The 57671-nt window shown below is 38.7% G+C and carries 52 protein-coding genes and 1 pseudogene (1 of these 53 running past the window's edge); 39 read left to right on the forward strand and 14 right to left on the reverse strand.

The window, feature by feature from the left end; genetic code table 11:
* Positions 1–437 precede the first annotated feature (437 nt).
* From IW492_RS10515 to IW492_RS10530, 4 genes are all read right to left on the reverse strand, one after another.
* Positions 438–707: a hypothetical protein gene (locus IW492_RS10515; RefSeq protein WP_202067584.1), complete on the reverse strand. Its 270-nt coding sequence runs from the start codon at positions 705–707 to the stop codon at positions 438–440.
* A gap of 793 nt (positions 708–1500) precedes the next feature.
* Positions 1501–2664, reverse strand: coding sequence for an ABC transporter permease (locus tag IW492_RS10520; protein WP_202067585.1), 1164 nt, complete (start codon positions 2662–2664; stop codon positions 1501–1503).
* Positions 2651–3787, reverse strand: coding sequence for an ABC transporter permease (locus IW492_RS10525; RefSeq protein ID WP_202067586.1), 1137 nt, complete (start codon positions 3785–3787; stop codon positions 2651–2653). Before IW492_RS10525 ends, IW492_RS10520 begins: the two co-directional genes overlap by 14 nt.
* Positions 3788–3797: 10 nt before the next feature.
* A complete protein-coding gene (locus IW492_RS10530) occupies positions 3798–4730 on the reverse strand; it encodes an ABC transporter ATP-binding protein (RefSeq protein ID WP_202067587.1) in 933 nt (310 codons plus the stop codon).
* 115 nt (positions 4731–4845) lie between these two features.
* Between IW492_RS10530 and IW492_RS10535 the strand changes: the two genes are divergently transcribed.
* Together IW492_RS10535 and IW492_RS10540 are read left to right on the forward strand one after the other, a co-directional pair.
* Entirely contained in the window at positions 4846–5943 is a 1098-nt protein-coding gene (locus tag IW492_RS10535) for a sensor histidine kinase (RefSeq protein WP_202067588.1), read from the forward strand.
* Positions 5940–6566, forward strand: a complete 627-nt coding sequence (locus IW492_RS10540; protein WP_202067589.1) for a response regulator transcription factor — start codon at positions 5940–5942, stop codon at positions 6564–6566. Before IW492_RS10535 ends, IW492_RS10540 begins: the two co-directional genes overlap by 4 nt.
* A 621-nt stretch (positions 6567–7187) precedes the next feature.
* Here the strand turns inward: IW492_RS10540 and IW492_RS10545 are convergent.
* Positions 7188–8090 (reverse strand): SDR family oxidoreductase, encoded by a 903-nt coding sequence (locus IW492_RS10545; protein ID WP_202067590.1) that lies wholly within the window; start codon positions 8088–8090, stop codon positions 7188–7190.
* A 4-nt stretch (positions 8091–8094) separates the two neighbouring features.
* Positions 8095–8808 carry a deoxyribose-phosphate aldolase gene (gene deoC / locus IW492_RS10550; RefSeq protein ID WP_202067591.1) on the reverse strand — a complete coding sequence of 238 codons (714 nt, stop codon included), beginning with the start codon at positions 8806–8808 and terminating at the stop codon, positions 8095–8097.
* A gap of 158 nt (positions 8809–8966) precedes the next feature.
* Here deoC and IW492_RS10555 point away from each other — a divergent pair, with 158 nt between their 5' ends.
* From IW492_RS10555 to IW492_RS10630, 16 genes are all read left to right on the forward strand, one after another.
* The gene (locus IW492_RS10555; protein ID WP_202067592.1) at positions 8967–9383 is read left to right on the forward strand and encodes a PTS sugar transporter subunit IIA; all 417 of its coding nucleotides are present in this window, start codon (positions 8967–8969) and stop codon (positions 9381–9383) included.
* Between the two features lie 20 nt (positions 9384–9403).
* Positions 9404–9898, forward strand: a complete 495-nt coding sequence (locus IW492_RS10560) for a PTS system mannose/fructose/N-acetylgalactosamine-transporter subunit IIB (protein ID WP_202067593.1) — start codon at positions 9404–9406, stop codon at positions 9896–9898.
* A gap of 15 nt (positions 9899–9913) precedes the next feature.
* The gene (locus tag IW492_RS10565; protein ID WP_202067594.1) at positions 9914–10753 is read left to right on the forward strand and encodes a PTS mannose/fructose/sorbose/N-acetylgalactosamine transporter subunit IIC; all 840 of its coding nucleotides are present in this window, start codon (positions 9914–9916) and stop codon (positions 10751–10753) included.
* A 13-nt stretch (positions 10754–10766) separates the two neighbouring features.
* Positions 10767–11588: a PTS system mannose/fructose/sorbose family transporter subunit IID gene (locus IW492_RS10570; protein WP_202067595.1), complete on the forward strand. Its 822-nt coding sequence runs from the start codon at positions 10767–10769 to the stop codon at positions 11586–11588.
* 379 nt (positions 11589–11967) lie between these two features.
* Complete coding sequence (locus tag IW492_RS10575; RefSeq protein ID WP_202067596.1) at positions 11968–12885, forward strand: class I mannose-6-phosphate isomerase; 918 nt, start codon at positions 11968–11970, stop codon at positions 12883–12885.
* A 48-nt stretch (positions 12886–12933) separates the two neighbouring features.
* Entirely contained in the window at positions 12934–13644 is a 711-nt protein-coding gene (locus IW492_RS10580) for a GntR family transcriptional regulator (RefSeq protein ID WP_202067597.1), read from the forward strand.
* A 363-nt stretch (positions 13645–14007) separates the two neighbouring features.
* Positions 14008–14310 carry a bacteriocin immunity protein gene (locus tag IW492_RS10585; RefSeq protein ID WP_202067598.1) on the forward strand — a complete coding sequence of 101 codons (303 nt, stop codon included), beginning with the start codon at positions 14008–14010 and terminating at the stop codon, positions 14308–14310.
* A 1984-nt stretch (positions 14311–16294) separates the two neighbouring features.
* The gene (locus IW492_RS10590) at positions 16295–16717 is read left to right on the forward strand and encodes a PTS sugar transporter subunit IIA (protein WP_202067599.1); all 423 of its coding nucleotides are present in this window, start codon (positions 16295–16297) and stop codon (positions 16715–16717) included.
* A gap of 2 nt (positions 16718–16719) precedes the next feature.
* On the forward strand, positions 16720–17193 hold the full coding sequence (locus tag IW492_RS10595) for a PTS system mannose/fructose/N-acetylgalactosamine-transporter subunit IIB (protein ID WP_202067600.1): 474 nt from the start codon (positions 16720–16722) through the stop codon (positions 17191–17193).
* 13 nt (positions 17194–17206) lie between these two features.
* Positions 17207–17974 (forward strand): PTS mannose/fructose/sorbose/N-acetylgalactosamine transporter subunit IIC, encoded by a 768-nt coding sequence (locus tag IW492_RS10600; protein WP_202067601.1) that lies wholly within the window; start codon positions 17207–17209, stop codon positions 17972–17974.
* A 19-nt stretch (positions 17975–17993) separates the two neighbouring features.
* Complete coding sequence (locus tag IW492_RS10605) at positions 17994–18842, forward strand: PTS system mannose/fructose/sorbose family transporter subunit IID (protein WP_202067602.1); 849 nt, start codon at positions 17994–17996, stop codon at positions 18840–18842.
* A 22-nt stretch (positions 18843–18864) separates the two neighbouring features.
* On the forward strand, positions 18865–19899 hold the full coding sequence (locus IW492_RS10610; RefSeq protein ID WP_202067603.1) for a zinc-dependent alcohol dehydrogenase: 1035 nt from the start codon (positions 18865–18867) through the stop codon (positions 19897–19899).
* A 166-nt stretch (positions 19900–20065) separates the two neighbouring features.
* Positions 20066–20776 carry a GntR family transcriptional regulator gene (locus IW492_RS10615; protein ID WP_202067604.1) on the forward strand — a complete coding sequence of 237 codons (711 nt, stop codon included), beginning with the start codon at positions 20066–20068 and terminating at the stop codon, positions 20774–20776.
* Positions 20777–20793: 17 nt separating this feature from the next.
* Complete coding sequence (locus tag IW492_RS10620) at positions 20794–21672, forward strand: class II fructose-bisphosphate aldolase (protein ID WP_202067605.1); 879 nt, start codon at positions 20794–20796, stop codon at positions 21670–21672.
* A 115-nt stretch (positions 21673–21787) separates the two neighbouring features.
* Positions 21788–22474, forward strand: a complete 687-nt coding sequence (locus IW492_RS10625) for a ribulose-phosphate 3-epimerase (RefSeq protein WP_202067606.1) — start codon at positions 21788–21790, stop codon at positions 22472–22474.
* Positions 22475–22920: 446 nt separating this feature from the next.
* Positions 22921–24423 (forward strand): helix-turn-helix domain-containing protein, encoded by a 1503-nt coding sequence (locus IW492_RS10630; RefSeq protein WP_202067607.1) that lies wholly within the window; start codon positions 22921–22923, stop codon positions 24421–24423.
* A 268-nt stretch (positions 24424–24691) separates the two neighbouring features.
* Here IW492_RS10630 and IW492_RS10635 read toward each other — a convergent pair whose 3' ends face one another.
* The 3 genes from IW492_RS10635 to IW492_RS10645 all read right to left on the reverse strand — a co-directional run bounded on the left by IW492_RS10635 (position 24692) and on the right by IW492_RS10645 (position 27118).
* Positions 24692–25114 (reverse strand): hypothetical protein, encoded by a 423-nt coding sequence (locus IW492_RS10635; protein WP_202067608.1) that lies wholly within the window; start codon positions 25112–25114, stop codon positions 24692–24694.
* 93 nt (positions 25115–25207) lie between these two features.
* On the reverse strand, positions 25208–25360 hold the full coding sequence (locus IW492_RS10640) for a hypothetical protein (protein ID WP_202067609.1): 153 nt from the start codon (positions 25358–25360) through the stop codon (positions 25208–25210).
* A gap of 945 nt (positions 25361–26305) precedes the next feature.
* Positions 26306–27118: a hypothetical protein gene (locus tag IW492_RS10645; RefSeq protein WP_202067610.1), complete on the reverse strand. Its 813-nt coding sequence runs from the start codon at positions 27116–27118 to the stop codon at positions 26306–26308.
* Between the two features lie 932 nt (positions 27119–28050).
* On the opposite strand from IW492_RS10645, the gene IW492_RS10650 reads away from it, so the two are divergent.
* The 18 genes and pseudogenes from IW492_RS10650 (at position 28051) to truA (ending at position 49890) form a co-directional block, all read left to right on the forward strand.
* Positions 28051–28569 (forward strand): RNA polymerase sigma factor, encoded by a 519-nt coding sequence (locus tag IW492_RS10650; protein ID WP_202067611.1) that lies wholly within the window; start codon positions 28051–28053, stop codon positions 28567–28569.
* Positions 28562–29650 carry a hypothetical protein gene (locus IW492_RS10655; protein ID WP_202067612.1) on the forward strand — a complete coding sequence of 363 codons (1089 nt, stop codon included), beginning with the start codon at positions 28562–28564 and terminating at the stop codon, positions 29648–29650. The genes IW492_RS10650 and IW492_RS10655 overlap by 8 nt, the downstream gene beginning before the upstream one ends.
* Positions 29651–30158: 508 nt before the next feature.
* Complete coding sequence (locus IW492_RS10660; protein ID WP_202067613.1) at positions 30159–30662, forward strand: hypothetical protein; 504 nt, start codon at positions 30159–30161, stop codon at positions 30660–30662.
* Between the two features lie 5 nt (positions 30663–30667).
* On the forward strand, positions 30668–32029 hold the full coding sequence (celB, locus tag IW492_RS10665) for a PTS cellobiose transporter subunit IIC (RefSeq protein WP_202067614.1): 1362 nt from the start codon (positions 30668–30670) through the stop codon (positions 32027–32029).
* A gap of 236 nt (positions 32030–32265) precedes the next feature.
* Complete coding sequence (locus IW492_RS10670) at positions 32266–33000, forward strand: GntR family transcriptional regulator (protein ID WP_202067615.1); 735 nt, start codon at positions 32266–32268, stop codon at positions 32998–33000.
* A gap of 312 nt (positions 33001–33312) precedes the next feature.
* A complete protein-coding gene (locus IW492_RS10675) occupies positions 33313–36006 on the forward strand; it encodes a cation-translocating P-type ATPase (RefSeq protein ID WP_202067616.1) in 2694 nt (897 codons plus the stop codon).
* Between the two features lie 256 nt (positions 36007–36262).
* Positions 36263–36349: pseudogene (locus IW492_RS18665) on the forward strand (pentapeptide repeat-containing protein); the annotation flags it as partial.
* Between the two features lie 624 nt (positions 36350–36973).
* Positions 36974–37483 carry a ClbS/DfsB family four-helix bundle protein gene (locus tag IW492_RS10685; protein ID WP_202067617.1) on the forward strand — a complete coding sequence of 170 codons (510 nt, stop codon included), beginning with the start codon at positions 36974–36976 and terminating at the stop codon, positions 37481–37483.
* A gap of 496 nt (positions 37484–37979) precedes the next feature.
* Positions 37980–38780: an SDR family oxidoreductase gene (locus IW492_RS10690; RefSeq protein WP_202067618.1), complete on the forward strand. Its 801-nt coding sequence runs from the start codon at positions 37980–37982 to the stop codon at positions 38778–38780.
* Between the two features lie 20 nt (positions 38781–38800).
* Complete coding sequence (locus IW492_RS10695) at positions 38801–40651, forward strand: BglG family transcription antiterminator (RefSeq protein ID WP_202067619.1); 1851 nt, start codon at positions 38801–38803, stop codon at positions 40649–40651.
* A 1-nt stretch (position 40652) separates the two neighbouring features.
* Positions 40653–41162, forward strand: a complete 510-nt coding sequence (locus tag IW492_RS10700) for a transcriptional regulator GutM (protein WP_202067620.1) — start codon at positions 40653–40655, stop codon at positions 41160–41162.
* 770 nt (positions 41163–41932) lie between these two features.
* Positions 41933–42484, forward strand: coding sequence for a PTS glucitol/sorbitol transporter subunit IIC (srlA, locus tag IW492_RS10705; RefSeq protein ID WP_202067621.1), 552 nt, complete (start codon positions 41933–41935; stop codon positions 42482–42484).
* Between the two features lie 11 nt (positions 42485–42495).
* Entirely contained in the window at positions 42496–43491 is a 996-nt protein-coding gene (srlE, locus tag IW492_RS10710) for a PTS glucitol/sorbitol transporter subunit IIB (RefSeq protein WP_202067622.1), read from the forward strand.
* A 27-nt stretch (positions 43492–43518) separates the two neighbouring features.
* Positions 43519–43872, forward strand: a complete 354-nt coding sequence (locus IW492_RS10715; protein ID WP_202067623.1) for a PTS glucitol/sorbitol transporter subunit IIA — start codon at positions 43519–43521, stop codon at positions 43870–43872.
* 153 nt (positions 43873–44025) lie between these two features.
* Positions 44026–44805, forward strand: coding sequence for a carbohydrate deacetylase (locus IW492_RS10720; protein ID WP_202067624.1), 780 nt, complete (start codon positions 44026–44028; stop codon positions 44803–44805).
* 724 nt (positions 44806–45529) lie between these two features.
* Positions 45530–47500 carry an LPXTG cell wall anchor domain-containing protein gene (locus tag IW492_RS10725; RefSeq protein WP_202067625.1) on the forward strand — a complete coding sequence of 657 codons (1971 nt, stop codon included), beginning with the start codon at positions 45530–45532 and terminating at the stop codon, positions 47498–47500.
* 713 nt (positions 47501–48213) lie between these two features.
* Positions 48214–49068: a MurR/RpiR family transcriptional regulator gene (locus tag IW492_RS10730; protein ID WP_202067626.1), complete on the forward strand. Its 855-nt coding sequence runs from the start codon at positions 48214–48216 to the stop codon at positions 49066–49068.
* Positions 49069–49149: 81 nt separating this feature from the next.
* Positions 49150–49890 carry a tRNA pseudouridine(38-40) synthase TruA gene (truA, locus tag IW492_RS10735; RefSeq protein ID WP_202067627.1) on the forward strand — a complete coding sequence of 247 codons (741 nt, stop codon included), beginning with the start codon at positions 49150–49152 and terminating at the stop codon, positions 49888–49890.
* Between the two features lie 118 nt (positions 49891–50008).
* On the opposite strand, the gene IW492_RS10740 is transcribed toward truA, so the two are convergent.
* Genes IW492_RS10740 through IW492_RS10760 form a run of 5 tightly spaced genes read right to left on the reverse strand, consistent with a single transcriptional unit; the run spans position 50009 to position 54229 of the window.
* Positions 50009–50824 (reverse strand): histidine phosphatase family protein, encoded by an 816-nt coding sequence (locus IW492_RS10740; RefSeq protein ID WP_202067628.1) that lies wholly within the window; start codon positions 50822–50824, stop codon positions 50009–50011.
* A gap of 17 nt (positions 50825–50841) precedes the next feature.
* On the reverse strand, positions 50842–52278 hold the full coding sequence (locus IW492_RS10745) for a glycoside hydrolase family 1 protein (RefSeq protein WP_202067629.1): 1437 nt from the start codon (positions 52276–52278) through the stop codon (positions 50842–50844).
* On the reverse strand, positions 52271–52636 hold the full coding sequence (locus tag IW492_RS10750; protein ID WP_236671881.1) for a PTS lactose/cellobiose transporter subunit IIA: 366 nt from the start codon (positions 52634–52636) through the stop codon (positions 52271–52273). Before IW492_RS10750 ends, IW492_RS10745 begins: the two co-directional genes overlap by 8 nt.
* A 26-nt stretch (positions 52637–52662) precedes the next feature.
* The gene (locus tag IW492_RS10755; protein WP_202067630.1) at positions 52663–53895 is read right to left on the reverse strand and encodes a PTS sugar transporter subunit IIC; all 1233 of its coding nucleotides are present in this window, start codon (positions 53893–53895) and stop codon (positions 52663–52665) included.
* A 22-nt stretch (positions 53896–53917) separates the two neighbouring features.
* The gene (locus IW492_RS10760) at positions 53918–54229 is read right to left on the reverse strand and encodes a PTS sugar transporter subunit IIB (protein ID WP_202067631.1); all 312 of its coding nucleotides are present in this window, start codon (positions 54227–54229) and stop codon (positions 53918–53920) included.
* A 125-nt stretch (positions 54230–54354) separates the two neighbouring features.
* Between IW492_RS10760 and IW492_RS18530 the strand changes: the two genes are divergently transcribed.
* The 3 genes from IW492_RS18530 to IW492_RS10775 all read left to right on the forward strand — a co-directional run.
* On the forward strand, positions 54355–56274 hold the full coding sequence (locus tag IW492_RS18530; RefSeq protein ID WP_202067632.1) for a BglG family transcription antiterminator: 1920 nt from the start codon (positions 54355–54357) through the stop codon (positions 56272–56274).
* Positions 56275–56447: 173 nt separating this feature from the next.
* Positions 56448–57083: a putative ABC transporter permease gene (locus IW492_RS10770; RefSeq protein ID WP_202067633.1), complete on the forward strand. Its 636-nt coding sequence runs from the start codon at positions 56448–56450 to the stop codon at positions 57081–57083.
* A 30-nt stretch (positions 57084–57113) separates the two neighbouring features.
* On the forward strand, positions 57114–57671 hold the 5' portion of the coding sequence (locus IW492_RS10775; RefSeq protein ID WP_202067634.1) for a DUF998 domain-containing protein. Its footprint extends 105 nt past the window's final position; the window shows 558 of its 663 coding nt (coding positions 1–558); its start codon is at positions 57114–57116; its stop codon lies beyond the right edge, outside the window.

Below are 57671 nucleotides of genomic sequence, written 5' to 3' on the forward strand. Positions count from 1 at the left end.
CTTAACTTTTGATGTGGTGGTCGGGAAACCAACTTCATCTTATCAGTTTAGGAGGCTTTTTTACTACCACGCTGGAAGCTCTCAAGAACCCCCAGCATAGCTGGGGGTTTTCAGAACATACAATAAGAACGGGACTGAGAAATTATCTCTAATTTCATCAGTCCCGTTTATTATAGAGCTTCTTTTTATAACGCCAATTATAAAAATTAAGCTAGACAATATGAAAGATCATTTATGATACACTCAATTTGTATTTCAAACTAAAGAAAACAAGGAGTACTCATAAATGATCTATATCAATATTGTTATAAACAAACTCATCTTAAATAGGATATTATTTTCATTTCAATCAACCGGTCCGTTATGCAGCTCAAAAATTGGACTGTACACTTCAGGATGATTTATAATATCTATCTGTCTATTTGACAGGGAGTAGTTCATATATCAGTGATGTCTTTTAATTCTGCTTTCTCGGTTAATGGTTTATAAATAGTAACAATTGAAAGTTTTGTCTCAGCATCTGGAATAACAGGAGTTACTTTACAAACTAACTTATAATTTACACCGGCAACGATCTGAGTACCAAGTAGGGCAAAGGGTTCTATCCTTGACCCATCTAACCCACTAACAGCTTCCTTTAAAACCTTTCTTACGTCTTCTGTGATTTCTGGTGTTTCAGGAATAGTCCAACCGCCAACTTTTGTCATAAATAATTCCTCCCATGTGCTTATTTTCAAAGTAAAAATCACTTTGTAAATAAAATTATATAATATATGTCCGTATTACTAAACAAATATGGTGTAAAATGCTGAAAAATGTAATTTGATCACCACATAGCATCTTTAAAAATACGCGGTTAGGCAATAATCGGTTACTTCAAAAAAATCAATTTATGAGAAAGGAATACTGATATGAAAAAGAAGGATTGTTTTGAATGTGACGAAGAACTAAGGTTCAATACAAATATTGGTAATCCAGAATGTGAAGATTGCGGATAGATATATATTCATAAATTGACTATGTTGTTTTGAAAACTTTTTATGATCGAGAGCAAGAGGAGCCTTCGACGGGATTAGAAGCTGTTAGGATGGAGTATTTTCCAAACGGTTTTAGATAAAAGTGATCTATTTCAAAAACCGTTGTTTTTGAGAAGAGAGAATTTTTATTGACATGGAATGACTACCATAAATACAAAGGTAAGGGCGGTCAATTTAGCTTTGATACAGAAAAAGATGAATATGTTAGATGTGGGCTATTTTTATAAGAGTATTCAGATGTATTGGGAGAAAAATTACCTGATGACTGCTATGTTGACGGTTTTAGAAATGATCTAACAGTTTGCAAATGGTGTGCCCAAAAATTGTCAAACAAAGTGTAGCCTATTCAATCTCATAAAAAAGAATCGGAGACTGGGATGAAATGATAGGCTCTCTATAAAATAGAGCTATTTTTCCTTGTCTACTTTATAGGGAGCCTGTCCATCCTGCTGGCTGCTTCTTATCAAGTTATTTTTAATGTTGATTTTATCTTTTTTTCCCTCAATGCTGCCAGATTCAGAATAAAGAACGCTGTCGCAAAGCATAGAAGAATCATGAGGTTAAACAGAAAATCCTTCTGGAAGTCTGCATTTAGCTGGGCAGATTCTGCGATCAGCTCATTGGTTCGTGCAAACCAGTAAGTCGGCGTGAACGAACCAATTTTTAAAACGAATGCCGGCATGATCGAAGCTGGAACGAAAATACCACCCAAGAAGCAGCTGCCCATGATAAAGACATTGTTGATACCGCCGATGGCTTCATTGTTGTGGATAAAGCTTGTAATAAAAGTTGAGAAACTGACCATGACAATAAAGAACACTGCGGTATTTAGTAAAGTATAGCCTGTATATGCGTTGAAGCCGCTCCTTGTAAAAATCAGCATATAGATAATAAATGCCAGTGTGATAGTAACAGAATAACCGAGCATACCTATGGAAATACGACGGGAAAGCTTTTGCTTGGAAATTGGCGAACAGTTATTGCGGCGCTTAATTTCTGGACGGTTAAAGGCCAGATTAATGACTGCATAGCCGGAAAAAATGGAGGTGAACAGTCCATACGCCAATAAATTAAATACTCTTGCTGTTACCAGTCGATTTTGCTTTTTGGCATGATTTGCATTCAGCACAACTTTCCCATTGGAGATGAGGCTTTTGTTTGTTGTTTTAATAAGTTCAGAGGTTTCCATATCTGCTGCTTTTTGAAAATCCAAATAGGTATTCAGATAGTTATTAATATAGGTATCCATTAATGATTTTGAGAAAGAGTCCGGTCTTGTCTGAACTTCCATCATAGGTATTTTGCCCGCTGAAAGCTTAGAAGCAAAGCCCTTTTTGATCGTCAGGATATAATCAGTCTGACGGAAATACAGCGCATCGTCTTTACTTTTTTGATTATTTTCAAGCTTCATAACATCAGCACGCTGTTCAATGTATGAAGCTAAGGCTTTACTAAGCTCAGAGTTGTCTTCGTCGATGATGGCTGCAGCAGCTGTTTCCAGATTGCTGACATCAGCCGAAGAGGAGCTGGAATATAAAAAGGTGACTGCAAACGTAATGATGACACCTAACAGCAGTGAACCTTTATTCTTTTTAAGGATTTGCAGGATAGCATTATAGATGGTCATAGTGAGCCTTCCTTTCGAAGTAGAAATTTGCAAGAATAAAGAAAACAGTAAAGCCGATTAAATATAGAATATTTGTAAAAAACGGTTGGATATCGCTGTAGTAATACAACTGATAAAAGCTTTCGCTCAGCAAGTTGACCAGATTGATGCGCCCTAAAATCGGGAAGTTCATATCAATCGTATATTTGATTTGTTCGGTTCCCATCATGCCGGCTAAAAAACTCATCATCATAGTCAGTGAAATGGCAATCGATGATTTTTTGTTGAAATCTCCTTTAACTGTATGGGCAATAAATGATCCGAAAGCAAGTGCACATAGACATCCTAATGCGCAGGTAAGGATAATCCAGCCCCAGCGCTGCCCGAAATCTACGCCGTAGACAAAGTGGAATACAGCTAATTGAATAAGTATTTCCAGGAAAAACAACGTATACGCAGCGAGCATATTGCTGATAATAATCAATAGTTTATTTGTTGGTGCCATGCTCAAACGAATCCCGTTTGGCGACTGATCAGCTTTTTCGTCATTGACATTTCTCAAACCCCAGAAAAATCCGTACATACAGGCCATTCCAACGAGGGTGAAGAAGTAAAAGCTTTTAGTACTGCCGTTTTTTGAATACTCATTTTCCTCAATAAAGTTTTTCTGTGAAAAATAGTCTTCTGTAAGCTGCTCCGGTGTTACTTGCCCGGAAGCAAGCAGTGTCTCTATCTTTTGTTTTTGCTGCAGATATTGATCCAAAAATTCTTTTAAAATAGTCTGGCTGATGCCGTCTGCTGCAATATGAAGGGTAATTTCATCTCCGTCAAAGCTGTAATAGCCGCTGATTTTTCCGCCTTCCAGCTGCTTTTGAGCTTCTGCGGCAGACAGTTCTTTATTTTTGAATGCAGGCTTTTCTCCCACTTTTAGCTGTTCTAAAATGCTGGTGAACGGTGCAATATTTTCTTCATTTTTAGTAACAACAGCGATATCTGACGGCTCTACAACATCCAGATTATCCAATCCGCTAAACGCAAAGTTAAACAGCAATCCCAGAACAATTGGGAAAGCCAATGTCCAAAACAACAACGAATAATTTTTTGACATAACCTTTATGCGATATTTATATAAATGCCAAAACATAATTTTCCTCCTAATCCCGCAGCTCTTTGCCGGTAATTTCAAGAAACACATCATTTAACGTAATTTCCTGTGTGCGGATACTTCCATATGAGACAGCCTGTTGCTCCAAATAGTTCAGTAATTCGATAAGTGTCGTTTTCGTATTTGAAGTCTGGATGGTCAGATAATTGTCTTCATGAACAGCTTCCAGAACGTTTGCCAGCTGATGGATTTGCTGGATATGGCTCTGAGAAAGCTCGGGAATCTCGAGAACCAGTTTTTCATTGTTGCGAATCATGTCCTTCAACTGTTCTTTGCTTCCTTCTGCAATCACCTGTCCTTGATCAATAATGACGATTTGATTGCACAATAATTCAACTTCTTCCATATAATGTGTGGTGTAAACAATAGTTGCTCCTTGAGCATTCAGTTCTTTGATACTATCCAGAATTTTATTCCGGCTTTGCGGATCAACAGCCACAGTTGGCTCGTCCAGAAAGATTAATTCCGGTTTATGAACGATTCCGCAGGCGATGTTTAGTCGGCGTTTTAGCCCGCCGCTTAATTTGTTCGGAGTAAACTTTATAAATTCTTCCAGTCCGACGAGTTGGATGACCTCGTCCACATGTTGAATGCGTGCGGCCTTATCTGTAATATACAGACCACAGTAATAATCAATGTTGTCTTTCACTGTAAGTTCTTCAAAAACAGCTACTTCCTGAGGAACGATACCAATTCGGCGCTTCAAGTCATAACGGTTGGGCGCCATCGGTTCTCCAAAAAGTTTGATTTCACCACGGTCATAGGAAAGAAGGGAGAGCATGCAGTTGATTGCTGTTGATTTTCCGCTGCCATTCGGTCCGAGTAAACCAAGAATGTCGCCGTTTTTTACGTTCAAATTAAAATGATTTAAAGCAGTTAGGTCCCCATAGCGTTTTACCAGATTATTTATTTCGATGATCATATGAAAAACTCCTTTAAAATTTCTTTATACTATGACTATAATAAATTGAGAAAACATTCACTAGTGAATATTGTCCAAATAAAACATGACAAATGTCATAAAAAAGAGGAAAGATATGAGAAAAGACAAAATTTATGTGTTGGAACAGGGTCTTTTTCTAATGATTGGTATTTTGCTGTCAATGCAGGAACACTTTCAGCCTCAGCTGATTATTTATCCATTGACTGCTGTCATTTTTTGCGGAGCAGGTTATCTTCTGGTACCTGAAAAAAATAGATGGCTGCTGCCGATTTTTTTTGCAGGACTGGGTGTTCGCTGGCCGCTGCTTCTGTTTTATTTGCCGTTGATTCTGCGTATTTTTGGTTCAAAACAGTGGAAACAGCCGAGTGTCCAGTTTTTGGCTGCTGCCTTTATTATGTATTTGTCGGGAAGCCTGTCATTAAGTTATCGTTCGATTGTGCTGGTGGTTTCGCTGGCTGCTCAGCTTGGCTGCTGGAATCAGCAGAGATATAGGCGTCTTGAAAAACAATTTAGGCTTTTAAAAGATGACAGTTGGGAAAATCAGCAGCAGTTAGAAAATAAAAATAAATTGTTACAGGAAAATCAGGAATCACTGATTGAACTGGAAATTTTACAGGAGAGAAATCGAATTGCTCGTGATATACATGACAATGTTGGTCATCTTTTGTCCAGTGCCATTATTCAATTAGGTGCTATCGAAGCTCTTAATCAACAGGAGAATTTGATGAAGCCTGTTCAATTACTAAAAGAGACCGTTCATCAGGGAATGGATAATATTCGCGAAAGTGTGCATGATCTGCATCAGGAGACATTGCCGTTAGATATGGCTGTTGATTTAATGGTGAACGAGTTTCGGTTTTGTCCGGTGGAGATTAAAGGGACATTTTTGGAGCAGCTGTCCGCTCAGGAAAATAAGGTGCTGATTATGGTTATCAAGGAAGCTTTATCCAATGTGATGAAGCATAGTCATGCATCAAAAGTTGTGATTGGGTTTACTGAGATGCCTGCCTTTTATCGCTGTAAAATTAGTAATGACTGTAGTAAAAAAGTTGAATATGATCCGACTGAAGCAGGAATCGGAATTACAGGAATGCATCAGCGTGTGAGGGGAATTGGGGGACAACTGCACGTGAAAGCATCAAAAAATGAATTTTTACTTACCGTTATTTTACCGAAAGGAGGAAGGATATGATTCAGGTAGTTATAATAGATGATGACGTACTGGTAACGGAGTCGCTGAAAACAATTTTGGAGGCTTCGGGAGAGATTGAGGTAATTGGTTTGGGGCATGATTCATCTGCTGCAGTTAGATTGTACAAAGAGTTGAGACCGGATGTGTTATTAACGGATATACGAATGGGTGAAATGACAGGGATTGATGCCTCTAAGAAAATTTTGGCAGAGTTTCCGCAGGCAGCGATTCTTTTATTAACAACATTTTCAGATGATAAATACATACGGGAAGCATTAAAGGTTGGAGTGAAAGGGTACCTGATTAAGCAAAATCTGGCGGCAATTCTTCCTTCTGTGAAAGCTGTTTACAATGGACAATCTGTTTTTGGGACACAAATCATCGATCATCTGTCGAATATATTACAAGAGACAACACAGGAACAGTCCTCTGACTATCAGCTTTCCGAAAGGGAAGAAACGATTTTGCTTCAGGTAGCTGCCGGAAAAAATAATCATGAAATTGCCAAAGAGCTGTTTCTTAGTGAAGGTACTGTGCGTAATTATATCAGTCAACTTCTTGAAAAGCTGAATGTACGTGACCGGACGCAGCTGGCTATTTTTTATTATCAGAAGTATAAGTAGGAATAGGACGAAACTGTATTCCCTAAAATAAATGGGTTGCCTGCAAAGTGCAGAACTATAATAATTTTTTAGGAAAAAAATGTATGAACTGCCGATAAAATCTAAACTGTCCCCCATAGAGGACACTCTTTTTCTAAGTGTCTACTCTATAGGGGACAGTTTAATCGTCTGGTTCATACACTTTTTCTTTATATTTTTATACTGGCTGCCTCAAGAAAAGATTCCGTTTTCATCTCGCAATTAGCTAGTGTATTGACCGAATTAAAACTAAGCTATGCTTCTAACCCAAGAAATGTGCAGCCAGCATGGGAGCAACTCGGCAGAAAACACCGAGTTCGTCCCTAACTGGAGTCAAACTAGCTGTAAAAATTATAGAAACAGCTAGTAGTTCCCTAGTTGCTTTTGAGGCTGCTCGTTCTTGTCATTGAAGCATACACGTTAACATTTTCTATCTTTGTACATCAGTTGTAATCGATCTTTTATTATAATTTATAATTTGGTCAGAGCGCTAGGACAAAAGCACGAAGAAAATACTAGTGAAAATTAGACCATTTATTTTTCTGAATCCAAAATTTTTCTACAGTTTCAGAAAAATAGCTCTTCATGCTTTTGTCGTGACAATTACCCAATTCTTTCCCCTTCGCCGTATCCATGAGAACTGCCCCAGTTAAACTCTTTCAAGCAGGTATCAATGTCCTCTTCAAAAGAGAAGATGCTGATTCCTTTTTCTTGGATTTTATTTGTGTCCAGACGCAAGTCTCGAAAAGAACCAGTATAACGCTGATCGTCAGGTAAAATGTATTGTTGGATCTTTTCTTTTGAAAAACCTAATTTTTTCCCAATTAGCTTTGCTGCTTCATAGCTGGATAAGTTGTTGGTACTGGAAAAATGATACGTATCTGTCGGCAGCTGAAGAATTGTTTCAAAAGCATCTGTCAGCCGTTTTGCGTAAGTTAAGCCGCGAACCTCATTGACTGTGAAGACAGCCGGTTTCTGATAGAAGAGAGCCTGCATGACTTTTTTTATGATATTGGGACTTTCCTTAATTCCCGGAGAAGACAAGCCCATCATCCATGACAGTCTGAGAATCAGATAATCACTGCTGTTGTTAAGTAGAAATTGTTCAACCTCTATTTTTTGCCGACCATAAACAGATGAACTGTTCGTTTCCTGTACCTCTGAGAATGGACCTTTTTCTGCTGCATTGTTGAAGACCTGTTCCGTACTCAAAAAGACAAAACGAGCTTTTTTTCTTTGGCATATTTCAGCAATTTTTATGGCGCTTTCGGTATTTATTCTTTTTGTTGCTTCTGGATTGCTTTCACAATCTGCTGTTTGCGTACGGGCAGCTGTATGAAAAACAAGGTCAAAATCCAGCTTTTCAAAATAAGCAGCAGTCTTTTTTGGGTCAGTTAAGTCTACGTTAGAACGTGTGACTGGGATAAAGTGAAAATTTTCTTTATTTGTTTTCTGAATAAGAGAAGCTAAATAACCATTGGCTCCGGTGATTGCAATTTTTTTCATAGGATTAAACCACTGGATTAATTGTTATCTGACCATCTACTGCTTCCTTTTTTAACTCCTCGATAATTGCAATACCTGCACTGGTGCCAATTCTTTCAGCGCCACAGGCAATCATCTGTTTAAAGGCAGCAGCGTCTCTTATTCCTCCGGCTGCCTTCACCTTCACCTGTGATCCTACTTGTTTTTTCATTAGTTTTACATCTTCAAAAGTGGCTCCGGTAGCAGCAAAGCCAGTGGAGGTCTTGATGTAATCCGGCTGTACTTCTTTTGCAATTTGGCAAAGCTGAATTTTTTCTTCCTCAGTCAGATAGGCATTCTCAAAAATAACTTTTGACGGGACATTTGCCTGACGACAGACAGCAACGATTTTTTCCATTTCTTCTTTTAAGTATGACCAGTTCCCGGCCTTTACTTCGGTCAGATTAATCATATAGTCGATTTCAGTGGCCCCTGAATCAATTGCATTTTGTGTTTCTGCAACCTTTGCTTTAATGGTTGTTTGTCCAAGAGGGAAACTTATAGCAGCCCCAATGCTGATATCACTGTCCTTTAAAAATAAACTACATCGTTTGGATTGAACCTGGTTGATTGCAACCATTTTAAAATGGTAAGTCCTTGCTTCTGAGCAGAGCTTGCTCATATCTGCCTCTGTTGCATCTGCCTTAAGATTTGTGTGGTCAATAAAACGCGCTAATTCATCAATAGTATACGTTGTCATTATTTATCCTCCTTTATGTATTTACATAATAGATGATAAAACAATATTTGTTTGTTGTCAATTGAAAAAATAATTACATTTTAATGTTGACAGCGATTTCTTTAGGGGTTATTATGATTTTGTTGAGTTATTTGTAATTACATAAAAGGAGTGGTTGAATGAAGTTGATTTTGGCATCTCATGGCGATCTTTGTACAGGTATGTTAAGCAGCTATCAAATGATTGCAGGGGTAAACAAAGATATCGCTGTCATCTCACTGACAGATGCAGGTATTGAAGATTTTGTCCGGCGGTTCAATACCATGTTGGATGAATTTGTTCGAACGCACGAAGTTTTAATTATCACAGATATTAAAGGTGGAACGCCATACAATGAAGCATTTAACTACTTTCTGAGAAAAAAGGAAAAAGTTCGAGTCATTTCAGGAATGAATCTTCCCATGGTAATTGAGACGGGGCTCAATTTACAAACCAAATCGCTGGGTGATCTGTATTCTCTGGCACTGGATATTGGAAGAAGCGGGATTGAAGGAGCAGAAGAGATCGAAACACAAACGGATGATATTGAATTTTAAATAGGAATGGAGAGAGGATAATGACAATTACTTTAGCAAGAGTCGATGACCGTGTGATACATGGGCAGACGACAACCAGATGGACGAAGGCCCGGTCTGTACAGGGAATTTTAGTTGTAGGAGACGATATCGCCAACGATGATTTAAGAAAAAGAGTATTGAAGGCAGCTGCCGGGAATTTAAAGTTGGGTGTTTATACAACGGAACAAGCAGTGGAAAGCATTCCAAAAGGAAAAAATTCTGACAAGGATTTCTTTTTAATCAGCAACTCGCCTCAAACCTTTGCAAAGCTGGTGGAACTGGGAGTGGATTTTGGCAGGAAATTAAATGTTGGACCGATGAATACTCGCGAAGGAGCCAAGGTACTGGGAAGAACAGTGGCAATTGATGGAAAGGATTATGAAGCATTTGAGTATCTGGAAAAAAATGGCATTGAAATCGGGTTTCAGCTGTTGCCTGATGATGAAGCAAAGCCATGGAAAGTGATGAAAGACAAATTTGATTCAATGACTTAGAGGAGGAATGTAGAAATGGATGGAAGTTTATTTTTACCGGCGTTGCTAACAGGTATTTTCTGCTATTTGGGCGCTATTGAAAGTCCCTGGCTGTTTGGAATGAGCGGCGGATTTTATGTGGTTGGCCGGCCGCTGGTGGCGGGACTTTTGACAGGTATCGCGTTTGGCGACATTCGTGCGGGCGTATTATGCGGGCTCGCTGTTCAAGCGGTTTTTATTGCCAACTTGTCAACCGGAGGAGCCACCAACAGTGAAATTACTTATGCTGCTTATGGCGGAATTGGTTTGGCTCTGGCAACAACGAGAGATCCGGCAGTTGCAGTGACATTGTCGATTTTAATCGGTCAAACGTTTGGACTTATTTTTTATAACACTCGGATGGCGCTGTATTCTTTTTGGAATACAAAAGCGCAAAAAGCAGCAGAGAATATTGATGATCGCGGAATTGTATTGAATCATGTCGTCTATCCGCAGATCACTACTTTCCTGCTTCGGGCCGTACCGATTTTTGCTGCAATCTTTTTTGGACGGGGACTAGTTGACTGGCTGCTGTCAAATGTGCCTGAGGTAGTTACCGATATTATCTCTGTTTTAGGCGGGGTTCTTCCTGCACTTGGGATTGCGATGTTAATGGGGATTGTTGTGAAGGACAAAATTCATTTGGTATTTTTCTTTGCCGGCTTCGTATTGATGGCTTTTGCCGGTTTGAATATGATTGCTTTAGTGTTTATTGCAGCAATGGTCAGCTATGTTGTCTATTTAAGTACTGGGAGCAGCGTGTCAAAAGGGAATACTGTTTCAGCAGCAGAAGCAGTTGGTTCAGATGCTGCATATGAAGATGACGATTTGTTCTAGGGAGGGCTAGTTAATGGATGTACAAAAAGAAAATAGAATGACGAAAAAGGAATTGCGCCAGATTTGGAAGCGGTGGGGTTTCACGCACCTTTCTTCCATGAGTTATGAAAAATTGCAGGCACATGCATGGGCATTTTCTTATTTACCTTTTGCCGAGAAATATTATAAAAATGACCTGGAAGGAAAAAGAAAGTTATTACTCAGACATTCCATGTTTTATAATACGGAGCCGCAAACCGGTCAGATTATTAATGGTATCGTTGCTTCGCTGGAAGAAGAGATTGCTCTTGGTGGAGATGTACCTGAAGAAATGCCGATTAACATCAAGACAACCTTGATGGGGCCGCTTGCTGGAATTGGGGATTCAATCATCCAGGGAATTATTGTACCGATTTTATTGTCTATTGGTATGGGATTGGCCGCAGGTGGAAATGCCTTAGGTCCGATTTTCTATATTATCAGCTATGGAATCGCCGGACCGCTGATTTCTTACCTGTGTTTTATGAATGGGTATCGTTTAGGAGTAAATGCAATTGATGTAATCATTGGTGAAAATGCGAAACGAATTACAGATGCGTTCAACATCTTGGGGATCATGGTTGTTGGCGGTCTGGCAGCTTCTAATATCGTGTTGAATACAGCCATTGAAATTCCTATGGGAGACGAGGTACAAAGTCTTCAAACCGTTTTGGATGGCATATTTCCAAACGTTTTACCATTGGCAATGGTTTTGCTGGCGTGGTATTTGTTAACATCAAAACAATTGACGGCAACAAAAGTGATTCTGGTACTGACTGTGATTTCTGCAGTTGGGGTTATGTTGGGAGTATTTTAAAAAGATGTTGTGACAAGCTTCTCCATGTGATGAGTAACCGCAGGAGCACGTACACGATTTTAACTGCGACGAGTAACCGCAGGAGCACGTGTACGAACAGAAGTACTAAGCACATCATGTATCATCTACTCTGACAAGTCACTCGTAGTGAAATGAGAACCGTAGATACAAGGACTTTCCACTGATGCAGGAACCTTTAATGAGACGGTATGTGTCTGATGATCAGAGGAGATAGCAATAAGTCATTCCTGTATTAAAAGCTTACTCCTATGCTTCTTACGAATACTCGAATCATACAAAGACTGGAACACTATTTATTCGGTTTTTAGGGGCTGCAACATACTAATGTCACAGCCCTTTTTTCTTAGGAGGGGAAATAATGTATATTTTAGAACCGATTTCCAAAGAGCGAATTTGGGGAACGCCGCGATTGCATGGATATAATGGTGCAGAAGAAATAGAAAGAATCGGCTCTGTTTATTCTGCAAGTGCAATCGCAGAAATAGACTGCCGGCTGGAGGAATTTGAGGGCAACATCACATTGGGTAAGCTGATTAAAGATAACCCAGCGGCTTTCGGTTTGTGTGAGGGAGAAGTGTATCCTTTGATTATTTCGTTTACCGCATGTGATGATAATTTGAGTATTCAGGTTCATCCAACTGACGATTTTGCCCAAAAAAATGAAGGAATGCCCTACGGGAAAAGCGAAGCATGGTACTTTCTGTCATCTCCAGAAGCTGGCTGGATTTATGCCGGTCAACAGCTGAAAGATAAGAACCGAATTGAAGCAGCAGTAAAAGATAACCAGTATAAGGATGTTTTAAATGAATATTCGGTTACGGAAAAAGAGCTGATCTATATTCCATCCGGCACTATTCACGCATTAACCAAAGGCTCTCTGGTTTATGAAATTCAGCAGGCAACAGATATTACTTATCGATTTTATGATTATGACCGTAAAGATCAGAACGGAAAAAAACGCGAATTGCACGTAGAAAAAGCTTTATCCACTCTTATTCCCCAACAGGAAGTAAAAAAGGATACTTTTCTTATAGGACAGGAAGCAAAATTTAGAGAATTTTCAATTACGCATTTCATTCCAGAAAATGTACTCGAAAATCCCAATAATATTGCCAGTATAGTAACCGTTCTTTCCGGCGAAATTATTGTAGAAAACAGTACTCTGACGGCTGGGCGCAGTCTGCTGCTGATGCCAAAAGAAAAAGTTCAGGTTCAGGGCTCCGGGGAATGTGTATTGGCAGTCCCTTACAGATATTGGGGGGAAATAGCTGACTGAATTGATTTGTGCTATAATGAAAGCAATTTATTGAGGAGTGGAAGAAACATGGGCATCCCTTTGCACAAAAAAATTCAACAGGATCTTTTGGACAAAATAAAATCCGGTGAATATGCTGAAAATGAGACAATTCCCACTGAAATGGAGCTGGCTGATATTTACAGTGTCAGTAGACCTACCGTGAGACAGGCCGTTCAATCCTTAGTGAATGATGGCTATCTTGAGAAACGAAAAAAGCGCGGGACAGTGGTAAAGAAACCCAAAATTCAGCAGGAGTTCACGCATGTCATTGAAAGCTTTGATTCAGAAATGAATCGAAAGGGGATTTTACCAAAAACAAAAATTTTGAAATTTACATGTGTGAAGGCAAATGAAGAGGTAGCTGAAAAATTGAATTTGAAGCTGGGTGATGCTGTTTACAAGCTGATTCGTTTGAGGTATGCAGAAGAAAAGCCGGTTGTTTTAGTGACCAGTTATATCCCCTGTCACCTTTTTCCGGAACTGCAGAAGATTGATTTTACTTCTGAGCTTCTTTACACCACATTTGAGAGGCTGAATCATCCTATCCGTTCTGTTTCAAGAAAGCTGGAAGTGATTAAGGCAGATGAAACGACCAGTGATCTTCTGGATGTAGAAGAAGATGACCCAGTATTCTATTTTCATACGTTAGGTTTTTCAGATGAACGGTTGCCGGTGGAATATTCCATTTCCAAATATCGCGGTGATATTAATTATTTTGTATTCGAACTTTCCAGATAATGATACAAAAATTTAGAGAGATTGTGATACACAGATGGTGTGTTATAGTGCATCACAGAACGAAATGAAAAGAAGCGGTCGACATGAACCGATCATTTGTCATGCTAATGTAAGAGGACAAATGAAGGGGCAGGTTGATCGCTTCTTGAGGTTTTCTCCAAGACCTTGTATGACAAACTGAGCTGTTTTGTTCATTTTTGAATAAGTAATTGGATTGAAAAAAACACATATAAAAATAAGAGTAGTTTTATGAATAGACTATCCTTTTTTTCTTCTTATTTTAAGCATAGTGGTGATAAGTAAAGAGAAAACTACTATAATAATTAGAGTTATACATATATGAGACAGAGAAGGTGATTTATTATGGAAAAGAGTAAAGATATTGTCCATGAGCTGTACATTAATCTTTCCAAATACTCAGGAAATGACATGGATGAGCTTAGAGAAGTGCTGCTAAAAGTTTATTCAAAGCTTGGATCTGCTGGGGAAAATCCGCCGTTAATCAATCACTTGGTTAACTTTATTTACTTTAAGGAAGTAAATGAGCGTCTGTCATTTACGGATAGTCAGCAGAAGCTGATCCGTCAGTTATTTGAAATTGGGAGTAAATCCGCTTTTAATGGTGTTTATCGTTCTGATTTTGTTAATACTGGACAATTCGATTAGTATTGTAAATTACAGTATTACTGATTTTTCACTTAATTGAAATTAAGGGGAGTTTGTATCAGTCAAAATTAAATAACGTGGAGGTGATGTGGATTATGAGTTGCAGTTACAAAAAACATTCAGTTTATAACGCCGGAAGCTCAGTCAAATCTGTCTGTAAACTGCCAAGATGACGGGCTAAGCAGTAGGAAATTGGCAATAATAAAGAGTATCAAGCTCTTGTAAACAGGTATGATTTTAATGATATTCCTCTATTTAAAGGATGTATTCAGCTATGACTAAATCAGGGTTACACTTATGTTTGGAAAGGTTTATATTTGCCTGATTGGAAGGATAGACTGTTTGGATGAGACAAAAGAAAAAGTCATGAATTACTTGAAAGTATGTTGGATGAAGATTCTGAATATATGGGATTGTGAGATAACGATGAACAGGTGAAAGAAGAGCTTTACAGGGAAATAGAGCTTCTTAGGTAGTTGGGTTGCTAAGATGCAGTAGTAGAAGGTATCTTGAAAAAAGACTTCATATACTATCTAAAAGTTATGTATATTTACTCCATTATCAACAACAATAGTGTATGTAAGCATACTGATTTTTATGATTTCTTCAGATAGTTTATTTTTCAGTACATTGGATTAAAATGATAAAAGGATTAACCAAACCTGCAAACTCAACAACCTGAAATTGGATAACAAAAGAGCTGAACCATATATTTATTTTCTCCTATCGCAGAGTACCCTAATAGGTTGCTCGTATCTCAAAAAAAATAAAAAGGCTGTTACACTGACTCCGTTAAGAGTTATGTGACAGCCTTTTTTCAGTCCTTTGCCAAAACAATTGCTCAAGGTCGAGCCAAAGTATTATAATTCGGTGAATTGCTTAGCTCGAATTACATCCAGTTGTTGATTACCAGCAGACAGCTTACATTTTATTTGGATATATATGTTCTTTACAAGTATAAGAGGAAAGAACAATTTTAATGATTTCTGCCACAGTTCCTGCTTCAATTAATCTGCAGCGGCAGTACATTTCAACAGCTGCTTTGGAATTTTCTCCAAGCAATTGTACTTTTTTTCCTTGACAGACTCCGTGAATATACAGTGTTAGAGAATTATCCTGCTTATAACCAAAATTTACTGGAACAATATAAGGAAAGGGCTCATCAAATATTGTCAGACGAACTCCGTGATATTCTTCCGCAATTTCTTTTACCTTTTTCCAAGCCTAAATTTCCCATTCATTTCTTCTTATCTTCACAGACACATCCTTCTTGACTTATTATACTGCAAAGAGCAGAAGACATGTTTACCCATTAGGAAACAAGCTTTTTTTGATATAAGTGTCTCAAATGGGGAGAGATGTCTAATGGCAAAATGTATTTTGAGGATTGATTATATTAGGGTGTGTCTGAAAACTCAAGCGGCGAATATTTTGGTGATTTTTATAGAACTCCTCGTCATAAATACTCGCTTATGAACCACATAACCTGTGCTTTCTTCCTTGATTTCCACAAAAACCACTAAAAAATTCAACTTCCACTACCTTTTCAGACACTCCCTAGATTCTGGTAAGTAAAATTTAATAAGGGGGTTCTTTAACAGGTACTTAGACTTGCAGATATATCGACAGTTAGGAAAATGTTTATGAGGATAGATAAATTTAGTGTTTGTGAAATTTCTGTTTCTGACCTGTTTTTAGTGATTTTTTTCTGCCATTGGTGATTGACAGGAAAATGTCTGGAGGCAGTTGAAAAATGAAGAGTGATTATACCATGTTTGCTGACTAAATTGTTTTCAGTATTTTGTAAATAAATGAGTAGACCAAATGAAGTGAGGGAATCTTTTATTGCACATTAAAACCCAAATAAGAAATTTTCTCAAAATCTTGTTGACAAAAATGATGAACGGCTATATATTTAATTTGTGAATAATACCAATGGCTCTTTTTAAGGTCCTTTGGTTTTTCCGGAAGGAGGAGGATACATTTGATCGGTTTACTGGTGGTTACTCACGGGAATTTAGGCAAGTCATTGTTGGAATCTATTGCTATTATCACTGGAGAAGTAAAATATGCAGAATCAATAGGGCTGTATCATGGAGATAGTCCGGAAGTATTTCGAGGCAGGATTCAGGAAATGATTGAAAAATTGGATTCAGGAAAAGGGGTGCTTGTTCTGGTTGATTTTTTCGGCGGAACACCTGGTAATGAGGTGTTGAAGCTGTTGCCAAGAGAAAAAATGAAAGTGCTTTCCGGAGTGAATATGGCGATGCTTTTGGAGGTTGTTGTGAACCGGGATTTTTCAAATGACGTGGAACAGATTGGCCGGATAGCGTTGGAAAGCGGAAGCAGGAGCGTCATGGATTTAAATAAAGCATACAATAATATGATAGAAAGGACAGGTAAATAATTATGGGTATTGTATTGGCAAGAATCGATGACCGTTTAATTCACGGACAAGTCATGACATCATGGCTTAATTATACTGGTGCAAACAGAATCATTATCGTAGATGAGGAGACAGCGAATGATACGTTTTTAAAGATGATTGTGACTTCTGTAGCTCCTGCAAATATAAGAACGGAGGTTTTTGATATTGAAGGAGGAGCCGAAATATTAAGCAATCTTGGTGAATCAGATAAGGTAATTGTTTTAGTAAAATCACCTTCTTGCTATGTGGAATTGCTGAAAAGAGGCGTAGCACTGGAAAAGGTGAATATTGGAGGAATGGGTGCCAAAGAAGGTCGTTCTAAATTTTATAAAAATATTTCTGCATCTGAAGAAGAAAAGGGTTGGTTAAAAGAGCTGATTGACAATGGTGTCAATGTTAGTATTCAAATTATTGCTGAAGATAAGTCCATTGATGTTTCAAAGTTAGTAAGTTAGGAGGAATAAGAGAATGGGTATTTCATTTATACAGGCAATCTTAATTGGTATCGTTTATTATCTTGGTGTTACAGGCACTCCGTGGTTCTCATTACTGGGAAGTATTTCATTTATGCAAAAGCCTCTTGTAGCAGGAACGATTGTTGGATTTATTCTGGGTGATCCTATTCAGGGTGTGATTATCGGAGCGGCGATTCAACTGCCGTATATTGCATTTATCTCTGCCGGGGGGACAGCCCCGGTAGATCCGGGACTGGCAGGTACGCTTGGTACGGCACTGGCACTGGCATCTGGAGCAGACCCGCAGACAGCAGTAACACTGGCGATGCCGATTGGATTACTGGGAACTGTAATTTGGGTTGCCCATATGACGGTGGATGTATTTTTTGTTCATATGGCTGATAAAGCAGCTGATGAGGGCAATCTCGACCGCATCAATTTTCTGCATGTAGTACCGCCGCAAATTATCCTCCTCCTGATGAGTGTAATTCCAGTTGCATTTGCAGCGTACTACGGCTCTGGGGCAGTAAGCAGTATACTGGGATATTTGGATGGGACGCCTCTTCATATTTTACAGGTCATCGGCGGGTTGCTTCCTGCGTTAGGTATCGCAATGAATTTGCGTTCCATTAATCGTCCGAACACGATGCTGTTCTTTATTTTAGGGTTTGTAATGGCAATATACATGGGATTGGATGTTATTGTCATAGCTGTGGTTGGAGCGATTATTGCCTACTTATATACCATTACACCAAGAAATGAAATTAGCGGGTTAGGCTAAAGAAGAGGGAGGAATAGAAATGGAGCAAGCAACAGAGAATGAAGGTTCAGAAGTAAGAAAAGAGCTCTCGAAAAAGGACGTGGCAAAATCGTTTTGGCGTTGGACATTTTTCAGTCATGCCAACTACAATTATGAACGTTTGGAAGCGACGGGATTAGTTCATGCATTTAGTCCAATCATAAAAAAGCTCTATGCAGATAATCCGGAGGAATACCGAAATGCGTTAAAAAGACACATGGCGTTTTTTAATACTGAGCCTCATTTTGGCGGAGTTATTTGCGGAATGGTTATTGCAATGGAAGAAGATCGTGCCAATGGCGCACCAATCACAGATGATGCCATTAATGGAATAAAGACCGGATTGATGGGACCGTTTGCCGGTATTGGCGATACACTTTGGCAGGGCACCTTGACTCCTATTTTGCTGGCTTTTGGGGTGAGTCTGGGTTCAGAAGGAAATCTGATGGGGCCGCTGGTTTACGGGCTGATGATGTTTGGGATCATGTTTTCTCTTGCCTATTTTGTCTGGATGCAGGGGTACAGGATGGGGAAGACAGGGATTGAAAAAATTTTAAGCAGTAATATTTTGCAGTATTTAATCACAGGTGCGTCCGCAATGGGTGCTATTGTACTGGGAGCATTAACAGCCAACTTTGTTTCGGTTTCTTCCCCTTTTGTTATTAAGGTCGGAACTGTCGAGCTGGGGCTGCAGGAAGATATACTGGATAAGCTGTTTAAAGGGATTCTGCCTTTAGGGATTACATTGCTTACACTGTATCTTTTGAAGAATCGAAAAATGAAGTCGACAACTGTTATGCTGATTTTAGTTGTGATAGGCGTTGTTTTTGGCGCAGCAAATATATTCTAAGGGAAGATTAGAGGTGTAGAAAATGAGAACTGCAGTTTTTCATGGGATTAAAGACTTGGTGATTGAAGAGTGTGACATACCAAAAGTTTCAGCAGATAAGATTCTGATAAAAATCAAAGCCTGTGCGATTTGTACATGGGAGCAAAGAGTATATACAGGCGTTAAAAAGGTGGACTATCCTTTTATTGGCGGACATGAAATAGCTGCTGAGATTATTGATTTGGGCAGTAACATTGATTCGAAAAACTGGACAATTGGGGATAAAGTGGTTTTTGGAACAAATCTAGCCTGCGGGAATTGTGAATTCTGCAAGAGCGGGGAAGAGCAGAATTGTCTGGATTTCAACCACAGCAAGCACTTGGAAGGTCTGCCGCATAAAGGGATGGGCGGTTTGTCGGAATATATGCTTGTCGAACCGCGGCATCTGTTCCATTATTCTAATGTTTCTCCGGAAGAAGCAGCGTTGACAGAACCCTTATCTTGTGTGGTTCATAGTTGTGAAACTGCCGATATTCAATATGGAGATTTAGTAGTGGTCATCGGCTGCGGTATCATGGGACAGCTTCACATCGAACTGGCAGTCAAAAGCGGCGCAGCTGTACTGGCCTGTGATTTGAATCCGGACAGACTGGTGTTGGCAAAGAAGCTTGGCGCACATTATACTGTCAATTCTGATGAACTGGATTTAGCTGCTGAAATAAATCGAATCAGCCGAGGGTTGGGGGCAAATGTAGTGTTTGATACAACCCCTATTCCGTCTGTGGTTGAAGAGGCAGTATCTTTTGTAGCAAATACAGGTCGGGTTATTCTGTATTCTTCATTTTATCCAGACACTCCGGTGCGGTTCAGTCCCGACAAGCTTCACAAGGGAGGCTATCAAATCGCAGGAACAGCTAATTCAAACAGTCGTGATTTTGTTCGGGCAGCGAAAATGATCAGTGAGAAAATTATTGATGTACGACCCTTTATCAGTGAAGTGGTTGGGTTTGATGAAGTGGTTTCAGGTTTTGAGTCGGCGATCAAAGGCGACAAGTACCGGGTAGTCGTAAAATTCTAGGATCAAGAGAGCGAAGCAGACGGTATCGATGGATGAAGGTATGTTATAATCAATATGAAAAAATCTGACAAAATGCATCCATCCCGGACGAATCTAACTGTCTGCTTTGAAGAGTATTTACTTGATATACTACTTAGAGCAGAATAACAAGGAGGTATATCAATTCATGGAAGAGTTCATTCCAAAATATAAACGTGTAAGTAATGATATTCAACATTTGGCAAAAATTTTAAGTAATCAGGGGAAGCCTCTTCCCAGTGAAAGAAAGCTCTCTGAAAGCTTAAATGTTAGTCGGACGACTGTTAAACGTGCCCTTGAAGCATTGGAAAGACAAGGAATTGTCTCATACATTGAAGGAAAAGGATTTATTTTGCAGGATCGGGATGTAAAAGTTGTTTCCAGTATGCATATTTCAGGATTTTATGATGATATTGTTTCAAGGAAAAAGAAAATCAGTTCAGAGGTCTTACAAAAGAATGTTATTCAAGCGGATAAAGAGTTAAGTACCGTGCTTGAAATTGCTGAAGGAGATTATGTTTTTAATCTCCTGAGACTGAGAAGCGTAGACAATATGGTTTATTCTCTGACTGAAAGCTTTATTCCACTAGATCGTTGTCCTGAAATAGGTTCAATTGATTTAACGGATAAATCGCTCTGGAAAACACTCAGTCAGTTTGGGATTCAACCGCAAATTGTCAGTCAGCGTGTCAGCGCACGAATGGCTAATTATACTGAAATTGATTACTTAAATATTTCTAAGCCTGCTGTTGTCATGGTTGTGAACAATCTTGCTTGTTGGGAAAATAAGCCCATTGAGCTTTCCTATGTATATACAGACGTCCTCTCGACAAATCTTGAATATCGTTTTACTAATTAAAACGAGGAGGACAAATTATGTTAGTCACATTGAAGGAACTCTTGAAAGATGCAAAACGCACACCTTATGCTGTTGGAGCAATAAATGTTCCAAACCTTGAAGCAATTCGTGCAGTGGTTGAGGCAGCAGAGGAGTTGAATTCTCCGGTTATTTTACAGCATGCCGAAGTACATGAAAATCTGGTTCGTCTGGAAGAAATTGGTCCGGTGATGTTGGATTATGCACGCCGGGCAAAAGTTCCTGTTGCAGTTCACTTAGACCACGGAGCATCTTTTGATATGTGTGTTCAGGCAATCAGATTGGGCTTTACGTCTATTATGTATGATGCATCCAGCAAGCCGTATGAAGTCAATTTGGCAGAAACAAAAGAAATTGTTAAAATCGCTCATGCAGCAGGGGTCTCTGTTGAGGCAGAATTGGGTCATATTTTTACCTCAGCTGTCGGCGGTGGTGAAGGGCGCGGTTCTGATTCCAGTGAAGATTATGATGATTTGGAGGATGTGTATACAGATCCAGACATGGCAAAAGCTTTTGTGGAGGAAACAGGGGTGGATTGTCTGGCGATTGGGTTTGGAACCGTTCACGGTATTTATTTAAAAGAGCCCAAACTGGATCTGGATCGTATTCTGCAAATCAAAAATAAGATTGATATCCCTTTTGTCATGCATGGCGGTTCAGGGGTATCCGAGGCAGACTATAAAACGGCAATCAGAAATGGTATTTGTAAAATTAATTACTATACTTATATGAATAAAGCCGGTGGTAAAGGGGTTATAGAATGTCTGAAAAAAATGATTGCCGGAGAAACGGTCTTTTTTGACGAACTTTCTTTGGCTGCAACAGCCGAAATGAAGAAAAATGTCAAAGAAGCAATGAAAATTTTTATGAACCCTTAGGAGCTGTCTGAGAACTTGGACTGTAAGAAAATTTAGAGATGCCATGATTTTGAAGTGAAAATAAGGTGTTTGTTTATAAGGTATAGAGTCGTTCTAGTCAGCGAAGGAGGCAAAGATGGCTAAAATTGCTGCTTCAATTATGTGCGGAAATCAACTGAAATTGGGTCAGGAACTGGAAGACCTGCAAATAGCTAGAATAGACTGGCTGCATTGTGATGTTATGGATGGAATGTTTGTGAATAATTTAGCAATGGGACCTTATGTGCTGGAGCCGATTATTCAATCTGGTCAATTTACAACAGACGTTCATTTGGCGTGTATTCATCCGGAAAAATATATAGAGATGTTTGCACCGATTCATCCTGACTATATTACATTTCATGTGGAAACAACGACAGATGCTGCAGGGCTCATTCGTCAGATTCATCAGATGGGAATGAAAGCGGGGATTGCTCTAAACCCACAGACGACGGTTGAAATGATTTTCCCTTATTTGTCTGATGTTGACCTGGTTTTAATGATGACGGTAAATCCGGGTTTTGCGGGACAGAAATTTGATTACAGTGTTTTGGAAAAGCTGAAGCTGTTAAACGAAGAATTAAAAAAGCAACAGCTCAGACCACTTATTGAAGTGGATGGAAATATACACTCAGAGACTGTTTCGTTGATCAGTCAGTATGGGGCTGATCTGTATGTGGTTGGAACCTCTGCGCTTTTTAACAGCAAACAAGGAAGCTATCGTGATAAGGTGGAAGACTTGTTAACAGCTGTTTGCAAAATCAAAAGTAAAAGAAAATTGTAAAGAGATAAGGGATGTGACAAACATTCATAGGGGCAGTTGCCCTCATGAATGTTTGTCACAATCTCTTTTTTTTAGTAATAGATTACAGTTGCTGAAATTACAATATCTGTCAGTAAAACAGTTTCTGGTTAAGGATGAACGTTTCATATTCAAAGATTAATGAGATCGGTAGATATCCGGTTATTTTTGAAGCTGCTCGTTCTTGTCATTGAAGTATACAGGTTAAAATTTTCTATCGTTGAACATTATTTATAAACGACCTTTTATTATAATTTATAATTTGGTCAGATTACTAGTGCTCAATATCATGGGGTTTATTTGTTTTTTTAATTAATTATTTATTTTATTTTAATATTTTATTTACTTTTTTTAAAATAACGTTTATTCTGTTGTTGGAAAGAAATGCTATTGTATGAAAAAGATTTTTAGCTTGATGAGGTGTTAATATGAATATTTTAAATAAAAGGGACTATGCTTATAGCTATATCATTAGAAGTATTTTTTCAGAAGAAGAACTGTCTGTGGAATCGTTGATTTATGAATTAAATATCAGCAAATCTACATTTGCTAATATTATTAACGAATTAAACGAAATTATTTATCCGATTCAAATTAAGTATTATCAAAATACAATAAAACTTATTCGACCCCCAGAATATTCCTTTGACTTTTGTATAGCTCAAATTTTAAAAAATAGTTTAGAGTATTCCATTATGGAATTGCTGTTTTTTGAACAACACCCTACTTACTTAGCGATTTCTGATGAATTATTTGTTAGTGAATCTACAATAAAAAGAATAATTGGGTCCATTAGACCCAAACTAAAAGAAATAGATATTATCCTTCAAACTAAACCTTTGTGCATTGCTGGAAATGAGACAAATATTCGTTATTTCTTTATGGCTTTTTTTAAAGAAAAATATGGCTTTTTTAACCTTCCCTTTCCAGAAGACACTATAAAAGCTTTAGGGAACTTTTATAGATACGGTGCATTTGTTATGGAAAAACAATCTACAGCTCAACAATACATTCGATTTATATTATCAACTGCAGTTTCATATGAAAGAGAACTTCGTCACCATAGACTTGATTTACCTAATAGTTTAAATATAAAGTTTCTTAAAAAACTGATAGAAACTGCTCCTAATCTTATTACCGAATTAGAAAGACCCGATGATCCAAATGATACTGAATTTTATATTCGTATTTTTTATCTTTTTACAAATAATACTCCCTTAAACCTTGAAATAAACAATCGCTCTGTTGCATCTCAAAATCAACAAATAGCTGAATTTTTAAGTCTATTTTGCGATATTTTCAAACTACAGATTGATAAAAAACAACTAGATGATCTTTCATTAGAAATTTTTGAAATTATTTACAACTTTAAAAGACCTATCGAGTCATCTAACTTTGTACTAACAAATCAATTTAAAGAATTTTACCAACTAAGTACTTTTTTTATGGAGTCTTATCATCTTATAATGAAAGAGATTTATGAATATTGTTTTTCAGAAGAATTTTATTCATACTTCTATATTGTCTTTTTTGCAGTTACAACTACTTTTCCACATCTATTAGATACGTTATATGATGATTATAGTAATATTACGATAACATTACTGATCGATTTTGATTTCCAATTCTCTAATTATTTAAAGAATAAACTCGAAAAATTGATTCCTGGCAGCCCACATTTCAATGTTATTTCTACCGCTAAAGATTTAAATATTTCAAAAATAGTTGAAACTACTGATTTATTAATTACAAATATATTAGATATTACGCCATTTAAAACATCAACAACTACCGTAATTTCTATTTCTCATTATTTAACTCAACAGGATTTAACCTATATACTAAATGCTGTTCAAGCTAAGTATAAGAAAAATTATATGGAACTTTTAACAAGAAGCTCTGTTTATTTCACTAAATATAATGTATATTGAGTGGTTGTCAAATTGCTTGCTGGACGAACTCCTGTAAAAAAAGATAAAAAACTGAACTGCTTTTCAGTTCAATGGAAATTAGGTGCAAAGAATCTACCATCAATTTAGACAGATTTAAGGCAACACACTTAAAGCAATGCTGGCAAGCATAGTATCTTTTCTTTTCATTAGAATTAAGTCCATTCCAAAACAACGCTTCAATTGGCTGAAGTTGCGCTCCATCTCGATACGATCTCGATTGTCCAAGCGTTTGCTGTGAACTTTATTTTTAGGGGTATCCCAAGGCTGGACCGGAAAGACGAATCTCCCGTTGCTTACAGTAGTTGAGATTGTTCCGATTGCGATCGATTTTTCCTAAACGGGCAACTCCATTGGCTAAACTAATATCCAGCTTAGTGCCAAATTCCGTCGCTGCTTTGATTTTCACATGAACAATAGGCAAATAAACTTCCCGAGCTTTTCGACGGTAAGTGCGCGGTTTATTCAATTGCTTTTCTTCGTAGAGGGTGTCAATAATGGTTTCCTCAAGTGTCCGAGCATCATTCAATAACTTCGTGTCTGTTGGATACTTGATCTGGTGCGGTGCATGGGCGGTATCTAAAATAAGCGTTCTGCTATTCGAATCGCTGTCATCATCATCTTCTGGTTGTTCTTTCAAGTGAGCGCCTAAGATTTTTTCGTTAATTGTCATCAGTGTCACGTCGTCTAAGCATTTGCGAAAATAGAGCATTGTAGACGCATCAAACGGTTGTTCATCTTGATAGCCAGGCAAGCCGATAAAGAATTAAAGATAGGGGTTTTCTTGAATTTGCAGGATCATTTCTTCGTCAGAATAGCTGTATTCTTTTTGGATGAGTAATGCTTCTAGTGTCATCCGCAACGGTTTGGTCACAGTCCTCTTTTTGTCCCGAAAGTTTTTGGCATATTCTTTTTCCAATGCCTTCCATGGAATGATCTGCACTTTTTTGATCCAGTGATTTTGCGGTTAAATCGCTGAATAACCAGTATTTTTTGATTATTCAGCAGGTATTATATAGCAAGCTCAACACTTAATTAGAATTTTCAAGTTCAAATTCTAATTAAATACAAACAAAAATGACCTTGTATTATTATGTCTTTCTATGCTATGGATTAACTACGGACTAAAGTTGATTTTCTATAAGTTAGCTGACAGAAAATAGCTAGCTTATTTGTTTTTTTAATATAAAGTCTCAAAAATTTATAAAAAAACGAGACTATGACATACTAATGTCATAGTCCCCTAACACCGAATAAACAGCGTTCCAGTCTTTATATGATCTGAGCATTTGTAAGAAGCGTAGGAGTGAAATCCCTCCATACTTCGAGGATCGGAACGAAGTCCTTTAATTCTTAGTGGCTTTGCCATTTAGAAATTGATGAGATCGAAACGAAGTGAAGTGTAGTATAGTGAGAATCGTAGACGCAGAAAAACAGATACCGCGTATTGGCGTAGTGTTTTGTCTCGAGAATCGTTGGACTCATAGAGACAGCAGTTCTTCTACGCTCCGCAGCATACAGTTCTACTACATCAAGTGAGCTGGTTTCATTCAAGAAATACTTATCGAAACTACGCATACCATTCTGCTAAAGTACGAATATAAGCAGAAGTGGCAAAGTAGAACTAGGATCTCGGAAATAAGCCGAATACTCTCAAAAATATGGAAAGCTCCAAGTAGATATCAATCCGCAGCCTTATTGTCATAAATCACTACGATTGACTTGTCAGAGTAGATGCGTGTTACCTACCTGGTTCTTGAGGCAGAACACTTCTGCTCCAGTGATTACTCGTCGTATGGAGCAGAAGTGTCACAACCTCTATAGTATCAAGTTTTATTTGTGTGAATTTTTTAAATTTTGATTATTAAAAAATATAAACTGGTGTAAATTTTGCTAATGATGTTTCTTTACTCGCACCATCTTCTTTAATATTTAGCGTATATTCTTGATTAGAAAACTTAGTATTTTGTGGAAAAACAAATAGTCGTTGCATAGGTGTAGGTAAAAAGGTGCTTCCCGCAATCTCTCCATTTTTATCTCGTAAAATAAATGTATACCCAGTTTTATATTTCTCGTTAATTCTAAACTCAAGCGAGTGTGTTTCAGTTGTTAGTCTATTACTACTTTGTAATAATTTATCTCCAGAGGGTACATCTTCAAAAACATCTTTAAAGCCATTTAGTTGTAGGATATTACTTACCTTTCCGATGGCCCCCGTTTTCAAAAGCTCTCCACTATATGATTCTGGATTGAGTAGGGTATCTTTAAAAAAGTTATTTTGAATAGCAATTTCTTCATAAAATGAACCATCGTATGCTACTTGTCTGATAACTACAGAGTTTATTATTGATTCTCTTTCTTCTTCAGTAGGATACTGTTCAAAGAATTTATCTATATTAATATCAAAAGCTACTACTTTCCCTGACTCAATCACCTTTAATGCTTGAATATTTAGTAAAGCAACAAATGTATCCTTAGTGTCTACAGCTTTGTTTAAAGTTACTCTTAAAACATTATAGCTAGATAAAAATGCATCTTCCACTTGTAATGTAGAGTCACTCTTTTGTGATATTTCAATATTTTGAGAATCTGCAAAAACTTGTTCACTTGTAGTTACTCCTGCTAAAGTTGCAATAGTCAATGCTGTTATTGTCGTTAATAAATATTTTTGTTTCATCTTTTCCTCCAAATTTTCTGATTTCTGATTAATGATGATTAATTTCCACACTAGTCCACAAAATAAATTATGTATTTCAGACCAGAATTAGATCATTCATTAGCTATAGAATACGATATCCTTTCTAATTAGGTCAGGTCATATTTCAATTTCAAAAATTAAAATTGACCGCAAGCGTATACTTTAGTATCCACGCACCTAGAGAGTATCGACATAAACCTAGATTAAAAATTAAGCATAGAAAAAATGGTGTAAATGTCAGGTAGCAAAGCACCCAGACGACGAATAGCCCGATTGCTATACTAACAATTGAGCGAAGGTTGTCTGCTAGTTATTTGTATTTTTCTTGAATGATTGTTGACCATAGAAGATAGTCATCTAACATTTCCAAACAAAGAACCGGTAGATTAGGCAGTTCCTCCAATAAGTAAGTGAGGTAGTGGCTCCCATTTAATCCATCCAGCTCCGCAATTTTCAGTACACTTAAGATATGGCTCGAAGTTGTGCCTCCTCCAAACTGTTTGAAAAAAAATAATTTTTTCTCCCCATTATGAGCTCTTTCACCAAACGTCCATCCCCAACTGGAGTCAAACTAGCTGTAAAAATTATAGAAATAGCTAGTTTGACTCCAGTTTCTTTTAAAGCTGCTCCTTCTTGTCATTGAAACATATACGTTAACATTTTCTATCTTTGAACTTCATTTATAAATGATCTTTTATTATAATTTGGTCAGATCACTAGTGACTTAATATAATAGATATAAGTAAAAACAGACAGATGATAAATATACTCTCTAGTATATCAGCACTTGGGTTGCTGTTCCGGACAATATTTTTGAGCTGGCCAGTTTAGTTAAGAAAAAAATTGAATTTTATGAAACCTTTTTAAAGAAAAGACTGTCTAATAGATATAAGGTAGAAAGTAGGAGATGTATGGAGAAAGAGTTGCAAATAAGGTTGGTAAAACAGGCTAAAATTGGGGATGCCGAGGCATTTGTAAAGCTATGCGGGGCTTACCAAACGGTGTTGTATAATTCCGCCTACAAACTATTGGCAGACAATGAGGATGTGGCCGATTGTCTGCAGGAAACAGAAATTCGCGCATGGAAAAAAATAACTAATCTAAAAAATGAAGCAGCATTTAATTCTTGGATATTTAGGATCATGGTAAATATTGCCAAAGGAATCTTGAAAAGACGGGTTGAATCCGTTGAGTTTGAAGAAAGACATATGACTAGAGAAGAAGACAGTTATGGAACTTCTGATCTTGAACAAGGATTAAATAGATTGTCGGAGAAATACAAAATTCCACTCATTTTACATTATTATGCAGGATTTAGTATCAAAGAAATTGCTGTTCAGGAAAGGATATCTGCAAATACAGTGAAAACCAGACTGGCACGCGGAAGAGTCAAATTGAAAGCCTTATTGGAGGAGAACGGTCATGGATAAAAAGACGATCGACAGGATTAAAAACGAAAAAGAAATTCCTGCTGAAGTAATGGAAAAACTGCTTCTCAATCGGAAGCTGATTTTGACAAACCAAATCAGTCAGGAAAAAGCTGTTAAAGTGAGCCGCAGGAAAAAAGTGATGTTTATTTTGGCAGCGGTAGCCATTGTTTTTCTGCTTGTAATGATTAAGACGCCGGTGGGTACAGCACTTGAAAAGATGTTTGGCATCAGCCGGGATTCAGGGGTTGGAACAGTGGAAAGTCATGGTATTCCGAATAAGCTTGACTTGACAAGTATCCAAAATGGACGTGAAATTAAGCTGACTAAATTTGTCGCAACGAAGAAAAAACTTGCTTTCGATTATCAATTCAAGCTGAATGATGAGAAACTGAGAACTTTGCTGGAAAAAGAAATTGCAGCAGGTTCAAATTATCAGGATATTTTACTTGGACTTTTTGCTGAAGGGAACATGGAGGATTTATTTAGGGGTGTACTATCTTATTCGACCTTTCGTATTGAAGGGGATATGTTTTACGGGTCTGTTATAGCTATTTTTGATAAGGAGAAAATACCGGAAAATGCTAAATTAACCCTGCATATTTATCGGTTGCATTGGCAGGATTGGGATGAATATGAAGCTGTCAAGGCTGAAGCGATTAAAAAGGCATACAGCTCTTTCAGTGTTGAAACAGCCTTAGTGTATGAAGGCGATTGGAGCTTCAACGTTGAATATGAGCCGCTGACTCAAACCGCTGAACCACAAGTTCTTCAGGCTGATAATGTTCATGAGATTAAAGCAAAAAGTGATGCGCTGCAGACCACTGTTTCTTTTAACATCCCTACAGAAGGAGATTCAGGCGACTTTCAATTTTATGATGTAATTATTTATAAAAACGACGTTAAGAATGAGGCGCAGTCAAGCTTTAGTTACGAAAATAAAAATGGTAATACTGCATTTGATTTTTCTTTTGATTTGAGTGCACTGGATAACACCTCTGTTTACAAAATTCAAGTCAATGAAGTTGACGAAATGGGGAATATAGTAAAAGAATTAGGCAGCTTTGAGCTGCAAAATAAATAAGTGAAATGCGTATAGAAAATAAGAAGAGAGAGTTTTATACGCAGGTTCTGTGACCTAATGATTGGTACAAAATAAGTAGAACGATCTAGTTTGTCCCTCAAGGTTAACTTGGAGAAGAACCTCAATAAGCGATCGACCTACACGCCCTTCTGTCCTCTTTAGTATGACAGGAAATAGCGTGTAGGTCGATCGTTTTTTTCTTTTCATTCTGTTTGGTGCGGGTGGATAGCCCTCATGAGTGTTTGTCCCAACCTCTTTTTTAGTGGTTACTTTCACAGCTGTGGTTTGCGTATGGTTTGAAAGTAAAAAAATCTTTGGTGATACAAAACAGTTCCCTGAAAATGAGGCACTTATCAAAAGAGGAATGCGTTTACAAGGTTGTTTGAATATGTTAATATTTACTTGTTCGAACAAGTAAACTATATTGTGGATCACTCAATAGGAAGCGGTGATAAATAATTTTTTTGGACAGATCACATTCTTTAAATTTGGTGTGAAGAATAAGTGAATGGTGGTGGAAGTAATCATAATTAAGGAAGAGTTGAATAGGCAAACTAAGTTAAGAAGTATTTACTTCAATCGATATCTCCTATTTCGTTATGCTACAGCAATGTTTTTCTTTATCAATTTATATTGGGGTGTATTAAGTTTTTCTGTTCCAAACATTTGGACGGCAGTGCCAATAGGGCTGCTTATAATTGATATCGCTATCATCATTGAACAAACCGCAAAATACTGGAATCCTTCCAAACGTTTGCTGTTTACGAAAGCAGGGTATGCCGTGCAGATTAGCAGTAATTTAGTGGGAATTATGCTGATTTTTCTGGGGCAACAGCAGCAGCTTTTTCCATTTATCAATGAGAGTGGTCGTGGATTGTTGCTTATATGTCTGATTATTGGGTGTCTTGCAGGAATCGTTGTCGAATGGAAGGTTTGGCAAATTGAACAGGACAAGGATTCCTATTTAGAACATATGAAAATTTTTGAGGATAGTTTAGAAAAGGAAAGGTGATAAAAATGGATTCAGATAACAAATTATTTAAGTTTTTGAACAATTATTTAATGGGACCGATGGGAAAAATTTCCCAGCTTAGAATTGTTCGGGGGGTTATGGCTGCAGGGATGGCCTCTATTCCATTTACGATTGTCGGCTCAATGTTTCTGATTATTGCTGTTTTACCGCAAAGCTTTCCGGCATTAGAGGGGATCTGGGAAGCTTCGTTCAATCGGGTTCAAAGCTTATACATGCTGGCAAATATGGCGACAATGGGAATTTTGGCTCTTTATTTTTGTATTGTTTTTGGCTACGAATATTCAAAAATTCAGGCTCAGGAAGAGAAAATCAATTTGAATCCATTGAACGGAGCTTTGCTGTCTATGATGGCATTCTTTATGTGTTTGCCGGAGCTGATTTTTGATGGCGGAGTTGCCGTATTGGTCAGTGTGATTACAGAGGATCAAAAAATTATTGATGGCTGGGAAATGTCCGGTGGTGTTACACGTCTGGGAACAACAGGAATTTTTACAGCAATTATTATGTCCATTATTGCAGTGAAGCTGTATACGTTGTGCGTGAAACGCAAGTGGGTCATCAAAATGCCGGAAACTGTTCCAACCGGGGTTTCAACTTCTTTTACTGCTCTTATTCCAACTATCTTGATTGCACTGACAGTTATTGTTATTAATGGCGTATTAATCGCTTTGGGAACAGATATCTTTAAGATGATTGCCATTCCATTCGGGTTTGTTACTAATTTAGCGAATACCTGGGTGGGGTTGCTGGTTATTTACTTCTTAATGCACGCGCTTTGGATCGTTGGTATTCATGGGGCAACGATAGTTACCTCATTTTTGACACCTATAGTTCTATCCAACATGGTTCAAAATCAAAATGGAGCAAATCTACCATTTGCAGGTGAGTTTAATAACAGTTTTGTTACGATTGGCGGTTCTGGTGCAACACTGGGGATGGTTGTTTTTATCACATTCTTTGCAAGATCAGCACAGCTAAGTGCTCTGGGAAAGGCAGCAGTGATTCCGTCACTCTTTAATATTAATGAACCGATTTTATTTGGGATGCCGGTTGTCTATAATCCTTATACAGCTATTCCTTTTTTCCTGGCTCCAATGAGTTCAATGTCCGTTGCTTACTTTGCCATCAAATTTGGGCTGGTTAACCCGCCAATTGCGCAGGTTGCCTGGCCGACACCACTTGGTTTGTCAGGATTTATTGGGTCAGGCGGTGACTGGAGGGCATTCGTGCTGGCAGTTGTCTGTGTGGGGACAGCATTTTTGATCTGGTTCCCGTTCATCAAGTTTTATGATGGGAAATTGTATCAGGAGGAGCAGGCAAAAGCTGCAGTAAACGAAATGAATTAGGAACTGCAGTTGTTATTGTATTATGTAATGCAGTTTCGGCTGTATTACAGCAGATCAGGTATTATACCTGCGGGATAATACAGAGCAATGAACAAAAGTATTAATAAAAAACAGAGAATTATTTTTTACTGAGTTGAGCGTGAAAAAGAGAAGTGAGAATGATAACTCCAGAGGATTGAGATATAATAATAAAGTGATAGTGACTAGTTACATTAATTAAAAAAGGAGTGTCAGTAATGCAGCGTAAACATCCACTGGATATTAAAATGTTGGTTAAAGAAATGGTCAATGAAATCCAAAAGGGGACGCTTGCTGATGAGAGCGGCAAGCTGCCAAGCGAGTATACCTTGATGTCCCATTATAATGTCTCTCGTTATGCATTACGACAGGCTCTTGGACAGCTAGGTGACATGGGCTATATCTATCAGTCACATGGTATTGGTTCTTTTGTTCGTCCCAAACGTCGTGATACCGTGATGAATCTGCAAAATGACACAGAATTAACAGAAGAGCTGGCACGTCCTGGTCGTGTAATTACAACAGTGGCAGCCTGCCAGTGTATAGTGAGTGCAGCTGATGCCGATTTTTTACCGGAGAACCATGATTTGCCTGCTGGAGAGCGATTAATAGAAATTAAGCGTCAGCGAACACTTGATGGAGAACCTTATTTGATTGAGCAGTCGTATTATTTACAGTCAGTTGCTGAAGAAATTCCGGAAGAGTCGCTCTACGATTCTGTTTTTAAATATTTTGAACTGAAAAAAAATATCAAAGTAGGATTTATTGACAAAATCATCAGCAGTGAACCACTTTCTGACTGGGGAGCAAGCTTCTTTCAATTGCCTGCAGGAGCGCCGACACTGGTTGTGCGTGATGACAGTTTTTTAAGTTCAGGAAAACTTCTGGCCTTTTCAAAAATTTGCTATGACTATCGTAAAGCAGAGCTGTTTATGTTTAAGAAAAACTATTAATGGAGCTGAAAATAATTTTGTGAATCAGATATTTTGCTGAATAATCAAAAGCAGTAAATAAAGTTGTTGCAAATATTCCTCCTGTCTTATAAAATAAATAGACACACTCTTTAGGGGAGTAGCCGGCAAGAGTCATTGTGATAATATCAACAGTAAGTTAATCACTAAAGTGGTTTTCTGGTATTATATGAAACGGTGAGACCTAAGATAAGTAGCTTCTACTTGTCTTGGGTCTTTTTTAGTTGAAATTGCAGGCTTCAGACGATGCAGATTGCAGCAGTGTGGTCAAAAAACAAAATTTGGAGGATAAACATGGAAAATAATCAGGAAGCAAAACAAAAACAAATTTATCAACAATCATTGGGTACATTATTCACTGAAACAAAAAGCAGTGAATCTGGCCTAAATTCATCACAGACAGAGGAGAGATTAAAAGCAGATGGCTATAATCAGTTAAAAGAAGCGCCGAAAAAATCAAGCTTCGTACTCTTTTTGGAAACATTTAAGGATGCAATGGTTATCGTCCTGCTTATCGTTGCCATTGTTCAAATGGTTATGGGAGCCTACGTAGAATCGCTGGTTATTTTTGCAGTGCTAATGCTGAATTCAGTAGTCAGTGTGATTCAAACCAAAAAGGCAGAAGGATCACTAGAGGCTTTAAAAAGTTTATCAGCACCGGATGCGCGTGTCTTGCGTGACGGACAGGAGAAAACGATTTTGGCAAAAGAAATCGTTGTTGGAGACATTGTCCTGCTGGATGCCGGCGACTATGTACCCGCAGATGGCCGTCTGTTGGAAGCTGGATCATTGAAAGTAGATGAAGGAATGCTGACTGGTGAATCGACACCGTCAGAAAAGGAAGTAAAGGAAATTTCAGATACAGTTCCAATTGGTGATCGTGTAAATATGGTGTTCAGCGGTACGATTGCTACTTACGGTCGTGGAAAGTTTCTGGTGACCGGTGTTGCCAATCAAACAGAGATTGGACAGGTGGCTGGATTACTCGAAACAACAGTTGAAAATAAAACTCCGCTGCAGAGAGGCTTGGACAGCTTCAGTAAAAAACTCAGTCTGGCAATTTTAGCACTGTCTTTAGTTATTCTTGCTATTCAGCTGGGACGCTTATTTTTAGGTAGAGGTTCGGGTGATTTAACGGAAGATGTCATTCAGGCATTTATGTTTGCAGTTGCTGTAGCAGTTGCGGCCATTCCTGAAGCGCTGCAGTCTATTGTCACCATTGTTTTGTCAATAGGGACTAAAAAAATGGCAAAGAGACATGCGATTATCCGTAAACTCCCAGCTGTTGAGACGCTAGGTTCAACCAGTATCATCTGTACTGATAAAACAGGAACTCTGACACAAAATAAAATGACGGTTGTCAATTTTTATTTAGCTAATGGTAAAATGAGTGAATTTTCCAAAGAGCCGAAGAAATGGACGAGAGATGAACAGCGGTTAATGGAAATTGCTGTGTTGGCAAATGATGCAGCGATTAGTGAAGATGGAAGTCCGCTTGGTGATCCGACGGAAGTGGCTTTGATTGATTTTATCAATAAGCAAAATCAGCCGTATCAGATAATTAGAGAACAGTTTCCCCGGAAGGGTGAACTGCCTTTTGATTCTGATCGAAAACTGATGTCAACCCTTCATGATATAGACGGCGAGCAGTTGATTTTGGTTAAAGGTGGACCAGATATCGTTTTTGAAAGAAGCAGCCAGGTGCTGTTGGATGGAGAAATTGTTCCGTTTACTGAAGAAGCAAAACAAAAATTCCAGCATCAAAATGAAGAATTTTCCAAGCAGGCACTTAGAGTGTTAGCCTTTGCCTACAAGCCCGTTGCACATAAGGAACTGACATTGGATGATGAAAATGAATTAATTCTTGTTGGATTGCTGGCAATGATTGACCCACCTCGAAAAGAAGTGGTACAGGCGATAATTGAAGCAAAATCAGCGGGCATTAAAACGATTATGATTACTGGGGATCATAAAACAACAGCAGTGGCTATTGCCAAAGAAATCGGTATTTTCTCAGAAGGTGATCAGGCATTGACTGGGACAGAACTGGATGCATTAAGTGAAGAAGAATTAAAAGGAATTTTAGCAAAAGCCACTGTTTATGCACGTGTTTCTCCAGAAAATAAAATTAGAATTGTTCGAGCGTGGCAGGAAAAAGGGAATATTTCCGCAATGACCGGTGATGGTGTAAATGATGCACCGGCTCTAAAACAGGCTGATATTGGTATTGCGATGGGAACTGGAACAGATGTTGCCAAGGATGCAGCAGCTATGGTTCTGACAGATGACAACTTTGCTTCCATTGTAAGTGCAGTAGAAGTTGGCCGTAATGTATTTGATAATATCAAAAAGGCGATTGCCTACTTATTTGCCGGTAATTTAGGTGCCATCATTGCAATCATTTTTGCATTGATTATGGGCTGGGCAAATCCGTTTACTGCACTGCAGCTGTTGTTCATTAATCTGGTTAATGATTCGCTGCCTGCTATTGCATTAGGAACGGAAAAAGCAGAGCCGACAATTATGAAACGTCAGCCTCGTAATCCAAATGAAGGGATTTTTACTGGGCGTACTTTAATCTCTGTAACTTATCGGGGAGTGATTATTGCTGGAATGGTTATTTTCGCTCAATGGCTGGGAATGCAGCATTCAACTGAAATGGGTGTGGCAATGGCTTTTTCAACACTGATTTGGTGCCGTACGCTACAAACACTGCCAGCACGCTCCAACACACAAACAGCAATGCAAGCCGGAGTTTTCTCTAATAAAATGGTGCTGCTGGCTATAGTGATTTGCGGTATGCTGTATAGTGTTACGTTAATTCCCGGTGTAAGAGCAGTCTTTTCAATTCCGGAAAGCTTTGGTTTTGAACAAATTGGACTGTGTATAGGTTTGGCGGCAGGAGCAGTAGCGTTAATGGAGCTGTTAAAAACTGTACTTGTAAAAATGAAGAAACAGAAAAATGGGTTGTATGGTCCAGTTGATTGATATTGATATAATTAAGGTTTGGTGCAGGGGAACGGCTAATTTGAAGAGCAGTCTGTGCTCTGAATCAAAATGATTTAAGTCTGGGAATTTTTCTCAGGCTTTTTCTGTGTGTGTGAACAGACATATCTGAAAAGGAGCTGTTTACTAGCCTGAATATCTGTGTCAACAGATTGGACTATGCTATACTTGTTTTGTGAAAGTGGCGTTAGATGAATCTAAATTTACTCAGGTGTTCATTTGAGACAGCGATTTTGCAGATGTTGATTTGAGAGAAACGAGTTTTAGAGAATCTATTTTGGAAAATGTGGATTTTAGCAATGCATTTGTTAAAGAAGCTCAGTAGTGGTGCAAAGAGGCTCATCCATCATTCGGTCTGCTTCAAGTCATTAGAACAAGCAGTCAACAATCCTGAATGCTTTACGATTACCCATGCAAGTGAACATAATTGAAATGGAAGAAACTATATAGGGACGGTAAAGAACTGGACTGTGACATAAGTATGTCTAAGTCCCCTAAAACCGAATAAACGGTGTTCCAAAGCCCCTCCATGCTTCGAGGATCGGAACGAAGTGAGAACCGTAGACGCAGAAAAACGGATACAGCGTAATGTTTTGTCTCGAGAATCGTTAGACTCGTAGAGACAGCAGTTCTGGAAATAAGTCGAACTATACTGAAAATATGAGTAGCTCCAGGGAGGTATCAATTCACAGCTAGTCATTTTATGACTAGTGTTCCTTGACAATTTTCGTATAGTCCGACTTATTGACATAAATCACTACGATTGACTTGTCAGAGTAGATGATGCATGATACCTACCTGGTTCTTGAGACAGAACACTTCTGTCACAACCTCGTTCAACGCTCAAAAGAAAAATGGTTTAGATAGTTGTGGCAGTTTTTAATAAAGTAATAGTAGTGGGGGACAAAAGCACCGATGGGACTCGAAAAAATTTTAGGAGAATCTTGTGATGAAAGAATATACAAATAAGAAAGAATTAATTTCTGCAATCAAAAGTAAATATGAGCTGTATATCAGAGAGTTTGCAGATATTCCGGAAACTAAAAAAAATCTGAGAATAGATGAAGCAGACAGAACGCCGTCAGAAAATCTGTCTTATCAGCTTGGCTGGATAAACTTGTTGTTGGATTGGGAAAGAAGAGAGAAGCAGGGGAAAACAGTTCAAACACCTGCTGAAGGATATAAGTGGAATGAGTTAGGCGGGCTATACCAGTCCTTTTATGAAAAATATGGTCAGATGACATTATTGGAACAACAGGAAGCGCTGTTAAACGGAGTGGAGGAACTCTGTCGGTGGATAGATTCTTTATCCGATATAGAATTGTTTGAGCCTGAACAGCGTGGCTGGGCAACGACGAAAGCAAAATGGCCGCTGTATAAATGGATTCATATTAACACAGTTGCTCCATTTACAAGCTTTAGGACAAAAATTCGCAAATGGAAAAAGTACGCTTTATAACGATTCATCAAATGGAGGTTTATAGAAGAAGTTCGAAGTAAATAAAATAATGAGATGGTTTGAAAATGGGCAATATCTTAAGACTAGACTGATGAGTAGATATAATAAAATCTGTCTTTAACCTGTTATGTTATTCTGAACGTAGTTAAAACAAAAGGGAGTTGGAAAGAATAACATGTATTGTTGCTGGTACACTCTGTATTGAGCAATCTGTTTCTGCTCGTACAACGGTTAGGTCAGCCTTCTTTTTTAGGGAGGCTGTTTTTCATTTAGGCATAACCCCGAATATAATCTGGAGTAATCAAAAGCTGCAAATCCATCTTTTAAATCATAGAGACAGATTTTCTGTTATTTATGATTTTTTTGTTTAGCAAATGCTTTTTTGATTTAATAAATTCATTCACCTTTTTTATTTCTCAAAAAAAAAAGTGGGTATTAATTTTAGTCGCTATCTCTTTTATACTGTGCTTGTAAGGTGTAGAGGAGGAGCGGATCGATGAAAGATTGGTTAAATATTGCAGGAAAAAAAGTGATTGTTACAGGCGGTTCATCGGGAATTGGAGCCAGTATCGTAGATGCATTGCTGGAAGAAGGCGTAAGTGTCGCGAATTTTGATTTAAAAGAGAGTTCAAAAAAACATGAAAACCTGATGTTTTTGGCAACAGATATTTCTTCAAAGCAACAGGTGGAGGAAAATGTCCGGAAAGTTGAAGAGCTGTTTGGAGCAGTGGACGGATTAGTGAATAATGCCGGTATCAATGTACCCAGATTACTGGTGGATGTTGAAAAGCCGCATGGGGAATTTGAATTATCCGATACAGTCTTTGATAAGATTTTCGAAATTAATCAAAAAGGTCTTTTCCTGATGACACAGACAGTTGCCAGAATCATGGTGAAGAACAAACACGGCATTATCATTAATATGTCATCGGAAAGCGGATTGGAAGGCTCGGAGGGTCAGAGTGCCTATGCAGCAACAAAAGCAGCTGTCAACAGCTATACCCGCTCATGGGCTAAGGAGCTGGGCAGGATGGGGATTCGAGTGATTGGAATCGCACCGGGAATTATGGAAGAAACAGGGCTGCGGACAATAGAATACGAAACAGCTTTAGCTTATACCCGAGGGATCACGGTGGACGAATTGCGCAAGAATTACAGTAAAACGACAACTATTCCTCTGGGGAGAAGCGGTCGGTTGGATGAAGTAGCTGATCTTGTGTGCTACTATTTGTCAGATCGGGCAAGTTATATCACTGGTATAACAACTAATATTGCAGGCGGTAAAACAAGAGGTTAAAGCGAAAGAGAGGGGAAGAGATGACGCTGGTGAATCGCTGGTATCAAATTTTACAGTATTTTATTGCTTACGATCGCCTGACGCGTGAAGAGCTTCAGAAGATCACTGCTACAACTTCCCAAACAGTCAAAAAAACGATTCAGCTATTGAATGAACAGCTGGATCATATCGCTAAAATTATTGAAAAAGAGGGCTTCTATCAGCTGAAGGTAATTGACACCCAACAGTTTGAAGCGGTGATGAATGGTAGTTTGAAACAGCATGTGGACCTTAATTCCAGCTCCAAGCGAATAGCAGTTCTGATTGACTGCTTTATTAAACAAAACGACTATATTGTGATTGATGATCTTTCAGATTTGCTTGGAGTCAGCCGTTCTACTGTCAATAAGGATTTACGCAGTTTAAAGCAGCTGCTGGCAGAGTATGACAGTACCTTAATCGGGACGCCGAACAAAGGACTTCTACTGAAAGGACAGGAAGAGAACCTGCGGATGCTTTATTTATATCATGCATATGATTATCTGGAATATACGCCATTAAACGGATCAGTACTTCAGCTAATTGAGGAATTATCACTGACAAAGAAACTGGATTTTCGAATGGTCGGTTTATTGAAAAAAGTCATTACCTTTACGATGAAACGGATTCATTCAGGGAATAGCCTTTCCATGAAAATTCCTTATTATGTGAATTATTTTGCTGCAGATCCGCAATTGGAAATGCTGATGATTGCGTTGGAAGAGAATTATAGTCTGACCATCAGTCAATATGATTTTGATTTCCTCTGTTTTCCGTTAAATATTTTCAATAATAATGCTGTAGATGATTGTTTTTCAGGGGAAATGCAGGCTGCTGAACTATTTCGCGGAATGATGGAAACTATTCGTGAATCAGTGATTCTTACACTTGATGAACAAAAATTATTCAGTCAGCTGAAATTACATTTTATGTTTTTGATCAATCGGATTATTTTTCGCGTTCAGGCTTATGATCTTTTTGGTCATGATTTTAGAAATAAATTGGCTTTTGCCTATGAGCTGGCTGATTTGGGAATTCAAGCACTCTCAAATTTTCTAGTGAAACCGAAACAAGAAGCAGAAATAGCTTATTTGGCTGTTTATTTCGAGCTGGCGCTAAAAAATGAAAGTGATGACGAGGACTTCAAAGAAATTGCAATTATCTGTAATACAGGAAAAGGAACCGCCTTAATGATTAAAAGACAATTGAGAAATGTTTTGGGCCCCAATATTCAAATTGTTCATTATTCAGAAGAGGCGTATAAAACGGAAGAGCTGAACTGTTATTTTGCCATTTTTACGACGATTCCATTAGAAGAAACAAAAGTACCGACGATAATGATTAAGCTGACGGATCTGTTTAATGACAGCTGGCTGTTGGGAGAATGGAAACGGATCATCGCTTCAAAGGCAGTGTCTTTTAAAAATATACAATTTAACTTTGAGCTGTTGGCAGTGGAAAAATCCTATGAAGAAAATCTGACTGTTATGCTTGAAAGATTAACTGCCGAAAAGCTGGTGGATGAAAAATTTGCTGCATATATTCTCCAAAAGGCACAGGAGGACTCAGCTGTTATTGAAAATGGGATCGCATTTCCCCATGGTATAAACAATCAAAGTGATCAAATTATTGTCTCAATCGGTTCATACAGAGAAAAGGTTTCGTTGGAAGAAGTCGAATTAATTTTCCTTGTAGCTATTCCGGTTAATTTAACTATAGACGCAGAGGATGAGCTGTTAAGCTTTTATGATACGATTTTTCTGATTTCTTCTAATCCGACTCTGCGAAAACAGGTGCGGGAAATCACGTCTGAAAAAGACTACACGTGTTTGTTAACGAAAGGAGAGCGCTGATATGAACATTCTCTTTCTAGGTGTCATTGCTATTATGGCATATGCCATTCAAATGATTTTAGGACTGAAGCAAATTAAAAATTTTAATACTGTTTACTCACGAATGAGGCGAAAAGGGAAAGTTGCGATTGGCAGAAGACCCGGAAAAATTGTTTCCGGAACCATCCTTTTATTGGCTGTTGCTTCAGATGGAAAAATCACTAAAGCTGAGATGATGCAGGGAACTTCAATTTTGGCTCGTTTTAAAGAACGACCGCAGTTTGTCGGACTGAATATTCATGAACTCTCAGAGAACCATCCTTTACTTCTAAAAGAGAATAAGCTGACTCGTCAAGCGGCACTAAACGCAAAAGGAATCTATTTAGACGTGGAAAAAGGAGAGTTTCAAGAGAGGCAATCTGTTTCACCAGTGATGAATCTTGGAATACAGCTGTCGATAGTTAAGAATTCAGTACAGACAGCATTTACAGAAAGAAAAAGCTGCTTTGTTTTTCGAAGAAAAAAGGAGTGATGTCCTTTGGTCTGACGAGGTTCAAGTAGCAAAAATTATGTTTTTCTATAAAATAAAATATATTATATTAGGACATGTCTGAAAATTATCGAAGTATCCGAATTTTTGTGGAAACCTAGATTTACTCAATAAAAAAGCTGGCTTATTTTAGCGTGTTCATTTTTCTATAAACAAGGGTTGGAAAAATAGGACTAATTTTCGTACGTATGCCAGCAATCTCTTAGAGATGTCATATAAATGTTTAGCTCATTTCTCTCAATCAGAGTATTGCATACCATCTTGCTAACTGACTTTCTACTACGGAAAAATCTTGTATCTACGAGTCTCACTACACAACACAACACAACACAACACTACACTTCGTTTCGATCTCATCAATCTCTAAACGGCAGAGCCATTAAGAATTGAAGGACTTCGTTTCGATCTCATCAATCTCTAAACGGCAGAGCCATTAAGAATTGAAGGACTTCGTTTCGATCTCATCAATTTCTAAATGGCAGAGCCATTAAGAATTGAAGGACCTTGTTCGATTCTCGATACAAACGCATCTACTTGGAAAAGTGTTGGCAGCTACCTCCAAAAAGCGATTGAATGTTTACACATTCATCAGATTGGCGGTTCGCATACCATCCCACTAGATGTTCCTGCATCAGCGGGATTGGCAATGCAGCTCATAAGTGAATATTTATAACAACGAGTTTCATAAAAATAATGAGAACATTCGCCACTAGAGTTCTCAGACATGTCCCAGTATGAAGGAGTGTATAAGAATGAATTATCTTATTAAGTTTGCGGAAGGGTTCATGGGACTTTTCCAAACCGGAGCAGAAACCTTTATCAGCTGGATGACTGGCATTGTTCCGGTTGTTTTGTTGCTGATGGTTGCGATGAACACGTTGATTACATTTCTGGGAGAGGCGCGTGTAACAAAAGTCGCCAGAGCTTCTTCCAAAAATCCGTTTACCCGTTATCTGATTTTGCCGTTTGTCTCAGCATTTATGCTTGGAAATCCAATGTCTTTTACAATGGCCCGTTTTTTGCCGGAGTTCTATAAGCCAAGCTACTATGCATCTCAGGCACAGTTTTGCCATACAAGCAATGGCGTGTTTCCTCATATCAATCCGGGGGAGTTGTTCGTCTGGATGGGGATTGCGCAGGGGATTACTGCTTTAGGACTAAATTCAATGGAGCTGGCTATACGGTATCTTCTTGTGGGGCTGGTGATGAATTTTATTGGCGGCTGGGTGACTGACTTCACTACTGTGTTTGTCTGCAAACAACAGGGAGTGACGCTTAGCAAGGACGTTAAATTAGTAGACTAGGGGGAAATAGAATGACGTACAATCAAATTAAAATAATAAAAGGGTCAGGTGGCTTTGGCGGACCTTTGATTATCACACCTACGGAAGAGAAGCATAAGTTTATCTATGTAACCGGCGGCGGAGAAAAACCAGCGATTGTTGATAAAATTGCAGAGCTAAGCGGTATGGAGCCTGTCAATGGATTCAAAACATCTATTCCTGATGAAGAAATTGCTCTGGCTATTATTGATTGCGGAGGCACATTGCGCTGCGGGATTTATCCTAAGAAGAGAATCCCTACTATCAATATTGTACCGACAGGGAAAAGTGGTCCGTTAGCCCAATATATCACAGAAGACATTTATGTATCTGCTGTGGGAGCAGAGCAGATTGTGCTCTCGGATGAGGTCTTGTCAAAAGCTGTTTCCGAGGCGCCGAAGGAAGAAAAGAAATATACGTATTCTACTGATAAAAAAATAACAGAGCAGCGTGCCGAGCAGCAAAGCTTTATTGCCAAAATCGGGATGGGGGCTGGAAAAGTGGTGGCAACCTTCAACCAATCTGCCCGTGAAGGGGTACAAACTATGATTAATACGATTATTCCTTTTATGGCGTTTGTATCTTTGCTGATTGGTATTATTCAGGGATCGGGAATCGGAACGGTCTTTGCCAATATGATGAAACCTCTGGCAGGTAATGTAATCGGTCTGATTATCATCGGTTTTATTTGTTCACTTCCTTTCCTATCGCCTCTTCTGGGACCAGGGGCAGTTATCAGTCAGATTTTAGGAACATTGATCGGGGTGGAAATTGGCAAAGGAAATATTCCGCCGCAGCTGGCACTGCCTGCGCTGTTTGCGATTAATACGCAAAATGCAGCTGACTTTATTCCTGTTGGTTTAGGGCTGGAAGAGGCAGAAGCTGAAACAGTGGAAGTTGGAGTGCCATCCGTTCTGTATTCCAGATTTTTGAATGGGGTACCACGTGTTATTGTAGCCTGGCTGGCAAGCTTTGGAATGTACAGTTAAACTAGCAGTTGTTGGGAGAGAGGATAAATGATTTTTGAAACGTACGTGACAAACATTGGTTCAGAAGCAGACATGTTTCGGGAAGAAAATATGCTGATCTTTTTTGGTGATGAAGCTCCTGAAATGCTGGCTGATTACTGCTACAATATTGAGTTAAAACCTTCATCCGGAGAAATTCTTCCGGGAATGGACTTTGTTTTCGATAATCAGAGCTATAAAATTACTGCCGTGGGAGAAGTGGTCAAGAAGAACTTGGATGCTCTTGGACACATTACTTTGCGGTTTGATGGTTCTAATAAGGCAGAATTGCCGGGTACACTCTATGTGGAAAGGAAAACAATGCCAGCAATTCAAGTAGGAACAACAATCGGTATTAAATAAAAGGATTTCTTTCTGATTTCAACTCCGTTTTTTTATGATGAGATGAAGTCAGGAAGAACTTTTTTTATGTGCAAAGGTCAAGCTTATCGCTTAGATAAGGGCTTACGCTCAGCTGATGCAGTATAATACGGATATGAAGAAGGAGGTTCGGTCATGAAAAAACTCATTATCAATGCCGACGATTTCGGTTATACACCTGGTGTCTCGCTTGGTATTATTGAAGCACATAACAAGGGAATTGTGACTTCGACGACAGCATTAACTGTTTCAGATCATTTTCTTGAAGGAATGAGACTTGCATCACAGCTGGCTCCTGGTCTGGGAATTGGTATTCATCTGACTTTGACATTGAATAAAGCAAAGCCTATTCTCAGAAAAGAAGAGGTACCTAGTCTAGTTGATGAAGAGGGGGATTTTTGGAATCAATCGGTGTATCTTGAAAAAGTTCGTCCAGAAGAAGTGAGGCTGGAGTGGGAAGCGCAGATTCTTCGCTTTTTAGAAAGCGGGAGAAAACCTGATCACTTGGATTCCCATCATTACGTTCACGGAAAAGTGGAAGAGCTGTTCAATGTCACACTTGAACTGGCGGAAAAGTATCGGCTGCCCATCAGAAACTGCAGTAATGAAGAGACCTTTGTAAGCTATAGATCAAGAAATGATGACTATCAAACCACGGACTGGACCTTTTTGGATTTTTATGGGAAAGCTGCTACACTCGAAGTTCTCGAACGGCTCTTTGATGAAGCTGTCAAAAGTGACAAAGAGATTTTTGAAATAGGCTGCCACCCAGCCTTTATTGATCCATACTTGCCGGAGCTGTCCAGCTATTGCATGGAAAGAATCAGCGAACTGAAGATTTTGACATTGCCTGAAGTGAAACAGATGCTGAAAAAACGCGGAATTCTGCTGACGAATTATAATATTTTTTATTAGAAGCTGTAATGTAGATTCCAAGTAAAAATAATTCTTGAAAAAGAGCCCCACTAAAGTCATTGACTGTCTGTACAGATAGCCAATGACTTTAGTGGGGCTCTTTGTTACTGATTGGTAGGAAGGAAGCTGATTGGAAACCTTTCTTATCAAGTTAGTTTGAAGCAGGACAGATTAGAAAGGTTTGCAAGAAGAAACAGTTACTATCAGTAATTGGAAATCAATTTGAGTCAAGTTGTTGAATCTGGTTTCTCTAAATAATCCTTTCAGACATGCGTTCCTGTAATTGGTAGTCATTATAATTTATCGGCATCTCGACAGCAATAAAAAATGAGTAAATGTTAGTTCGTAATTATAAAAGGAGTGTAGGATGCGAATGTATGTCTGTCATAAAGTGTGTTAAATATTTATTTTTTTAATTTAAAGTCTGAACTATGATTTTTATAATGAAAATAAATAATGATATTATATAACGAATAAACTATTTTAAAATAATATTACATGAGAAAATAATTTGCAAATAATTTTTGTTTCATATATTTTTCTTGAATGATTCTTAAAAAATTAATTTTTATGTGTAAAAAATTAATTAATTATTTAAAGTACTGTATAAATTTTGTTTAATAGAATAATATTCCTAAAGGTTTTGCAAAACAGCCATATAATGTAGTATTATTAACTTGGTCATTTTTTTGAATAAAATTATTTTAGGAATGAGGAGATTATTTTGAAAAAGAGAAAGTTTTTAAAGTTATTTGTTGTAACTGTCTGTCTAAATTACAGTGCACAAATATTACCGTTCCATAGTATAGTCGCAGAAGCAACTTCCGGTTATGAAGATAACATGGCAGGGGATATTATAGAACAAGATATATCGATTGCTGAGATACCTGTTGAAGCTTCTGTTGCTGAAGAAGCTATTGAAGTTCTTGTTGCTGAAGAAGCTGCTGTAGCCGAGTCAGTAGTTGTTGAAGAAGAGGCAGCTTTTGTTGAAGCTCCTGTAGAGAATGAAGTTCAAAATATAGTGGAAGCAGAGCAGTTTGAGGCAGCAGAGTTGGCACCTGTCGAAGCTGGTATTTCTCCGGCAGATGAAGTAAGTGGAATTACCCCGACAGCTGTTGTAAATAATTTTGATATCAGCAGTGATGGGAATGAAATGATACCAGGTCAATGGTACGATTTACCAACTTATATTTCAGGAAAATATCTAGCTGATAACATTTTAAATTTTGTAGAATCCTACGAGGTAACATTAACGTCTTCAGCAAGTTCCGTCACTGTGGTTCCAACTGTTATAGATGGGTCATTTTATTTAGATGTCTCAGGCTTTAGTGATGGGGAATATACAGTGCAAATAAATGCAATAGGTTATACTGACTGGGGAGATGGAGAGCTGGATCCCCAATACTGGACCACTCCAATTAAAATTGAGCTTAAATCAACAGATGCTGCAGTTATACCAGATGCAACATATAACCCCAATTCAATTGATACAAGTTTCCAAGGAGACGACAACAACTGGGTAATAAAGAATGAAGCAGGCGAAGTAGTTGCTCAAGGTTCTGGTGAAGTCATTGATGACAGTATATTGTCAACGTTGGGAGAAGGAAACTACACAGTAGAAAACACTGCGACAGCGACTACTAAAAAGGGTTCGGAAGTTCCGCCAACAACTGTAACTGGTACTTTCACCATCCGCCATCCTGAAAGTACAACGACTGTTGATAAACCAATCAATCCTGACTCCATTACGGGAACACAGAAAATTACAGATTCAGTGTTAACATGGGAAATCAAGGACAGCAGCGGAACAGTTGTTGCATCAGGTACAGGAAATGAAGTTCCTCAAAGCATTATTGATGGACTTGAAGATGGGGACTATACAGTGAAATTTACTGAAACAAGTCCTGAGGGTGAACCACATGCAACGGAAGGAAGCTTTACCATTCGTTATCCTGAAACAACAACTACAGTAGATAAGCCAGTCAATCCTGACTCCATTACAGGAACACAAAAGATTCCAGGCTCAGAATTAACGTGGGAGATTAAGGATAGTGAAGGTCGGGTGGTGAAATCAGGAACTGGAAGTGAAGTACCGCAGGACATCATAAATGCTCTTGAAAACGGAGAGTATATTGTAGAATTTACTGAAATAAGTCCTGAAGGTGAAACACATACAACCAATGGCAGCTTTACTGTTCGTCACCCGGAAGCTACTGTATCAATTGATAAAACAGAAAATCCGGATTCTATAACAGGTGGACAGAAGATACCAGACTCAGAACTAACATGGGTAATTAAAGATAAAGATGGTACAATTATTGCAGAAGGAGCTGGGAATACAGTACCACAGGACGTTATTTCTGGTTTGACCCCAGGAAATTACACAGTGGAGTTTACTGAAATAAGTCCTGAGGGAGAAAGTTCTGTAGCTATCCAGGAATTCGTGATAACTGAGGCAGTTTTAGCAGATCCGGTCGATCCGGCAGAATCAACAACTCCAGCAGAGCTTGCAGGTACAACTGTCACTGGAACAAACAATGCGAAACCGGTAGGCAGCAATCCAACTACAGGCAAAAAGACCCTCCCGCAAACAGGTGAAAGTAATCCGACATGGTTGGCTTCATTTGGTGCAATGTTAGGTCTTACAGGATTAGCAGGTTTTGTTCGCAGAAGAAAAGACGGCGAAAACTCATAGTTTATAGTTTTTGACTATATAAGTAAATATGGGTTAGCAATAGTTGTCTTAACCCATTAAAAGCACTTCAATCGAAAGGTTGAAGTGCTTTTTTGAGTGTGCCAGGCATGGCACTTATCTAGCTGGTGAAAGTCCAGTCGCGGGTAGTTACCGCCAAGCGTAGCGAACCACAAGCCGAAGTCAGTAATGGCGGGGTGAAGGAAGTGGTGTAGCAAAACTTTGAGCCTACGAACAGAAACTTGATGAGGCTAAATGGTGGATGAGGTTGCTCAACAAACCGAAGTCCAAAAGGTAAACGTAAAACCAAGACAGTAAATCAAGAGGTTGTAAAGTGAAAGATAAGTGTCTTGCCTTGGGAGGTCCTACGGACGTCTAATCATGAGAGGCTTTAAAATCAGCAATCGTTAATGACGGTCGAAAAAGGTTAACCGTAGGAAGTCAGCTGAGGTCATAGTAATTATCCAGCCTAGATAATGAAGGACCTAATGTTTGTATAGTGTGAATCACTAGATGAGAATGTCCAAGTAGTCCGAAAATGAGGATACCCTAGCCCAATGGAACGTAACCATTGATGGGGAAAGTAATGGGGACGGTCTTGGAAAAATTTATAACTAGAGAATGAAAGAAACAATCATCATGAAAATTGATGATTGTTTCTTTCATTCATGCGATAATAACAGAAGAAGCAAGAGTGGACAGAAGGAGTTGGAGCAATGAGCGGAGAAAATATTCTGGGGAGAATTCGCAGTATTATTGATATATTACCAGGTTCTGAGAAGAAGATTGGTCTGGCTGTTTTGGAAGATCCTTCTGCAGTGATAGGTATGACAGCTGCAGAGCTTTCGAAAGTTGCAGGAGCCAGTCCGGCTACGGTAATTCGTTTTTGCAAAAAAATAAATATTCCAAGTTTTACGCAGTTGAAAATAAAATTATCTGCTGAGATTGACTCTCCTGTTCAGGAAGGCTATTCAGATATTACAGAGAATGAGTCAATTCAGGAGTTAAAAGCGAAGCTTTTGGCAAACGCCTATCAATCAATGCAGGAAACGGTTGCTTTGATTGATGAGCAGCAGGTGGATCAAGTAGTTGATTTACTGATTAATGCACCCATTATTTATGTTTTTGGTGTGGGTGCTTCCTCACTGGTTGCGGAAAATATTTTTCAGAAATGGAACAGGGCTGGAAAAACGGTAGTCCATGTTCGTGATCCGCATGTTTTGATAACCATCCTGATCTCAGCACCTGAACAGGCTGTTTTCTTTGCGATTTCCAATTCAGGAGAGACAAAGGAAGTCCTTCAACTGGTGGAACTTGCTAAAAAATATCAGCTTCATACGGTGGGACTGACGCAGTTTGGAATGAATTCACTGGCCTCAAAAGTGGAGCTGCCGCTGCAGACAGTTCGCTCAAATGAAGCGGTTGTCCGGAGTGCAGCAACCACTTCTCTGCATAATCAGTTTATCGTTATTGATATACTCTTTTATGCTTACGCATCAAGAAACTTTGATGAGATGATTGACCGTATTCAGGAATCAAAATCTGAAGTGAGACAGTTTGATAGGAAATGAAAGTTGAACAAAAGAGTATACTGAAACAGGAAAAATAAAATTGTAAAGTATTCAGTGCAGCAGAAGGAGAAAAAGGAAACTATGAGAAACATTAAACTGACTGTCGAATATGACGGTGGAAGATATCTTGGCTGGCAAAGGCTTGGCAATTCAGATAAAACCATTCAGGGGAAAATAGAGAATGTCTTGAAACAAATAACAGGAACCGGTATTGAAATTATCGGCTCTGGAAGAACAGATGCGGGAACTCATGCAAGGGGACAGATTGCCAACTTTAAAATGGATACGCTGATAGAACTGCCGGAGCTGCTGAGTTCCTTAAATCATCGGCTTCCACAAGATATTGTTGTAAAAAAAGCAGAAGAGGTTCCTGAGAGATTTCATGCGCGGTACAATGCAACCGGTAAGAAATACAGGTATCATGTGTGGAACGATGCAATTCCGTCAGCACTTGAACGCAATTACAGTTTCCACTATATGGAGAAGCTGGACATGACTCTGATGAATGAAGCTTGCCGTAAACTGATTGGTACTCATGACTTTATCGGTTTTTCTTCTCTGAAAAAAACAAAGAAGTCTACTATTCGGACAATTGACGAACTATCCATTCAAAAAGAAGGAAGCATGCTTTATTTTACTTTTGTCGGTGATGGCTTTCTGTATAAAATGGTTCGAATTATCATGGGCACACTTCTTGAAATTGGAGCAGGTAAATTGCCGCTGGAAACGATTGACGAAGTGCTTGAACGAAAAATCAGAAGTGATGCAGGGATGACAGTACCCTCTCAGGGACTGTTCCTGGAAGAGGTTTATTATCGTTGATTTTCTGCTTAAACGAATGACAAAATGAAAAAAGGCGACCTATTTTTATACCGTCCCCCAAAAGTTAGATCCAAAATCTAACACTCGGAGGGCGGTATTTTTTAAGATATCCTTCCCTTTATTTATTTGCTTTTTCTCCTGCTTCCAAATAACTGGTGTCACCGATTGTATCAATCATCATTTGACCGTCTTTCATGTGAAGGGTGGTTACACTGCAGTTGCCGATGGATTCGCCTTTATAGGTACTGGGTACAAGAAATTCCAGAATGGTTGGGATTTCACTTCCATGTGCAACAATCAGCACATTTCCACCGCCTGCTTCTTTACTGGCTGCAATGATTTCGTCCATTGCTTCTTTAGAGCGCTTTACAATTTCATCGTAGGTTTCAGCGGTTTGTGTCGGATCATTTTTAGCTATCTCATTGGCGATGTCTTCATCCGATAGTTTTTCTGTCAGTTCTGCATACTGTGACCATTCATCATCAAATTTCAACCCCTGTGCTTCAAAGATGGGGGCCCACATTTCGGAATTGTCACGCCCTTCATAGCCGCCGTAGTTCCATTCACGTAAGCCGGCTGAAGTCTGTAGCTCCAGTCCTTCCCTGTCTCCCTCTTCAAGAATGTAGTTTGCGGTGGAAACAGCACGACCCAGATCACTGGAATAAGCTAAAGTAAATGGAACATTCTTCAACCCAACAGCTAAATCTTTTGCTCCCTGAATCCCCGCATTTGTTAGAGGAGTATCAGACCACCCCTGCACCTGATCTGTTGTGTTGAACATAGTTTTTCCATGACGGATAAAATAAAAGACAGTCTCAGTATTTTCCGTTGAAATTGATTCCTGTACAGAATCAATTTTATCATCTCCGGAAGAACAACCTGCCAAGACAAATCCTGCGACTAAGACTGCACATAATACTTTGACTTTTTTCATGGGTCTCTCCTTTATAATTAATCGATATCTTCTCCATTACTGCGAATGACTTTTTGATACCAGGCGAAGCTGTCTTTTTTCAGGCGTCTGCCGCTGCCTTTTCCATAATCATCTATGTCTACATAAATGAATCCATAGCGTTTGCTCATTTCACTGGATGAACAACTGACGATATCAATGGGTCCCCAAGCATAGTAGCCGCGCAGATCCACACCATCCTTAATTGCTTCTTTCATTGCTTGAATGTGATCCCGATAATAGTCAATACGGTAGGAATCATGAACACTTTCGTCTTCCAGTTCATCAAAATAGCCAATCCCATTTTCAGTGATATAAATCGGACATTGATAGCGGTCGTAAAACTCATTCAACAAAATTCTTAAGCCGATCGGATCAATTGTCCAGCCCCAGGGATTTGCCGGAAGTTCTTTATTTCTATGAGGTCCCAGATCTTTATTGTAGGAATCCTGATCACATATTTGTGTGTAGTAGTAAGAGAAAGACATGAAATCTGCTGTGTGCTTCAGTGCTTCCTCGTCGCCTTCACCGAATGCCACATGAATGCCTTTGTCGTCAAAGTAACGGAATGCATAGCCGGGATAATGACCGCGAAGCAGTATATCTGCAAAGAAGTATTCCATTTGATTTAGTTTCAATGTCGCTAAAACATCCTCTGCTTTACTTGTTGCTGCATAAGACGGTCCGCCGCAAAGCATCATGCCGATTTCATTGTCGGGATAATTTTCATGTGCATATTTTGTAATCAGCGCACTGGCAACCATTTCGTTGTGTACACCCTGATATTTGGCAGACAGCAAATCATCTACTGCGTCTTCGGCAATGCCCAGATGGTTGAAGGATTCATGAACAATCAGATTGATCTGATTAACAACGATCCATTTTTTTACTTTTCCGTGGTAACGATCCAGAATTACTTTCCCAAAGCGAACAAAGAAATCAATGACTTCTCGTGAATACCAGCCTTTGTATTCGGTTGTTAAATAAATCGGAATTTCATAATGCGACATTGTAATCATCGGCTCCATACCGTTTTTGATTATTTCATCAAATAAGTCATCATAAAACTGCAAGCCGGCTTCGTTTGGCTCTGTTTCATTACCCTTCGGGAAGATTCTTGCCCAGTTAATAGAAGTTCGGAAGGTTTTTAGCCCCAGCTCACCAAGCAGTTTCAAGTCTTCCTTGTACGTATGATAAAAATTAATTCCCCGGCGCTTTGGAAAAATTCGATCTGTGCTGACCATAGCATCCTTGATATAGGAAGTGGTCATTTCTACATTGGATTTTTTTTCCAATGCTACATCAGGAAGGAATTCATTGATATCTGCAACACACCAGCCTTTCCCATCAGTATCCCAGGCACCTTCTGCCTGATTGGCGGCAATCGCACCACCCCATAAAAAATTATTTGGGAACCCTTTAGGTACTCTAGTCATTTTCTTCCTGCCTTTCCAGTTTGTTTTCCAGTTGTCGTATACGCTGGTCGTATGTCTTAAAGATAGACAGCATACGTTTGACAATATTTATTTCACTGTAAATTGTCATTAGCGTATCCTGAGCATGCGTAAACAATACAGAATATTCGCCGTCTTCTCCAGAAGTTTCATCTGTGATGGCATCTGTTTGGACCTGATGTGCCTGAACAATTTCTTTATTTGCCAGTTTCATTTCCTGTTCAGCCTGCTCAAAATCATTGATTTCAATTGCTTTTAAGGCATCCATGCAGTGCTTTCTTGCATCTCCGGCATGTAGAATTATCTGCATGGCATTTTGAACGACTTGTTCTTTCACCATTTAAAAACCCTCTTTCGTTGTTATATCTATGTTTTTTCAACGGCTTCGGCAGCCTCTCTGTCACATTCCTGTTTTTCGTATACTTTAAAGAATGGATACCAGATTGCCGCAGCTGCAACAAAAATAATCAGCATTAACAGAATTCCCGAGAGGGTTCCTGTAGTCAGCCAGGTTGCGATCGGGAATGGGCAGTACCACATTTGAAACATGACCGTTGGTATAGGAGCAAAAGCAATAACCTTTGTAAACAGCCAGACAATTAATGGTAAAATCAGTCCCTGCAGCCACATCGGAACCATCAAAAGAGGATTCCAGGCGATACAGCCAAAAACGATCGGCTCATTGATATTGAAAATAGTTGGTGCAATAGAGGCTGTTCCCAGTGCTTTTAACTTTTTGGATTTTGAACGTATCAACATGAAAACAAGCGGCATGGTACAGCCAATTCCGCCAATCCATAAATAGGCAGAGTAGATCGTTGGGTCAGTCACTAAATTCATGGCTTTTCCGTCAATATTTGCCTGAATTGCTGTCAGTAAAACTGGATTTAAAACAGGAGTCAATACCCACGTTGAAATACCCAAAGAGTAAAGGAAGCAGACAATCAGCATCATCAGAGAAAAGCCCCATGGTGTCTCAATGACGCTTTGCAGCGGCATAAAGATTGCCAGAACAGCGTTATATACATCAAAGCCGAGAATATCAACCAATATCCAGCCGACAAGTACAACAATTCCGATTGGAAGCATGGCGTCAAACCAGGAGCGGACAAAGTCAGGAATTACTGACTCCTCGCTGAAAAATGAAAATTTCCCAAATAAATTCAGTACAAAGCCTGCAAATAAACCTGCAACAATTGCGACAAACATTCCACCGGCACCGAGAGCACTATGACCAAAACCAGGTTCGCCGTCTGCAATAACCTGTGGTGAAATAATAATCAAAAATAAGATGATTCCGGATATTCCTGCATTAATTCTTTGCTTGCGCAGTCTTTTCTTCTCCATCAGATTGAAAGGAATTAGGAAAGAAATTACCAGTGAAATCATTCCCATTGTCCAACCATACGGTGTCCAAAAATTAGGCAGGCTTGGTAAATAATCATTTAGAATTGCCAGCATACAAAATACAGAACCTAAAAAAATTAAGGGTAGGGCCTGCATAATGGAATCCTTTAACGTTACAATCCACACATTGTGATTGATTTTATTCATTTTCGGTGTAAAACTGTTTTCCAACCAGTTAATTAAGGGTTTCATTTTTATACCTCCATTTTTAAAACTATTGAACTTCTCCCAGTAGATGTTCCAATGCCTGTTCTCCGTTTAATGTAGCATAATATTCAGGTTTCATTAGAATGACTTTCACTGGTGCATCACCAACAAATTCTTCCACTTCATCAAGGATATAAGCAAGGTGCGGTCCAACCATTAGAGCATCAATTTCATCAATATAGTTTTCAATCTCGCTTTCTCCGCGTGCGGTAATTTTTATGTCCAATCCTTTCGCTGCGGCAGCTTTTCGAATATTGGCAGCCATAAAGCCTGAGCTTGCTCCCGATCCGCATACAAGTAACACGTTCATTTTTTTCATAATTTTTTCTCCTTTACATAGTTCCGATTGATAGCGCTATCAATTACAGTTATACTATAGTCAATCTCTAGTGGTGAAACAAATATTTTTTTGCACCGCAGAGGTGAAAGAGAGGAGAGTATCCGGTGAAGGCAAAATATATTAAACTTCTTCAATACTTGAACGAACAGGGGAATTGGGTCTCTTCCACACTGTTGGCGGAGAAATTTGGCTTGTCCAAACGAACAATAAAATCGTATATTTCAGATATTCAAACAATTGAACCTGATTTGGTTGTTTCTTCAAGCAGAGGCTATCGTGTGGAGTCGAGTAAGCTGGCTGCTTTCTTTAATAACATCCAAACAAGTATTCCAGAGACACCTGCTGAACGCGCTGCCTATCTTCTCCTGAGATTGATCTCGACAGAAGAAGCAATATCTGTTTATGATCTGGCAGAAGAGTTATATATCAGTGAATCAACGCTGCTGAATGATGCAAAAAAACTCAAAAAGCAGTGTTTGGAGCTGTCTTTGGAAATTCGACTGATCAAGGATACGCTGCAGCTGATTGGAACAGAGAAAGCCAAACGGCAGTTAATCCACACTACCCTGCTATCTGAGTTGGATAATCATTTTGTTGATATCACTAAACTGCAGGAAAGCTTTGTAGACTTTGATCTGGATTATATTAAGGAAATTATTGCAGAGCTCTTTTCTGATTACGATTTTTTTACCAATGATTATGCATTGACGAATATTGTCATTCATCTGGCGATTGCCGTTGATCGAATGAAAGGGAATTTTCAGTTTCCTGAATCAGAAGCACAGCCGCCGCAGTCCATCCATCCTGCTGTTTTAAAAATTGCTGAAAAAATCGCCGGAAAAGTTGCTGAACGTTATAATATTTGTTTTCCTAAAGAAGAAATACGAGATCTGGCAATATTAATTTCCGCCAATGGTACCAGTGTTAATTTCACACAGATATCCGCTGAGGAACTGGAACAAGTTGCGGACAAACGCTGTCTTGATCTGGTAGGGAAAATTTTGGAAAAAGTCCATGAACTCTACTTTATCGACGGTAATGAGCCAGAGTTTTTTATTCGATTTGCACTCCATATAAAAAATTTATTATATCGGATAGATAACGGCTATTCCTGCAGAAATCCAATGACAGAAACGCTTAAGAAAGAATGCCCGCTTATTTATGATTGTGCTGTTCAGGTTTCACATGTGATTCAAAAAGAACTGGATTATACAATTAGTGAAGATGAGATTGCCTATATTGCATTTCATTTAGGCTATGCACTGGAAATTCAAAAGCAGCGGACAAACAAAATCAACTGTACCATTCTTGTTCCGCACTACTATAATATGAACATCCAGGTAATGGAAAAGCTGCAGAAAAACTTTGTTGACGACCTTGAGATTCAAAATATTCTGACCAGTGAAAAGGAGCTGAAATATGTAGATACAGAACTGATTGTTTCGGCAGTTAAGCTGAAGCAGGTGGTCACAACGCCCTATGTGGTCATTAATCCATTTTTTACACTGGAAGATCGTCAACAGATCGCATCAAAAATTTTTGATATCAAAGAAAAAAAACGCAGAGACCAGTTTGCCCAAAATTTCCTGTCTATTGTTGATGAAGGCCGATTTATATACACGACTGAAAATCAGAATTCGGATGAATTGTTGAAGCAATTATGCAGTCGAATGGAGGAGGAGGGAATGGTTGATGAAAGGTTTTATCCTCAGGTAATGGAACGGGAGCAGCTTTCTTCTACAGCCTTTGGCTCAGTGGCCATTCCTCATTCCCTGACGATGAATGCCAATCGTACAGGTATTTCCATTGTTGTTAATCCAAACGGTATTGCGTGGGGCAGCAGCCGTGTCACATTGGTATTTCTGATTTCAATTAATTACCGAAATCGACATGTTTTTCGCGAGATATTTGATGACTTAGCCATGATTTGTACCGATGAGCAGAATGTTCACAGGCTAAGCTCCCTAACATCTTTTGAAGAGTTTGTGGATACACTGGTACAATGTTTTGTTACTTCGAATTGAGATACCTACGAATCTTTCAGATGTTTTTTTACAGCTAATAAAAGCGAAATAAAACTGGAATTATACCTTGTAAGTCATTTGATTTTTGTAAGAATTATTTTAGTGATATAGTTTTTATTAGTTATATTTTTTCTCAATTAGAAAAGGTTGATAGTGGAATGGGAGGTTTGGAAATGGAAAAGCTGAGTATAGGTAATAATGTTTGGAACAGAAGAAGCATATATGATCTGCTGTTCATCTTTCTTGTTTGCGGGATGCTGGGGTGGATTTTTGAAACAATCGCAGTGTATATTACTGTGGGAAAATTGACAGATAGAGGCTATCTTTTTATTTTAAATAACCTTTCCAGCTATTTTCCTGTACTGAAAAAATATCCTTTAATCGGTAATATTCCTCTTATCTGGGGGCTTCCGCTCATTCAGATTTATGGAATCGGCGGTGTTCTTATGACTGTTTTCTTTGGACGGCTGAAAAAGCATCCTATTCGTTTATTCTTTGCAGGTGCGTTTTGGATGACTTTATTTGAATTATTTTCCAGTTATTTAACCAGCTGGCTGCTGGGGCGGACTTATTGGGATTACTCTCAGGAATTTATGAATTTTCAAGGGCGTATTTGCCTGAAATCAACGATTATGTGGGGAATATTATCTTTGTTTGCAGTAATGCTCCTTGATCCGCTGCTCGATAAGCTGTATCAACGATTTGAGCGGGTAACTTATTATAAAGCAGCAGTCATTGTTTTGGTTGTTTATACAATTATTTGTGAAATCACGAAATACTGGCTGGACCCGACGATTATTTCTAATTAGTATTGTATGAAGCAAATAGGAGGAAGGGCAATGGATTTTCTTAAAAGAAACGGTTTTTATTTTCTGATGTTGGGCGCAGTCAGTGATTTTTTAACTCCATACATTCTGGGACTGTTTTTTCCGGCGATGAATCAGCTGACGATGGTAATCAGTGTGTTTGGGGATGTGAGCAGCCCGGTACGTCAGCCATTTCTAATTTGGTCAGTAGTCTCTGGAATCTTCTTTGTTTTAGCCTTACCGGCATTGTATCAGGAGTTTGTCGATATATCACGTACACTCACAATATTACTTGTGTCTGCAATAGGCTTTTATGGTGTTGGCGACTGTATCTTTACTGGCTTGTTCAGCATTAATATGGAGCAGGCAGGATGGAACCTGTCAACATGGATACACAATATAGGCTCCGGGCTTGGGTATACCGGTTTTTTGCTATTTCCATTCCTCTTGTTTCTACTTTATAAAAAACAGCTGAAGAAAGCTCTTAGTCATTTCTATCTATTTTCACTGTTTGTCAGTATACTGTTTGCGGGGATTTACGGACTGGCACGTATTCCCAAAGTCAGCCAATTTCCATTTTTAAACCAAATA

The sequence above is a fragment of the Enterococcus sp. BWB1-3 genome (assembly GCF_016745275.1).
Classification (GTDB): domain Bacteria; phylum Bacillota; class Bacilli; order Lactobacillales; family Enterococcaceae; genus Enterococcus_L.

Bases quoted from the DNA above. Each gene is read 5' to 3' on its own strand.
- IW492_RS10515 (WP_202067584.1), bottom strand. From the start codon at position 707: ATGACAAAAGTTGGCGGTTGGACTATTCCTGAAACACCAGAAATCACA.
- IW492_RS10520 (WP_202067585.1), bottom strand. From the start codon at position 2,664: ATGACCATCTATAATGCTATCCTGCAAATCCTTAAAAAGAATAAAGGT.
- IW492_RS10525 (WP_202067586.1), bottom strand. From the start codon at position 3,787: ATGTTTTGGCATTTATATAAATATCGCATAAAGGTTATGTCAAAAAAT.
- IW492_RS10530 (WP_202067587.1), bottom strand. From the start codon at position 4,730: ATGATCATCGAAATAAATAATCTGGTAAAACGCTATGGGGACCTAACT.
- IW492_RS10535 (WP_202067588.1), top strand. From the start codon at position 4,846: ATGAGAAAAGACAAAATTTATGTGTTGGAACAGGGTCTTTTTCTAATG.
- IW492_RS10540 (WP_202067589.1), top strand. From the start codon at position 5,940: ATGATTCAGGTAGTTATAATAGATGATGACGTACTGGTAACGGAGTCG.
- IW492_RS10545 (WP_202067590.1), bottom strand. From the start codon at position 8,090: ATGAAAAAAATTGCAATCACCGGAGCCAATGGTTATTTAGCTTCTCTT.
- deoC (WP_202067591.1), bottom strand. From the start codon at position 8,808: ATGACAACGTATACTATTGATGAATTAGCGCGTTTTATTGACCACACA.
- IW492_RS10555 (WP_202067592.1), top strand. From the start codon at position 8,967: ATGAAGTTGATTTTGGCATCTCATGGCGATCTTTGTACAGGTATGTTA.
- IW492_RS10560 (WP_202067593.1), top strand. From the start codon at position 9,404: ATGACAATTACTTTAGCAAGAGTCGATGACCGTGTGATACATGGGCAG.
- IW492_RS10565 (WP_202067594.1), top strand. From the start codon at position 9,914: ATGGATGGAAGTTTATTTTTACCGGCGTTGCTAACAGGTATTTTCTGC.
- IW492_RS10570 (WP_202067595.1), top strand. From the start codon at position 10,767: ATGGATGTACAAAAAGAAAATAGAATGACGAAAAAGGAATTGCGCCAG.
- IW492_RS10575 (WP_202067596.1), top strand. From the start codon at position 11,968: ATGTATATTTTAGAACCGATTTCCAAAGAGCGAATTTGGGGAACGCCG.
- IW492_RS10580 (WP_202067597.1), top strand. From the start codon at position 12,934: ATGGGCATCCCTTTGCACAAAAAAATTCAACAGGATCTTTTGGACAAA.
- IW492_RS10585 (WP_202067598.1), top strand. From the start codon at position 14,008: ATGGAAAAGAGTAAAGATATTGTCCATGAGCTGTACATTAATCTTTCC.
- IW492_RS10595 (WP_202067600.1), top strand. From the start codon at position 16,720: ATGGGTATTGTATTGGCAAGAATCGATGACCGTTTAATTCACGGACAA.
- IW492_RS10600 (WP_202067601.1), top strand. From the start codon at position 17,207: ATGGGTATTTCATTTATACAGGCAATCTTAATTGGTATCGTTTATTAT.
- IW492_RS10605 (WP_202067602.1), top strand. From the start codon at position 17,994: ATGGAGCAAGCAACAGAGAATGAAGGTTCAGAAGTAAGAAAAGAGCTC.
- IW492_RS10610 (WP_202067603.1), top strand. From the start codon at position 18,865: ATGAGAACTGCAGTTTTTCATGGGATTAAAGACTTGGTGATTGAAGAG.
- IW492_RS10615 (WP_202067604.1), top strand. From the start codon at position 20,066: ATGGAAGAGTTCATTCCAAAATATAAACGTGTAAGTAATGATATTCAA.
- IW492_RS10620 (WP_202067605.1), top strand. From the start codon at position 20,794: ATGTTAGTCACATTGAAGGAACTCTTGAAAGATGCAAAACGCACACCT.
- IW492_RS10625 (WP_202067606.1), top strand. From the start codon at position 21,788: ATGGCTAAAATTGCTGCTTCAATTATGTGCGGAAATCAACTGAAATTG.
- IW492_RS10630 (WP_202067607.1), top strand. From the start codon at position 22,921: ATGAATATTTTAAATAAAAGGGACTATGCTTATAGCTATATCATTAGA.
- IW492_RS10635 (WP_202067608.1), bottom strand. From the start codon at position 25,114: ATGACAATTAACGAAAAAATCTTAGGCGCTCACTTGAAAGAACAACCA.
- IW492_RS10645 (WP_202067610.1), bottom strand. From the start codon at position 27,118: ATGAAACAAAAATATTTATTAACGACAATAACAGCATTGACTATTGCA.
- IW492_RS10650 (WP_202067611.1), top strand. From the start codon at position 28,051: ATGGAGAAAGAGTTGCAAATAAGGTTGGTAAAACAGGCTAAAATTGGG.
- IW492_RS10655 (WP_202067612.1), top strand. From the start codon at position 28,562: ATGGATAAAAAGACGATCGACAGGATTAAAAACGAAAAAGAAATTCCT.
- IW492_RS10660 (WP_202067613.1), top strand. From the start codon at position 30,159: ATGGTGGTGGAAGTAATCATAATTAAGGAAGAGTTGAATAGGCAAACT.
- celB (WP_202067614.1), top strand. From the start codon at position 30,668: ATGGATTCAGATAACAAATTATTTAAGTTTTTGAACAATTATTTAATG.
- IW492_RS10670 (WP_202067615.1), top strand. From the start codon at position 32,266: ATGCAGCGTAAACATCCACTGGATATTAAAATGTTGGTTAAAGAAATG.
- IW492_RS10675 (WP_202067616.1), top strand. From the start codon at position 33,313: ATGGAAAATAATCAGGAAGCAAAACAAAAACAAATTTATCAACAATCA.
- IW492_RS10685 (WP_202067617.1), top strand. From the start codon at position 36,974: ATGAAAGAATATACAAATAAGAAAGAATTAATTTCTGCAATCAAAAGT.
- IW492_RS10690 (WP_202067618.1), top strand. From the start codon at position 37,980: ATGAAAGATTGGTTAAATATTGCAGGAAAAAAAGTGATTGTTACAGGC.
- IW492_RS10695 (WP_202067619.1), top strand. From the start codon at position 38,801: ATGACGCTGGTGAATCGCTGGTATCAAATTTTACAGTATTTTATTGCT.
- IW492_RS10700 (WP_202067620.1), top strand. From the start codon at position 40,653: ATGAACATTCTCTTTCTAGGTGTCATTGCTATTATGGCATATGCCATT.
- srlA (WP_202067621.1), top strand. From the start codon at position 41,933: ATGAATTATCTTATTAAGTTTGCGGAAGGGTTCATGGGACTTTTCCAA.
- srlE (WP_202067622.1), top strand. From the start codon at position 42,496: ATGACGTACAATCAAATTAAAATAATAAAAGGGTCAGGTGGCTTTGGC.
- IW492_RS10715 (WP_202067623.1), top strand. From the start codon at position 43,519: ATGATTTTTGAAACGTACGTGACAAACATTGGTTCAGAAGCAGACATG.
- IW492_RS10720 (WP_202067624.1), top strand. From the start codon at position 44,026: ATGAAAAAACTCATTATCAATGCCGACGATTTCGGTTATACACCTGGT.
- IW492_RS10730 (WP_202067626.1), top strand. From the start codon at position 48,214: ATGAGCGGAGAAAATATTCTGGGGAGAATTCGCAGTATTATTGATATA.
- truA (WP_202067627.1), top strand. From the start codon at position 49,150: ATGAGAAACATTAAACTGACTGTCGAATATGACGGTGGAAGATATCTT.
- IW492_RS10740 (WP_202067628.1), bottom strand. From the start codon at position 50,824: ATGAAAAAAGTCAAAGTATTATGTGCAGTCTTAGTCGCAGGATTTGTC.
- IW492_RS10745 (WP_202067629.1), bottom strand. From the start codon at position 52,278: ATGACTAGAGTACCTAAAGGGTTCCCAAATAATTTTTTATGGGGTGGT.
- IW492_RS10750 (WP_236671881.1), bottom strand. From the start codon at position 52,636: ATGGTGAAAGAACAAGTCGTTCAAAATGCCATGCAGATAATTCTACAT.
- IW492_RS10755 (WP_202067630.1), bottom strand. From the start codon at position 53,895: ATGAAACCCTTAATTAACTGGTTGGAAAACAGTTTTACACCGAAAATG.
- IW492_RS10760 (WP_202067631.1), bottom strand. From the start codon at position 54,229: ATGAAAAAAATGAACGTGTTACTTGTATGCGGATCGGGAGCAAGCTCA.
- IW492_RS10770 (WP_202067633.1), top strand. From the start codon at position 56,448: ATGGAAAAGCTGAGTATAGGTAATAATGTTTGGAACAGAAGAAGCATA.